Raw genomic sequence first — 57,671 nt, forward strand, 5'->3', positions numbered from 1 at the left:
GACCAGGCCCCAGGCCTTCTCGACCTGTGCGATGACATCGGGGTTCAAGGGCTCACCCGCGCCGAGGATTTCGCGCAGCCCGGCCGGACGCTCGCCCAGATCGGCCTGGATCAGCATGCGCCACACCGTGGGTGGCGCGCAGAATGTGTTCACCCCGGCCCGGCGCAGCTGTGCCAGCAGGGCCGCGGCGTCGAAACGCGCGTAGTTGTAGACGAATACGGTCGCCTCGGCCAGCCACGGTGCGAAGAAGCAGCTCCAGGCATGCTTGGCCCAGCCGGGCGCGCTGATGGCCAGGTGCACGTCGCCGGGGCGGACGCCGATCCAGTACATGGTGCTCAAGTGACCGACCGGGTAGCTGATCTGTGAGTGCTGCACCATCTTCGGCTTGCTGGTGGTGCCGGAGGTGAAGTACACCAGCAGCGGATCGGTCACCTTGGTGACGGCCCGGAACGGCCCGGCCGATTCGACGGACGCCGCTTCGCCGTAGTCGTGCCAGCCAGACACCGGCTCGCCCACCACGATTCGCGTGTAGTCGCCCGGCACCTCGTCGAACTTGCCCGTATCGCCGTGATTGGCGATGACGAAACGCGCTCCGCCGCGCTCGATCCGGTCGCTCAGATCGGCCGGGCCCAGCGCGCCGGTGGTGGGCATGATGACCGCGCCCAGCTTGGCCACCGCCAGCATGGCCTCCCACAGCTCGGCCTGGTTGCCGAGCATGAGCACCACGCGGTCGCCCTTGCCGACGCCCAGCCCGGCCAGCCAGGTGGCCACCCGGTCCGAGCGCTCGGCCATCTCGGCGAAGCTGATCCGCTGTTCGGAGCCGTCCTCCTCGACGATCCACAGCGCGGGCCGGTCGTTGCCGCGAGCGATGTGGTCGAACCAGTCGGTGGCCCAGTTGAATTCGCCGGTCAGCCGTGGCCATTCGAACTCGCGCAGAGCCGCGTCGTAGTCCGTCGACACGGCCAGTAGTCCGTCGCGGGCGGTGCGGTAGGCCTCGGTGTTCGTCATGCGTTCTCCTCGGTCAGGCCGAGCAGTCGCGCGCCGATCTCGCGCATCTCGACCTTGCGGATCTTGCCGGTCACGGTCATCGGGAACTCGTCGACGACGTGCACATAGCGGGGGATCTTGTAGTGGGCGACCTTGCCGGCGCAGTACTCACGCAGACTCTCGGCGGTCAAAGGCGGTGTACCCGGGCGCATCCGGATCCACGCCATCAATTCCTCGCCATATTTGACGTCGGGAACGCCGATCACCTGGGCATCGACGATGTCGGGATGGGTGTAGAGGAATTCCTCGATCTCGCGCGGGTAGATGTTCTCGCCGCCGCGGATGACCATGTCCTTGATGCGGCCGGTGATGGCCACGTAGCCCTCGTCGTCCATGGTGGCCAGGTCGCCGGTGTGCATCCAGCGCGCGGCGTCGATGGCCTCGGCGGTCTTCTCCGGTTCGCCCCAGTAGCCGAGCATCACCGAGTAGCCGCGGGTGCACAGTTCGCCGGCCGCGCCGCGCGGCACGGTCACCCCGGTCACCGGGTCCACGATCTTCACCTCGATGTGCGGCCCGGCCCGGCCGACCGTCGCGGTGCGCTGCACCAGCGAATCGTCGCCGCGGGTCTGGGTGGAGACCGGGCTGGTTTCCGTCATGCCGTAGCAGATACTCACCTCGCGCATGCCCATGCGCTCGATGACCTGCTTCATCACCTCCACCGGGCACGGCGATCCGGCCATGATGCCGGTGCGCAGCGAGGACAGGTCGTAGGTGTCGAACTCCGGATCGGCCAGTTCGGCGATGAACATGGTCGGCACCCCGTACAGGGAGGTGCAGCGTTCGGCCGCAACGGCTTCCAGGGTGGCGCGCGGGTCGAAGGCCGGGGCCGGGATGATCATGGCCGCGCCGTGCGTGGTGGCGGCCAGATTCCCCATCACCATGCCGAAGCAGTGGTAGAACGGCACCGGAATGCAGATCCGGTCCTGCTCGGTGTAGCCGCACAGCTCGCCCACGAAATAGCCGTTGTTGAGGATATTGTGGTGGCTGAGGGTCGCACCCTTGGGGAAACCCGTTGTGCCGGAAGTGTATTGGATATTGATCGGATCGTCGGTGGACAGCGCCGACTGCGCCGCGGCCAGCAGATCCGGATTCGCGGCCCGGCCGCTGGTGAACAGACTCTGCCATTCGAGGCTGTCCAGCAGCACCACCTGCTCGAGCGCCGGGCACTCGGGGCGCACCTCGGTGATCATGGCCGCGTAGTCGGAGGTCTTGAACGACGGTGCCGCGACCAGCATCCGAATTCCGGCCTGGCGCAGCACGTAGCGCAGTTCGTGCGCCCGATACGCCGGATTGATATTGACCAGGATCGCGCCGACCTTGGCGGTCGCGTACTGGATCAGCGTCCACTGCGGGCAGTTCGGAGCCCAGATGCCCACCCGGTCGCCCTTGCCGATGCCGGCCGCCAGCAGGCCCAGCGCCAGCGTGTCGACCTCGGCGTTGAATTCGCGGTAGGTCCAGCGGATACCGGTGGTGTAGTCGATGAGGGCCTCGCGGTCCGGATGCGCGGCCGCGGTCCGGTCCAGGTTGGCGCCGATGGTGTCGCCCAGCAGGGGAGCGTCCCGGACTCCGAAGGTGTAGCTCGTGCTCTCGCTCACACCAGTAGGATCTACGTCACACTCACCCTGGACTACCCCCGAAAGGGGCTGACCGATGACTTCGGCCACGGACGGGCTCCTGCGCCCCAGCGACGGTGACGCTCTGCGCGCTGAGCTGCGCACTCTCGCCTCCGCCAGCAAGCTTCCGGTCGTCTTCGGCGGCGAGGTGCACGCGGGCATGCTGGTGCTCAGCGAATTCGTCGGCACCCGCACCAACGGCATGCGCGGCCTGGCCGTCGCACCCAGCTCCGGGCTGGGCGGCTCGGCGGTGGTGACGGGTAAGCCGCGCTCGGTGTCCGACTATCGCTCGGCCTCGACCATCACTCACCACTACGACGCCCCGGTGCTCGGTGAGGGTCTGCGCGCGGTGGTGGCGGTGCCTGTGGTGGTGAGGGGCGAGGCGCGGGCGGTGCTGTACGTGGCGAATCGGGACTCGGGGGTGATCGGCGACCGCATCGCCGACGAGATGGTGCAGGCCGGGCGCCGGCTCGCGACGGAACTGGCCATTCGCGACGAAGTGGATCGGCGGCTGCGCCTGTCCTTCGCGCGGGAGTCCACGACGAGCGCCCCTGCCTTCGTCGCCGAAGCCAATGCCGTTGTCACCGAACAACTCCGGGATCTGCACGCGGAACTGCGCGGCATCACCCAGGTGGTCTCGGAGGCCTCGGCCCGCCGGCGCCTGCGCGAGGTGACCGAGAAGCTCGCGCGCCTGGTGTCGGGTGTCGCGGCCCCGGACGACGCGGTGAGCCTCGCGCCCCGGGAACTGGACGTGCTCGCCCACGTCGCGCTGGGCTGCACGAATCTGGAAGCGGCGCAGCGACTTTCGGTGCGCCCGGAGACGGTCAAGAGCTATCTGCGCAGCGCCATGACCAAACTCGGCGCGCACAACCGCCACGAGGCGGTCGTGCGCGCACGCCGCCTCGGGCTCCTTCCGTAACCGAATGTCGGAGGCAGCGGCCCGCGGCCGGACTCAGTCCGACACGAGGTGGCGGATCGATTCACCGCCCTTGGCGTGATGTAGCCGCCCGAACTTGCTGTCGAGCAGGTGAGCCATGCTGTCGGCGGCTCCGGTGTAGGCGTCCTCGGCGGTGGCCGCGCGGTGGGTGGTCGCCACCGGTGGCTGGCCCTTGGGCCGTGCCTCGAGGCTGCACTTCTTGTCCTCGGAACCACCCTTGTGCCCGTTCACATCGGTGATGTGGGCCTCGACCCGGGTGAGGTGATCAGCGAATCGATCCAGAATCGAAGCGATGGTGTCCGTCGCTTCCTGGGCGATCGCGCCGCCGCCGATGTTCTTGTCGGCGAAGACCTGGATTTGCATGGCATCTCCAATCTCTCGGGTAGCAATCCCCGGAGTAACCGAGGGCTTGCTGACACTTCCGACCATACCCACTCCGACTGAGAGTGGCGTGTGGAATAGATCGCGTGGCGGCGTACGGCTTTTCGTGGTCCGCGCTCAGCGGGTGGCCAGATCCAGGACGGTGAGGGCGAGGTCCGTGGCGGCCTCCGGGTGGCCGAGGGCACGGGCGGCGGCCGACACGGCGGCGCGGGTCCCGGCATCGGTCAGGAGTTCGGCGAGGGCCGTGCGGAGGTTCGCGACGGTGGCATCGTCACCGACGAGGGCGCGAGCGGCATTGTGGTCGGCCAGGATTCGGGCATTGCGGATCTGCTCGCCGCCGACCGAATGCGGGTACGGAATCAGCACCGAGGGCTTGCCCAGCGTGGTGAGCTCGGCGAGAGTCCCTGCGCCGGAACGGGATACGACCACGTCGGTGAGCGCCAGCACATCGGGGAGCTCGGGGCCGACGAACTCCCGCACCAGGTAGCGGCCGCGCACGTCCTCCGGGAGGGTGGCGGCGAGGTCGCGAACCTGCTCGAAGGAGAGCCGTCCGCACTGGTGAATCACATTGGCGGAGTGGAGGAGTTCGGGCAGCAGCTGCCCGATCAGCTCGTTGATCTGCACCGCGCCCTGCGCGCCGCCGGTGATGTAGACCGTCGGCAGGCCGGGGGTGTAGCCCTCCCAGTCGAGAGCCTTGACCGCCGCGGCCAGATCGCCGGTCGTGAGGGTCGGGCGAATCGGGTTGCCGGTGACCACGGCCCGGTCCCGGGCGCGCGCGGGCAGCATGGCGATCGACGCCTCGGAGCTGAGCGCGATGCGGTCGGCCATCCGGGCCAGCAGCAGGTTGGCCTTGCCGATGCCGGTGGTCTGCTCGTGGATCACCAGCGGCCGCCGGCGCAGCGCGGCGGCCATGCCGATCGGGGCGCACACGTAGCCGCCGGTGCACAGCACCGCGTCCGGGCGGAACCGGCGCACCACGCCCTGGGCGGTGAGGACGCTGACCGGCACGCGCAGGGCATCCCGCGCATTGTCCCTGTTGAGCATCTTGAGCGGATTGCGGTCGCGGCGTAGCTTGCCGGCCTTGATGCCGGTGAAGTCGATGTCGTTCTCCGCCGCGACCCGCTGCTCCAGACTGTCGGGCACGCCCACCCACAGCACCTCGGCCGCGGCCCCGCTCTCGGCCGCCAGATCCCGCAGCGCCCGCACGGCCGCCACCGCCGGATAGGTGTGGCCGCCCGTGCCGCCACCGGCGACGATCACGCGCACCCGGCCACGGTCGCCCAGTCGCTGCAGGATCGGGGCGCGGTCGGCGGCGGGATTCGGCATGGACGATCCTCCTGGTGTGGGTGGCGGGTGCGGGTGGCGCAGCGCCCAGGCTATCTCGGGCGGGGGCGGGCCGGCCGGTTCGGGAGGTACCGGTCGGTCGGACAAGATTGCGAGGTGTTGGCGAGACGGCGACGGGCCTCTACCATGGTTGTGACGCTGATCACGTTGTCGCAGTGAAAGTTCTGACGCGGTTCGTTCGACATATCGCAAACAGCAGCGCAATACCGGCGCCCTGGCGACCGGAGTGCACAACCTCCAGCGAGAGGGCCCTGAATTGAAGCCCTTCACCCTGCCCGACTTCTATACCCCGCATCCCGCCCGGCTCAATCCCCATCACGGGTACGCCCGCGCGCACTCCACCGCGTGGGCGCTGCGCATGGGCATGCTCGGCGAGCTCGGAGTCGACGGCAAACCCATCTGGGACGCCGAGAGATTGGACCGTATGGACTACGCGCTGCTGTGCGCGTACACCCATCCCGACTGCGACGCCGAGGCTTTGGCGCTGCTCACCGAGTGGTACATCTGGGTCTTCTATTTCGACGACTGGTTCCTGGCCGAGTACAAGTACACCGGCAACCGGGCCGAGGCCACCAGCTATCTCGCGCGCCTGGAGCTGTTCATGGCCGAACCCGGCCGTCCCGCACCGGAACCCGAGACGCCGTCGGAGGCCGGACTGGCCGACTGCTGGGCCCGGACGGTGCCGGTCATGTCCCCGGGCTGGCGGCAGCGCATGCGTCGGTCCACCCACAACCTCATGGTCGAATCCCTCTGGGAACTGGACAATATCGCCCGCGACCGGGTGGCCAATCCGGTCGAGTACATCGAGATGCGCCGCCGGGTGGGCGGCGCGCCCTGGTCGGCGAATCTGGTGGAGTTCGCCTGCGGCGCCGAGGTGCCCGGCCGTTTCGCCGCCGAGCGGCCGCTGCGGGTGCTGTGCGAAACCTTCTCCGACGCAGTGCATTTGCGCAACGACCTGTTCTCCTACGAGCGCGAGGTCCGGGTCGAGGGCGAGAACGCCAATATGGTGCTGGTGCTGGAACGGTTCCTGGGTCTGCCCACGCAGGCGGCCGCGGAGCTGACCAATGACATGCTGACCTCGCGGCTGAAGCAGTTCGAGGACACCGCGTCGGTCGAGGTGCCACAGCTTTTCGTGGAACGCGCGGCCACCCCCGCCGAACAGCTGGCCGTCGCGCGGTACACCGGGGGCCTGCAGGACTGGCAGTCCGGCGGGCACGAGTGGCATCTGCGGTCGAGCCGCTACATGAACAGCGGCGTCGACCGCGGTCCGACCGGGCTGGGCAGCGCGGCCGCCCGGCTCGCGCCGGGGTTGCGAATCCAGCTCCAGCAGCACGTTCCGCCGCCGCGAACACCCGGACCGCTACCGGTGCGCGGGCTGGTGATGCCGTATCCGGTGTCGATGAATCCGCAGGTGGCACTGGCTCGCGCGGACGGGCCGAGGTGGGCCGCGGCCGTCGGACTGCTGGATCCGCGGGTCGGCTGGACGGCCGAGACCGTGGCCGCCGCCGATTTCGCGGGGCTGATGGCCATGCTCGATCCCGGGGCCGATGCGGCCGCGCTGCTGCTGCGCACCCGCTGGTGCACCTGGGGCACCTATGCCGACGACCTGGCCACCCGGGTGTTCCGGGTGGAACCGGTATCCGGCCGAGACCAGTTGCGGCGCTTGCCACTTCAGCTCTCCGACAGCCCGCCCGCACCGCTCACCGCACTCGAATCCGGCTTGGCCGCGCTGTGGCGCGATACCGCGGCCGGCTGTGACGAGGCGGGGCGCGAGCGCTTGCGGGCGGCCCTGATCGAGCTGTTCGAGGGCTGGGAGTGTGTGCTGGAGAACGAGATTCGGCACCGTCTGCCCGATCCCGTCGACTATCTCGAGCAGCGACGCCTCACCTCGGGTGGGCCGCTGTTCTGCGCACTGGACGCCCTGTATTCGCCCGAAATTGCCGCAGACCCACGGATTTCGGAAATATCCGACTCCAGTATTGTTCGGCAGCTGCAGAATTCGGCCCACGACTACGCGGCCCTCGTCAACGATCTCTATTCGTATCAGAAGGAGATCGAATACGATGAGGAGATCTACAATCTCGTGTATCTCGCCCAGTTCTTCCTGGGCTGTTCCCGAGAGCATGCGGCCGATATCGTCGTCGATCTCGCCAATGAACGGTTGACGCAGTTCGAACTCGTCGCGCGCGAACGGCTGCCCGAATTCTTCGCCGACCACGAGCTGCCCGGCGAGGTGCGTGCGGCGCTGCTCGGCCATGTCGACCGGCTGCGTGATCACATGGCCGGAAATCTGCACTGGCACACCGGCACCGGCCGCTATTCCGAGCAGGCCCTGCGGGCCTCCCGTCCCAGGCCGGTCATCACCGGTCCGCTCGGCCCCTTCGTCAGCGTGCTCGCCGATCGGGCGGGCCGCCGCTGACCCGCTGCGCCGCGGCCGCCCGGCGGTGTGGCGGCTGTGGGGTATCGAGGACGCGGTCCTGGTCGGGGACGCCCTGCACGGCTCGGCCATCTGGACGCTGGCCGCGGCGCCGGCGGGACCGCTGGACGCCATCTCCCGGCTCGAGGACGCGGTCATCGAACTGTGCCTGGGGCAGCATCACGACTGCGCGCACGAGGGCGCGGACGCTGTCTCGATGGACGAATGCCTGGAAACCCTGCGGCACAAGGGGGCCGCGCTGCCGGGTTGCGCCTGCGCCCTGGTTGCGCTGTGCGCGGGCGCGCCCTCGGAGGTGGCGGCGGCCGAGGATCTGCTGGCGCTGGCCGGTTGTGCCGGGCAGCGATAAATCGAATTCGGACAAATGAATTCGACCGGACGGTTCATATTGCGCGGCAATATCTTTTCGTGATGCAACCGTCAAGCACGCTTAACCCGTATGCGGCGCGCATAGCCGACCGCTTACGCAGGTGATGCTGGTTTGCCTGCGCGCCGGGTCGCGCAATGCCGTGGGACTTAGGTAATCGATTCACCGGAATCCATTGCTCTAAAACTGCTGGGCTGTCACGATATCCCATACGCGGTGAACGGGGGTCGGTGCGATTCGCCGTCGAATTGTCAACCAGGCGTGCAACTTTCACATTCGGATGCTTCCGGGCTGCGATACGCCTCATTTCGCCGTGCCTATTTCCCAGGAGTTCGAGCATGACTACGGGAGCTGTCGCCGCACCCGGGCGGCTGCTGGCGCTGGGCCGCGAATCCGCCAGGGAATTGGTCCAGGAATTGGCGCAGGCCGCGGTCACCACGCGTACCGGGGTGCTGCGGGTGACCGGGGAGCCGGGCGGGGACCTCCATGTCGTCCACGGGCTGGTGGTCACGGTCGATTCGCCCGGCGCGCCCGGGGTGCGGGAACTGCTCTCACGCCCCGGGCGCACCTCCACCGGGCTGGCCGATCTCCGGGTGGTGGCCATGATGGCCGCGGTCGACGGCTGTTTCGCCATCGCCTCCGGATGGATCGGCAGCTGCTTCTGGCAGGCCGAATCACCCCATGACATAGCCGAATCACCGCATGACATACCGGACGGCTCACCCCGGCCGGAAGACCCGACGCCGCCGGTGCCCGGCGTCGAACCGGGCTGGCTGCTGCTCGAGACCGAACGACGGCTGTGCGCGCTCGCCCACGGGCGCGTCTCGCCGCATCGCAACCGCCTGCTGCTCACCGAGCGCGGGCGGGTGCTGCTCAGCGGTCCGGGCAGCGGCCAGCGCCGGGAGATCCTGCTCTGGGCGAATGGCCGGCGCAGCTGCCGCGATATCGCGAAGCTGTTGTGCCGCAGCCTGTATGCGGTCAGCGTCGAGGTGGTCCGCATGCTCGACGACGACCTGCTCGCCATCGCCCCGCTGGAACCCGAACCGCCGCTGCCGGCCCTCGAGCCGCCCCGCGACGCACCCGGGCGGTCCCTGCTGCCGCGCCGCCGCCGCGGCGCCAGCGGCATCAACGACATGCTCCCGCCGCGACCGCCGCAGCCCATGCTGCGCGGCGGTCAACGAACCCTCACCCCGAGGAAACCAGAGAGGACGCAATGAACACATCGAGCAATGCAGGTGCCCCCGGCAGCATGACAGACCGGGTGTCGACGCTGGTGAAGGTCCTGCGCTCGGAGGTGCCCGAATGCATCGCCGCGGGCGCCATCGACATGGCCACCGGGATGCTGCTGGCGGTGGAGACCGTCGACAACCATCCCCAGGAGGTCCTCGATCTGCTGGCCGCGGCCACCCTGGAGCTGTTCCAGGGCCGCAATGTGGTGATGATCGAGAACATCTGGAAGGAGCGGCGCGGAATCCGGTTGGAGCGCCACTACTTCCAGGAGATCCTGGTCAACAGCGACAACCTCACCCACCTGTTCGTGCGTGCCGAGAGCCGCGAGGACGTGGTCGTGGTGGTGGTGTGCCGCAAGTCGGTCAATGTCGGCATGCTGTTCGCCCAGACCCGGCGGGTGCTCAAAGACGTCGGCAGGCTCTGACCGTGCGCGCGGCGGGTCGCCGGATCAGGGAATGCGGCCCACCGCGCCCAGCATGGACACCGCCTCGGGACGCGGATGCGGCCGGTACTCCTCGGGCCGCCAGAGGGTGACCGCGGTGATGCCCGGCGGGATCAGGGTGAATCCGTCGAAGAACTTGGCGAATTCGGCGCTGGAACGCAATTGGAACGGCACGCCGCTGCGGGCATTGGCCTCCGCGGAGCGGGCCAGGTCGTGCTCGTCGAGGTAGTCGTTGGTGGCGTGCGACATGACCAGGTAGCTGCCGGGGGCCAGCGCGTCGGTGAGCTGCCGGACGAGGTCGTAGGGCCGTAGCTCGTCGGTCATGAAGTGCGCGACCGCGACCACCATGAGCGCGACCGGCTTGCTCAGGTCGATGGTGGCCAGCAGGTCGGGATGGGTCAGGATGTGCTGCGGGTCGCGGAGGTCGGCGTCCAGATACGCGGTCCGGCCCTCGGGAGAGCTGTTGAGCAGATCGCGGGCGTGCACCAGCACGATGGGGTCGTTGTCGACGTAGACGATGCGGGACTCGGGGGCGATGCCCTGCGCGATCTCGTGCACGTTCCCGGCGGTGGGCAGGCCGGTGCCGATGTCGAGGAACTGGCGGATGCCCGCCTCGCCGGTCAGATAGGCGACCGCCCGGCGCAGGAAGTTGCGGTTCTCCACCGCGGACAGCTGCACGGTCGGGAACGCCTCGGACACCGCGTCGGCGGACTCGCGATCGGCGGGGAAGTTGTCCTTGCCACCCAGCCAGTAGTCGTACCGGCGCGCCGGATGCGGTTTGGTGGTGTCGACGCGGTCCGCCGCTGATTCCGAGTTCAAAACGCTCACAATCCTTTTCGGCTACTGTCTGAATCTGTCAGCTCCAGTTGCGGATCGGTAGCGACTCTGTACCTTCGGAAACCGGAAGAGCCGTGCGCCCGCCCCCGCAGCATCGCCGGAAGGTTCGTCATGCAGTTGCGCTACAGCCCGTTCGATTTCGATGTCCATGCCGATCCGTACCCTTACTATGCCAGGTTGCGCAGCGAGGCCCCGGTCTACCGGAACGACACCGACGACTTCTGGGCCTTCTCGCGCCACGCCGACGTGCTCGCCGCACTCCGCGATTCGGACCGCTTCTCCAGCGTGAACGGCCTGCGCATGGAACCGGCCTTCTGGGGGCCGCAGGCCGAACGGTTCTTCTCCTTCGTCGCCATGGACCCGCCCAAGCACACCCGGCTGCGCGGCCTGGTGACGCGCGCGTTCACCGCGCACCGGGTGCAGTCGCTGCAGCCGCGGCTGCGCGAGATCGCGATCGGCCTGCTGGATCCGCTGCTGGAGCGCGGCAGCTTCGATCTCATGGCCGAATTCGCCGGGCCCTTCCCGACCGAGGTGATCTCCGAACTGGTCGGCGTGCCCGAGAACGATCGGGAGATGCTGCGCAAGCTCGGCATGGAGATCATGTACACCGAGGAGGAGTCCACCGATCTGCGGCCGGAGGCCATGCAGGCCATCGGCGCGCTGGTAGGCTACTACACCGAGCTCACCATCGAGCGCAGCAAGTCCCGGCAGGAGGATCTGCTCTCGGGTCTGCTCGATGCCGCCGACGGCGATGACCGGCTCACCCCCGAGGAGATCGTCGGCGTGCTGATCCTGCTGGTCGGGGCCGGTATCGAGACCAGCATGCTCACCTTCGGCAATGCCTGGCACGCCGCCTGGCTGCACCCCGACCAGCGCCGGCGGGCCCTCGACGGCCGCATCGACGACTGGATCGCCGAGGCCATGCGCTGGGACCCGGCCACCCAGACCCAGCTGCGCACCACCACCGAACCGGTCGAACTGCACGGCGTGTCGATTCCCGCCGACGCCCGCATCCTGCTCCTCACCGGCGCCGCCAACCGCGACCCGGAGGTCTTCGCCGATCCGGACACCTTCGACCTGGACCGCGACACCTCCGCCTCCCTGGTCTTCGGCAGCGGCCGCCACCACTGCCTCGGCTCCAACCTGGCGCTGCTGGAACTGCGCACGGCGCTGCAGGAAATCGCTTCGCGGGTAACCGATTTCGAGGTCGACCCGGCGGGGCTGCAGCGCATCCACGCCTCCAACAACCGCGGCTTCGCGAGCCTTCCCACCACGGTCACGCTGCGCTGAGCGCTATCTCCGCGGTGCCGCCGCCGGTCCGGTTCAGCGCAACGAGCCGGGCAGGTGGTCGGTCACCAGGCGGGTGTACGGGCGCAGGGTCAGGCACACCGAGAGCCAGCACGCGCCGATGAGCCAGCCGGCCAGGACGTCGGTGGGCCAGTGCACGCCCAGGTAGAGGCGGGACAGGCCGACCGCCACGGCGAACAGGGCGGCGACGGTGATCACCAGGATGCGGGTGACCCGGCGGGCCAGGACCGGCAGGAGGACCGCGACCAGGATGCCGGCCGCGACGGTCGAACCGAGGGCGTGCCCGGATGGGTAGGAGTGATTGGTCTCGGTGACCAGATGGTCGATCACCGGGGGCCGATCGCGGGCGATGAGAAGTTTGCCGAAGAAGACCAGCGCCCCCGCGCCGGCCGCCGCGACGGCGACGAGCACCGCCTGGTCCCAGTACTTCCGCCACGCCAGCAGCACGCACGCCAGGATCGAGTAGATCGCCACCGAGGTGGTGTCCCCGGCCGCGCTGACCGCCTTCGCGAGGCCGGTCCAGGTGGCGGTGCGCTGGTCGATGAACCACTGCAACCAGGGGGAATCCGGTCCGGCCGGGCCGTTGTACCAGACCACCACGCAGGTCAGGATGAGAATCACGGCAGCCAGCGCCAGCGCGACCAATACGCCGGTGAAGGTGCGGCCGGGGAATCCGGTGGGCCGTTTCGTGGTGGACGCTTCCTTCTGCGCAGGGGGTGAGGACAGCATGCCACCGAGGTTGCCATGGCATCGCTGAGAGAACGTTGAGAGCCCGGCCGGCGGGGCCGGGCCGCCCCGCGGCCGGATCGTCGGGCATGCTGGTGCCCGTGCGGGTGCTGGTGGTCGAGGACGAGGAGCGGCTGGCGCGGACGGTGCAGCGCGGGCTCGAGCTGGAGGGGTTCGTGGTACAGCTCGCCCACACCGGGACCGACGGGCTGTGGGCGGCGGTCGAGGACAGCTTCGATGTGATCGTGCTGGACATCATGCTGCCGGGGCTGAGCGGCTACGAGGTGCTGCGCCGACTGCGCGCCCGGGACGTGACCACGCCGGTGCTCATGCTGACCGCCAAGGACGGCGACTACGAGCAGGCCGACGCGCTGGATCTCGGCGCGGACGACTACCTGACCAAGCCCTTCTCCTTCGTGGTGCTCATCGCCCGGCTGCGCGCGCTGCTGCGCCGGCGCGCACCGCAGCAGCCGGTGCTGCTGACGGCGGGCGATCTCGTGCTGGACCCGGCGCGGCGCACGGTGCGGCGCGGCGAGACCGCGCTGACGCTGACCCCGCGCGAATTCGGGCTGCTGGAATTCCTGTTGCGGCACAAGGGATTGGCGCTGACCAAGATCGAGATCCTGCGCAATGTGTGGGACGCCCACTACGACGGTCCCGAGAACGTGGTCGAGGTGTACATCGGCTACCTGCGCAAGAAGATCGATGCGCCGTTCGGCAGCACCAGCATCGAGACGCTACGGGGCGTCGGCTACCGGATGGTCGACCCCGACTGGTCCGGCGACGGGCAGGTCGATGACGAATTGGGCTCCGCCCCACGGTGATTCGCCGATCCTGACCGAACCGCCGTGCGCGGCCACGATTTCCGCGACGATCGCCAGGCCGAGCCCGGAGCCACCGGTGGCGCGGGCGCGGTCGGCCTCCAATCGCACGAAGCGGCCGAAGACGCGCTCGCGGTCGGCGGCGGGGATGCCGGGACCGTCGTCGTCCACCAGTACCCGGGCGGTGTCGCCGTCGCGCCGGACGGTCACCGCCACCGTGGTGCGGGCGTGCGCGGCGGCATTGTCGACGATATTGCGCAGTGCCCGAGCCAGTTTCGGTTGATCGCCCCGGATCCGCACCGGCTCGATCGCGGTCCGCACCGTGCGGCCGCCCCGCGCCCGCAGGGCCGCGGCCTGCTCGCCGGCCAGATCGTCGAGATCCACATCGCCGGTGCGCATGTCGAGCCCGCTCTCGTCGGCGGCGGCCAGGGTCAGCAGATCCTCGATGAGGTGCCGCATGCGCTCGGTCTCGGGCAGCAGTGTGCCGCCGATCAATTCGGCGTCCAGCACCTCGGGCCGGTCCCGGGCGAGCTCGAGGGCGGCGGTGACCGCGGCGAGCGGGCTGCGCAGTTCGTGTGAGGCGTCGCCGACGAAGCGCCGCTGGGCTGCGTGCCCGGCCTCGATGCGGGCGAGCATGTCGTTCATCGTCTCGGCCAGCCGGGCGATCTCGTCGCGCGCCACCGGCACCGGCACCCGCTCCGACAGTCCGGCCGCGCCGATGCCCGCCACCCGGCTGCGGATCTCCTCGACCGATCGCAGTGACCGCCCCACCAGCAGGTAGGTGGCCAGCGCGGCCGCCGCGACCACCATGGGCCCGCCCACCGCGACCAGGACCGCGACCCGCTTCACCGCGTGCTCGGCCGATTCGCTGTCGCCCCCGACCAGCACGAGATACCGGCCGCCCGGTGCGGACAGGGTGCGGGCCGACACCCGCAGGTCCTCGTCGTACGCGGAGACCGGCCGGCGCGCGGTCTCTCGCGCGCCCACGGTCACCGGGTCCAGCAACGGTGCCGACAGCTTCGCGTTCGACTCCCGCGCGATCCGCCCCTGTGGGTCGATGACCTGCACCACTCCGATCTGCCCGGTCGCCTCGAACAGCGAATTCGGCAGCTCGGCCACCGAATTCCGGGTCAGCTCACTGGCGATGGTCTCGGCCCGCGTGCCGGCCGCCGTATCGATCTCCCGCAGCAGCGACCGATTCAGCAGTCCGAGCATGGCTCCCGCCGCCAGCAGCAGCACCGCACCCACGGTCAGCGCGGCCGCGATGGCCGACCGAATCCGCAACCCCCAGTGCGAGGGCCGCAACCATTCCCGGATCCGATTCACGCTCCCATCATGGGTCACCCGCGTGCCGGGGCGTCCAACAGGCCGCGGTTGACCAGGCCGAGCACTTGATCGACCGCGAAATCGATGTCGGCGCGGGTGGTGGGCAGGGACCCGTCCAGCAGCAGGGCGGCCAGGCCGTGGACCGCCGACCAGGCGGCGATGTCCGCACCGGGCCGCAGCTCCGGGTCGAGGAGTCCGGCGGCCTGCGTCTCGTCGAGGACCTGGCCGAGGATGCGGTGCGGGTCGTCGGCCGGTTCGTCCGCGGCATCGGACGCGGCGGGTGAGTGTGCGCCGAAGGCGGTGCGGAACAGGCCGGTGTGGGTGAGCGCGAAATCGATGTAGGCCGTGCCGACCGCGTGCAGGCGGCCGCGCGGATCGTCGGTGCGGGCGATGCGCCGGCGCATCTCGGCCGCGAGTGCGGCGCGGGCGCGGCGGGATACCTCGGCGAGCAGGGCCTCACGATCGGCGAAGTGCCGGTAGGCGGCCGAATGCGACACCCCGGCGGTGCGGGCGACCTCGCGCAGGACCACTCGGTCGGGTCCGCCGTCGTCGGCCAGTGCGAGCCCGGCGTCGACGAGGGCCGCGCGCAGGGCGCCGTGGTGATAGGTGGTGCGGCGGTCGGGGGCAGCTGGACTCATAACGTCAGGATTGCACATTCGGCCGAGATGTTGACGACGGTCACATGAGCTCGCATACTCGTACATGTGACCAATGGAAACATTCTGTCCGCCACCTGGCCTTCGAATGAAAAGTGCTGATATGAACGACATTTCCATCGATACCCCGTACGCCTCCGGCAACTCCCGGACGGATATCGAAAAGGCCCTGCTCGCGGCCGGGCACGACCTCGATCGGCTACGGCTCGCCGACCTGGCGCTGGTCGAGGACTTCCACACCATGGGCCGGATCGCCACGGGTGCGCTGGCGGAACTGGCCGGTCTCACCCCGGCGTCCCGGGTGCTCGATGCCGGCAGCGGAATCGGCGGCACCGCACGGTATGTCGCCGAAACCTACGGATGCCGGGTCACCGCGGTGGATCTGACCGAGGACTACTGCGAGACATCACGCTGGCTCAATCGCCTGGTCGGATTGGACGATCTGATCTCCGTGCGGCAGGGCGACGTCACCGCGCTGCCCTTCGCCGACGGCGACTTCGACGTGGTCTTCAGCCAGCACGTGCAGATGAACATCGCCGACAAGGACGCGCTGTATCGGGAAGCGCGGCGGCTACTGAATCCCGATGGCCTGCTGGCCATCTGGGACATCACCACCGCTTCCGGCGCCCGCCCCGACTTCCCCGTCCCGTGGGCCGACCGCTCCGAGCAGAGCCACCTGGTGACACCGGACGATCTGCGCGTCACCCTGGAGCGCTCCGGTTTCGCCCTCGACCACTGGGACGACCTCACCGACCAGGCGGGCACGATCATGCGGGCGGTGCTGGCCGCCCCGCCGAATCCCGTTGGGCTGCAGGCCTTCGTCCCGAACTTCCCGGTGAAGATCGAGAACCTGACCCGGGCGCTCGCCGACGGCCGGCTGCGTGCCGTTCGCGCGGTCGCGCGCGCTCTGCCGTAGCGCGGGCGGATCGGGGAGCTCCGAGTGCGGCTTTGCGCGGTTGGCCGCAGCCGGAGCTCCCCCGATCATGGAAGTTACCGGGGGACCGGGATTCCCGCAGACCAGACGCGGCGGATCTGCGTCGTGGCCGTGATGTCGGCGAGCGGATCGGCGTCGAGCAGAACCAGATCGGCGCGCAGACCTGGGGCGATGGCGCCGCGATCGGTCAAGCCGAAGTGCTCGGCGGGCAGGGCGGTTGCCGCATCGAGGGCCTCGACGGGGGACAGTCCGGCGCTGACCAGCAGCTCCAGCTCGTGGTGCAGGCTCGCGCCGAAGGCCGGGTTCATGGGCACGCCGGGGGAGGAGTTGGCATCGGTGCCCGCCAGGATCGGGACGCCCGCGGCGCGTAGCGCACCGACATTGGTCAGGGCGTCGGCGAAGGCTCCGGGGACGCCGTGGGCGGCGGACATGCCCTCCATCATGGTCAGGGTCGGGACGACGACCTTGCCCTCGGCGGCCAGGCGGGCGATCACTGCCTGCGGCAGCGCGAAGCCCACGGGGATGTGGGTGATGATGTCGACGCCGGCATCGAGGGCCATGGTGTAGGCGGCCGGGTTGGTGGCGTGCGCGATGACCATCAGATCGCGGGCATGCGCCTCGGCCACAACGGCTTTGGCCGTGGTCGCGTCGGGGCCGCCGTCGCCGGGGGCCTCCAGCACCAGCTTGATGTAGTCGGAGCCGGTGGAATGACGCTGGGAGACAGCGGATTCGGCCTGGTCGGCGCTGCGGATTATGGCGGGTTCGCCGAGGAACCTGCCGTGCATGCCCTCCGGGCCGACGATGGCCATGCCTGCGCTGCGAATATCGCTGGTGCCGACGGTGTTCCGGAGCTCGGCCACCACCTCGGCGAGGCTGGCCATATCGAGCGCGGTGGTGACCCCGTGCGCGGCGAGCAGCCCGGGAGTCTGCGCATCGTGGATGTGGACGTGGGCGTCGATGAAGCCGGGCAGCAGGATCGCGCCGCCGGCGTCGAGGCGTTCGGCGCCGGTGTCGTCGGTGCCGATGCGGTCGCCGTCGATGACGATCGTGGTGGGTTCGGTGAGCGCGCGGCCGTCGAAGACGCGGACATTGTCGAGCGCCGTCCGGCCCGCTGAGCTTGAGGAGGTCACCGAACCAGCTTCCTCCCATTTGCCCCGGGCGACACCGCGATTCGGGTCAGCGCCGGCGGGGCAGCAGACGGCGGGAGACGTGCTCGGTCATGGCGTCCGCGATCGGCGGCACCGTCGGCGTGGGCCGGGTGGGTGGCGGCGGGGCCGAGCGGGCGTCGGCGGAGATGCGGATCAGCAGCGCCAGGATGATGTAGTTGGCCAGCAGCGACGAACCGCCGTAGGACATGAACGGGGTGGTGAGACCCGTCAGCGGGATCAGTTTGGTGACACCGCCGACCACCACGAACAGCTGCCAGCCGATCGAGAACGCCAGCCCGCCGCCGAGCAGCTTGCCGAAGGCGTCGCGGGTGGTGAGGGCGGCGCTGAAACCGCGGATGCACAGGATGAGGAACAGCGCCAGTACGGCGGCCAGGCCGATCAGGCCGAGCTCCTCGCCGATGGTGGAGATGATGAAGTCGGTACCGGCGAACGGCACGTCCTGCGGCCGCCCGCTGCCCAGCCCGGTCCCGGCCAGCCCGCCGGTGCCCATGCCGAACAGGCCCTGCGAGATCTGGTATCCGGTCGTGTAATAGGTGGCGAACGGGTCCCGCCACACCTCGACGCGGACCCGCACGTGCCCGTACAGCTGGTAGGCGATGACCGCGCCGACCGAGAACATGGCCAGGCCGATGAGCAGCCACGAGGCCCGCCCGGTGGCGATGTACATCATGGCCAGCACGGTGCCGAAGACCAGCAGCGAGAAGCCGAGGTTCTTCTCGTACACCAGCACCAGCACCGCGATGAAGGTGACCAGCAGCAGCGGGGCCAGATCCCGCAGGCGCGGGAAGGTCATACCCAGGAAGCGTTTTCCGGCGGTGGTGAACAGGTCCCGGTTGGCGACCAGGAAGGCGGCCACGAAGATGATCAGCAGCACCTTGGCGAACTCACCGGGCTGAATCGAGAACCCGCTGATCAGGATCCAGCTCTTGCCGCCGTTGACCTCGCTGAAGCGGGAGGGCAGCAGGGCGGGGATGAGCAGCGCGACCACCCCGGCCAGGCCGCAGGTGTAGCCGTAGCGGGCCGGTTTGGTGTGGTCGGGCACGAAGACCAGCACCAGCACGAACAGCAGCATGCCCAGGCCGGTCCAGATCAGCTGATGCGCCGAGTCCGAGGACGGTATCGGCTCGCCGGCGTTCTTGGCCTTCACCACCTCGGCGCGGTCCAGCCGGTCGATGAGCACCAGCCCGATGCCGTTGAGCAGCACCACGCACGGCAGCAGCACCGGGTCGGCGGCGGGCGCCCAGCGGCGCACGGCCAGATGGGTGACCAGCACGAAGACCGTGAAAACGCCGAGCGCGCGGACACTCTGCCCGTCGAAGCCATTGCCGGTGGCCGAGGTCATGGCCAGGTAGGCGAAGGCGATCAGGGCCAGCGCGGCCACGCAGAGTAGCAACTCGGCATTGCGCGGAACTCGCCCTCTCGACCTTGCCGGGGGAGGGCTGTGCCGAAATGCGCTCACACCGAACAGTATCGCGTGCGGTAGCGGATGAGGAGCCAAAGCAGTAGTGCTTCGGCTATGGCGGTGAACACGGTGAGGAATTGGCTGAAGTAACTGGCCAGTACATTCACCACGGTCAGCGACAGAATGTTGGACCAGATGCCCAGCCGGACACCGATATCGGCGCGGCCGCGCATCCACGCCGCGGCCGCCACCGCGCAGCCGACGCCGACCAGCACTTCGGCGACCGCGGCGATGCCCAAGCCCACCAAGGCCTTCCAGCCGTGGTTCTGGGTGAGGTCGAGGAAGTGGTTGAGCGCGGCCCAGGGGGAGTGCCAGCCGGCCAGCACGATGACGGCAAGCACCAGCCGCAGCAGGGTCCAGACGGCGTGGCCGATCAGCACGGTGATGAGGACGGCCGCCAGCACCCGCTGCGGCAGGATCATGTCCTCGGCGCGCCGGTAGGCCTGTCGCAGCCGGGCGAAGCGGGAGGGCCGGGCGGTCTCGTGGGTGGTGCGCAGGTAGGTGGCGAGGGCGTCGCACAGGGCCACGGTGTCGGGGGTGAAACCGCTGCGGTCGATGCGGTCGAGGCTGTTCAGCAGGTAGTTGCGCTGTTCCACGTCGATCGTGCCGCCCACGTCCATCCCGACCTGTTCGGTTACGTCGGCCAGCACCAGGGCGGGCGGGCGCACCCGGCTGCGCGCGGCATAGCGGGCGACCAGCACGATCAGCAGGAAGGCGAGGTAGATGATGGGCGCGGCCAGCGGGAAGAAATAGTCGTTGTCCGAGGTGATGAACTTCCCGACCTCGTCGATGAACAGGCCCAGCCCGACCCCGGAGAGTGCAGCGGCGGTGGTCAGCGCCCCGCGCCCGGCGAACAGGAACATCACCAGAGAGGCGATGACGAGCAGTAATCCGCCGAAGAGCGCATGCGCGATGTGGTAAGTGCTGCCGCCGATCTTGGGATAGCCCGCGGCCATCAGATACAGCCGCGTGATCACCACGGTGAGTCCGAAACAGACCGCCATGATGGTCACCAGCCGGCCCGAGCCGGGCCGCCACCGCATTCTCGCCACACGTTCGCCGAACACGGTGTCCACCGTGGCACATGACCGGCGGCCGCGTCATCGAACCGAATCAGGTGATCATCGAACCGAATCAGGTTCCGGGAGCCTCATCCGGATCAGTAGGGGTGGGCGGTGGCGGAGAAGCGGGGGGAGAGCTGGTCCGCGAGGGGGCGGGGGAAGGACTGGTGGGCGGGGTCGCCGTCGGAGGTGTAGCGGGCGGTGGGGTTCGCCGCGAACCAGTCGAGCCAGTAGGTGGAGTCGAAGGGAACTGCGGTGCGGCCGGAGCGGATTCGGGGGAGGCCGGTCGGGTCGAGGGCGGCGGCGAACGGGGAGGGGGCGGGGTCGGCGCCGACGAGGAGGACGGCGTCGAAGGTGTACGGGGTGCCGTCCCAGGTGCCGGCGGTGGCGAGGGCATGGTCGGCGGGGTAGACGCCCAGGGGGAGGGCCATGGAGTGGACGACGGTGCCGGGCGCGGCGGTCGCGATGGCGCGGACGTTCTGGACCAGTTCGCGCTGCACGTCGGTGGGGGACAGGTGCGCCAGGTTGGGATGGGTGGCGGTGTGGGCGCCGATGTCGTAGCCGTGGCGGACCAGCCAGGCCAGGGCGCGGGGGTCGTCGCCGAACGGCTCGTTGTTGACGTAGAAGGTGGCGGTGGCGGCGAAATCCGGGTGGCGGGAATGGAATTGCTCGAGCAGGCCGACCGCGCAGTCGGGGGTGGGGTCGCCGGAATCGCTGAGGGTGAGCTGGGCTCGGGTGGAGTCGTCGAAGGTGAGGACCACCGGATGGGTGCCCGCGGGTAGGTCGATGACGCCCGCCAGATACTGGGCGATGGTGATCGGGCGGTAGCCGTCGGTGTAGAGGCGGTCCAGCTCGGCGGTGAATTTCGTTGGCGTCTGGTCGTATTCGCTGCCCGGCTCGGCCTCGATGCGGTGGTACATGAGGATCGGGATCCGACCCAGCTCATTGGCGGCCACCGTGGCCGGATCCGGCGGCCTCGAGGTCGGTGGGGGTGCGGTGACGGTCGCGGGGCGCGGCACGGTGGCGGTGGTTGCTCCGCAGGCGGTGGCGGTCGCGCACAGCAGCGCCGCCGCGACCATCCGCAGCGTCGTCGACGCCTTCATCGCCGCAACGCTACGCGGCGACAACGGTTTTGAGGTGATCTCGGCGAAAAACGGCCGATGCCTTCGTGCAGGCGCGATAGTGATGCCAACAGCTGTCAGTGGAAGTTGGTGTGTACGTTGCTCATGCGACTCCGGTCGATCCGCCGCCGGCGGTCCACCCTGCTCGCGATAGGCGCGGTCGTGGTTCTGGTGCTCGCCGCGCTGGTGTTCGTCTTCGGCCGCAGCCGCCCCTCGGCCGCCGGCGCCGACACCCGCCCGGCCCGCCTGGAGCTGGCCCCGACGGCCGCCGCGACCTCCTACCGTGATCCGGTGACGGTGCGCGGCACGGCGATCGGCGCGAAGCAGGTGTCGGTGGGCGACCGGTCCGTCCAGCCCGCCAAGGACGGATCCTTCGAGATCCAGCTGCCGCACGCACCGCTCGACACCACCGTCGTGGCCACCGGCGCCGCGGGCGACCGCGTCACCACCCCGCTGAAAGTGGAGGTGGCACTGCCGCGCATCCGGGCCGTCCATGTCACCGCCTACGCCTGGGCCTACGACCCCATGCGCGATGCCGTGCTCGACATGGCGCGCGAGGGCCGCATCGACACCGTCGAACTCGATATCAAGGACGAGGACGGGATGGTCGGCTACGACTCGCAGGTGCCGCTGGCGCGCGAATCCGGCGCCGCCACTACGATTTACGACGCGCCCGCCGCGCTGAAGCAACTGCACGACATGGGCATCAAGGTGGTCGGCCGCATCGTCGCCTTCCGCGACCCCACCCTGGCCGGCTGGGCCTGGCACAACGGCCACCCCGACTGGGTGATCCAGAATCCGTCCGGCCAGCCTTACTCCAGCGGCTACGGCGCGATCGCCTTCACCAACTTCGCCAGCCCCGAAATCCGGTCCTACAACCGGGATCTCGCGGTCGAGGCCGCCCGGCTCGGCTTCGACGGCGTCATGTACGACTACATCCGCCGCCCCGACGGCAACCTCGCCGGCATGCAGTTCCCGGGCCTGGCCGAATCGCCGTCGGACTCCATCGCCAACTTCCTGCGCGACTGCCGCGAACCCGTGCACGACGCCGGAGCCTCGCTGAGCGCGGCCGTCTTCGGCATCGCCGCCACCCGCCCCGACGAGATCGCCCAGGACATCCCGTCCATGGCCCGCTACGCCGACTTCCTGGCCCCGATGCTCTACCCGAGCCACTGGCACTCCGGCGAATACGAGGTCGCCAATCCGAATGCCCAGCCCTACGACATCATCTTCCGGTCCCTGCAGGACTTCCGCGCTCGCACAGCGGGCACCAATGCCCAGATCATCCCGTGGCTCCAGGATTTCAGCCTCGGCGTGGCCTACGGCGACGCGGAGGTGAAGGCGCAGATCGACGCCACCTACGCGGCGGGCTACAACGGCTTCTTCCTCTGGAACCCCGCGGTCAGCTACCACCCTGGCGCTCTCGCACCCAACTGATCTGCCTCGCAACGCTTCTCGTCGGGCCGGCCCCGCCGACCGCGTCCGGGTCAGGCGGTGGTGGGGCGGTCCGCGAGCCCCAGGCGCAGGTGTTCGCTGTGGTAGATGGCCTCGTCCAGCAGTTGCGCGACGTGGTTGTCGTAGAGGCTGTAGACGATGCTGCGGCCGGTCCGGGTGCCCACGACCAGCCCGAGATTGCGCAGCAGGCGCAGCTGATGCGAGACCGCCGACTGCTCCATGCCGATCGACGACGCCAGTTCGGTGACCGCGAGCGGGCCCTGGCGGAGTTCGCTGAGGATCAGTAGCCGGCTGGGGGTGGCCAGCGCCTGCAGGGTGGTCGCGACATGGGTGGCGGCCTCGGCGTCCAGCCGTGCCGTCGGCCGATCGCGGCCCTCGACGCCATGTCCCATAACACAGGAGGGTACCTCGAGGAACTCTATACACATGAAGACGTCTTCATGTGTTCTGGTATCGTCGCGGCGGTCAGGGGTAGCAATGGAGGTGAGTCGTGGTCGTGGCGACGCCGGTGCAGGCATCCGCGCAGCCGGAAGTGGCGGTCCGCCGGACCCGCCTGTTCGAGCTGGCCGAGATGCGATGGGCCGCAGTGGCCCTCGCACTGTTCCTGCTCGGGCTGGTCGCTCAGCTGGCCGGCGCGCCGAGCTGGCTGTGGTGGGGGCTGTACCTGGCCTGCTACGCCGCGGGCGGCTGGGAGCCGGGCTGGGCCGGACTCCAGGCGCTGCGCGAGAAGACCCTCGACGTGGACCTGCTCATGGTGGTGGCGGCCCTCGGCGCCGCGGCCCTCGGGCAGATCACCGACGGGGCCCTGCTGATCGTCATCTTCGCGACCTCCGGGGCGCTGGAGGCGCTGGCCACCGCGCGCACCGAGGATTCGGTGCGCGGCCTGCTCGACCTCGCGCCCGAGACCGCGACCCGGCTCACCGTCACCGGTGAGGAGACCGTGCGCGCCGCCGACCTGAACATCGGCGACGTGGTCCTGGTCCGCCCCGGCGAGCGAATCGCCGCCGACGCCACCGTGATCGACGGCGGCAGCGAAGTGGATCAGGCCACCATCACCGGCGAACCGCTGCCCGTGGACAAGGCCGGCGGCGACGAGGTGTTCGCCGGCACCCTGAACGGCACCGGGGCACTGCGGATCCGGGTGGATCGCCGTGCCGAGGACTCGGTGGTGGCACGCATCGCCGTCCTCGTCGAACAGGCCGGGCACACCAAGGCACACACCCAGCTGTTCATCGAGAAGGTGGAGCAGCGGTACTCCCTCGCCATGGTCACGGTGACCCTGGCGGTGTTCGCGATTCCCCTCGCCCTCGGCGACCCGCTGCAGCGAGCCCTGTTGCGCGCCATGACCTTCATGATCGTGGCCTCCCCGTGCGCGGTGGTGCTGGCCACCATGCCGCCCCTGCTGGCCGCCATCGCCAATGCCGGGCGGCACGGCGTGCTGGTCAAGTCGGCCGTGGTCATGGAACGGCTGGGCGTGACCACGCGGGTCGCCTTCGACAAGACCGGGACACTGACCCGCGGCGCCCCGCACGTCGACGAAATCCGCAGTGTCGATCCGGAATTCAGCGAGCCGGAGGTGCTGCGGCTGGCGGCGGCCGCCGAACTCGACAGTGAGCACCCGCTCGCGGCGGCCATCGTGCGCGCGGCCCGCGCGGCGGGGCAGCAACTGCCGGCCGTCGAAGGATTCGCCGCCGATCCCGGGCGCGGCGTCAGCGCCCGGATCGGGCAGCGTCGGATCGCGGTCGGTTCTCCGGCGGCCTTGCTGTCGAGCTCCGCGCAGGGTGCGCCGGACGCGGACCGGGCCGCCCGCACGGCCGTGGACGGATTGCAGGAGAAGGGATTCACCGCGGTCGTCGTCTGCTGTGATGCGCGCCCGATCGGAGTGCTGGCGATCACCGATCAGCTCCGCCCCGAGGCCGCCACCGCGATCGATCTCACGGCCCGAGTGACGGGGGCCGCCCCGATTCTGCTGACGGGAGACAACAGTCGCGCCGCGCATCGGCTCGCGGCTCGGATCGGGCTCACCGACGCCCGCGCCGAATTGCTCCCGCACCAGAAGGTCGATGCCGTCCGAGCCCTGCAGTCGGCCGGTGACCGGGTCGCGGTGGTCGGCGACGGCATCAATGACGCACCCGCCCTCGCCGCCGCCGACACCGGAATCGCCATGGGCGGAGCGGGTTCCGACCTGACCCTGCAGACCGCCGACGCCGTGGTCGTGCGCGACGATCTCACCGCCATCCCCGCCGTCATCGCCCTGTCCCGGCGCGCTCGCCGCGTCGTGGTGGCCAATCTGGCGATCGCCGCGACCTTCATTGCGGTCCTGGTGATCTGGGACCTGATCGGTACGCTGCCGTTGCCGCTGGGCGTCGCCGGTCACGAGGGCTCGACCGTGATCGTCGGCCTCAATGGTCTGCGCCTGCTGCGCCGCGCGGCCTGGCAGCGGTCCGCCTCCTATCTGTCCAGCACGTAACTGCCCGGGGCGGCCTCGATCGGCTGGTGTCGGGCGTTACCGAGATGCGCCGGTGCGGGCACCAGCTCACCGGAGCGGTCGCCCAGCCATTGCGCGAAATCCGGCCACCACGAACCCTGTTCGGTGGTGGCGGTGCGCTGCCACGCCTCGGGGTCGAGGCTGTTGTCGTCGGAAACGCGATAGCTGGACTTGTGATTGTCCGACGGGTTGACCAGGGCCGCGATGTGGCCATTGGTCGACAGCACGAAACGCACCTTGCCGCCCAGCATCTGGCTGCTGCGGTAGCAGTTGGTCCACGGGCAGAGGTGATCGGCCGAACCCGCGACCACGTAGGAATCGGCGGTGATCCGCTTCAGGTCGATCTCGGTGCCGAGCACGGTGACGCCGCCGGGCCGGGCGAGCTTGTTGCCCAGCGCGGTGTCGAGGAAGTCGCGATGCAGTTTCGCCGGCATCCGGGTGGTGTCCGCATTCCAGAACAAGATGTCGAAGGCCGGTGGCTTGCGGCCCTGCAGATAGTTGTTGACCCAGTAGTTCCAGACCAGGTCACGCGGGCGCAGCCAGGCGAACACCGCGGCCAGCTGCTTGCCGTCCAGATAACCCTGTCGCCGCGACCGGGCGATCGCGGCGGCGGCGGCCTGCTCGTCCACCATCGCGCCGAACGCGTCCTCACGCGCCTGGTCGAACATGGTGACCAGCAGGTTGAGGCTGGCCAGCTGGTCGAAGCCCGCCGTCTCGGCCCGATAGGCCGCCGCCATCGCCGCGAGCAGCCCGCCCGAGCAGGCGGCGAGCACGTGTGCCGTGCTGTGACCGGTGATCTCGTCGACCGTGTCGAACGCCCCGACGACGGCCTCGATATAGGCGTCGAAGCCCCACTTGCTGTGCCGCGCATCGGGATTGCGCCAGGACACCACGAACACCTGCTGGCCCTGCCCCACCAGGTACTCGATGAGACTGCGCCCCGGCGCCAGATCGAGCACGTAGAACTTGTTGATGGTCGGCGGGATGATCAACAGCGGTACCGCGCGCACGGTTTCGGTCTGCGGCCGGTACTGGATCAGCTCGAACATCGGGGTCCGCAGCACCACCGCGCCCGGGGTGATGCCGAGGTCGGACCCGACGCGGAACGCGGACTGATCGACCATGGACGGGATGAACGGGGCATGGCTGAAGTCACTGATCAGCTGCTGCGCACCGGTGCGGAGATTATCGCCGCCGGTGTCGATGATCGCCTTCCAAGCCACCGGGCTGAGCAGCGGATTGTTGCTCGGTGCGAGCGCCTCGACGAGATTCGTGGTGAGGAATTTGATCCGCTCGGCATCCTGCCACTCGAGGGGCAGGTCCTGCACCAGGCCCTCGGCGGCGATCCCGGCGGCGAGATAGGCCTGTACCACGCGGCGCAACAACGGATTTCCCGTCCAGGCGGGATCGGCGAACCGCTTGTCCCGGCTGGACGGGGCGACCGTGGAGGAACCGGCCGCGATGCGGGTCAGCTCCGCGCCCAGGGTTGCCGCCCGGCTCGCGACGCGCCGGGGCCGCTGCGCCATCGCCAGCAGCAGGCTCAGTCCCGAGCGCCCCGGCAGGAACCGGCGGGCGATCCCGGTCGTGGCCTCGGTGAGGATCAGGTCCGGGGGTGCGGAGACATCCAGATCGGTCATGACAGTCCTTCTGGGAGAGACGGTTTCACGTTCGATGAGATGGGCGAAGGTCGACGATGACTCGCACCTGTCAATCGTCGGAGAGCCGCGCGGGCAAACCTATGTGCCCGGGAAACATGAAATGCCGCTAACGATGTGGTCGAGCACATTCATCCCGGATGGGGCGATGCGTACTCTGGTGCTCGGATCGTGCTCCGATACCCACGAGGACACCCAATGGCGAGTGAAAATGCCCGGGAGTACACGGTATCCGGCGACCGCCTGCGCGTTGTGGTCCGTCCCGGCGTCGGCGTCCCGCTGGTGCTGTGCAATGGGATCGGTGCGAGCCTCGAGCTGCTGCAGCCATTCGTCGACCAGCTCGATCCGGCGATTCCGGTGATCCGGTTCGACCCACCGGGTATCGGTCGCTCGCCATTGCCCCGGCGGCCCTATCTCCTGGCCACGCTGGCCCGGAGGGTCACCACACTGCTCACCCAACTCGGCTACGACACCTTCGATGTGCTCGGCATCTCCTGGGGCGGCGGCCTGGCCCAGCAGATCGCCCTGCAAAACCCCCGGCGCTGCCGGCGCGTGGTCCTGGTCAGCACCGCCACCGGCTGGATGATGGTCCCCGCGCACCCGAAGGTGCTGCGCAAGATGATCACTCCGCGCCGATACCGCGACGCCGAGTACGCCACCAGGATCGCCGCGGAACTCTATGGCGGCCGGCTGCGCACCGATCCGGATCGGGTGACCACCCTGCTGGCCGGACACTCGTCGGCGTCCTCCGCTCGCGGCTACCTGCTGCAGCTGCTGGCCGGCACCGGGTGGACCAGCCTCCCGTTCCTCGGTTTGATCCGCCAGCCGACGCTGATCCTGGCGGGCGACGACGATCCGATCATTCCGCTCGTGAACGCGAAGATCATGGCCCGGCTGATACCCGACGCGCGGTTGCACGTGTACCACGACGGCCATCTGGGTCTGGTCGTGATTTCCGATCAACTCGCCCCGGAGGTGAGCCGATTCCTCCGGGGCGATCGGCCGCTCGACCTGGAACGAATGGATGCCGTTCGCTGACCCTGCGCGCGGCGTGGCGCTGAGCAGGGGGTACGGTGATCAGACGTCCGGGGATCTCGGATGGGTGAGCCGGGAAGTCTGGTCGGCGTCAGGACATGACGCCGGAACAGCGCAGGAGGCTCGACCGTGGCCGGCATTCCTCTCGAATTCGACCGCCGCCGCGAGGCATTGCGGACCAATCTGTGGTTCGTGCCGACCGTGGAAGTGCTCGCCGCCGTCGGGCTGTTCGTGATCACCTACCTGCTGGACCGGGCGGCATATCGCGGCGGGTTCACGTTTCCGTCCTGGGTCATCGGCGGCCCGCCCGACACGGCGCGGCAGGTGCTGACGGCCATCGCCGCCGCCATCATGACCGTGGTGGGTGTGGTCTTCTCCATCACCATCGTGGCGCTGACGCTGGCCTCCACCCAGTTCGGTCCGCGCATGCTACGCACCTTCATTCGCGATCGGGGCACCCAGGTCACCCTCGGTACCTTCGTGGCGACCTTCGTCTACGCCATCGCCGCACTGGTGTCCATTGGATCGGATTTCGTGCCGCACATCAGCACGACCGTCTCGATCGCGTCGCTGGTGCTCGATCTCGCCGTACTGATCTACTTCATCAATCACATCGCCATGGCGATCCAGCTGCCCAATGTCATCGCCGAGATCGCGGGTGAGGTGGCGGCCGGAATCGAGGCGCAGCGCAACGACGCGCCCGCCACCCCGCATTGCGGGCCGACGGCGGCCGAACTGCTGGAACGGATGGCGGGCGAGGGCGGCGAGGTCCGGGTGACCGGCAGCGGATACCTGCGCTACATCCGCTACGAGCAGCTGGTGCGGCTCGCGACCGACGCGGACGCGGTGATTCACCTGCCCTACCGGCCCGGGCACTTCCTCACCGAGGGGCAGGTGGTGGCCGCCGTCTGGCCCGCGTCGGCGGCCGGGCGGATAGCGGAGAACTTCTCGCGCGGGCACATGGCCGGGCCCACCCGGTCGCTGGCCCAGGACATTTCCTTCGGCATAGACCAGCTGGTCGAAATCGCCGTGCGCGCGCTGTCCACCGCGGTGAACGACACCTTCACCGCCCTGACCTGTATCGACTGGCTCGGTGACTGCCTGTCGCGGATCGCGGTGGCGTGGGAGCCGAGCCCGGTCTACCGCGGCAAGAACGGTTATGTCCGCGTCATCGCGGCGCAGGCGAGTTACGAGCGACTGGTGCAGCGGGCCTTCGAGAAGATTCGACAGTCCGCGCGCGGCATGCCCGCGGTCATGATCCGGCAGCTCGAAGCGCTGGCCCAGATCGCGGACCACACCACCGATCCCGAGCGGCGCAGCATCCTGCTGGAGCAGGCGGCGATGATCGTGCGGTCGGCGCGCGAGTCGGTGCCGGAGGACGCGGATCTCCAGGACGTGCTGCGACGGTACCGGGTGCTGGTCGGCGACGCGGAGCTGCCGCTGATTCAGGCCGTGTCAACGCCAGAATTGCCAGGCACGGCGTGAATCCTGTTCCTGCGGTAGGAGCGTCGCCGCGGGCGGCAGACTGTCCGCGGGGTCCAGGACCAGCAGGGCGGTCATGGCCTGGGGGAGGTCCAGGCGGGTGCGGAGCCAGGGCCAGCCGCCGGTGAGGGTTTCGGTCAGATCGACCGGGGGGAGGTCGAGGGCTGCCACTGCGGACAGGAGGGTGGATGGGGGCATGTCCCATTGGCGGGCGCAGGCGGTGACCAGGGTGGGGAGCTGATCAGTGGGGGTGAGGGCGAGGATGCGGCGCAGGGCGGGGACGGCATCGGGGGTGCGGGAGCGGGAGACCAGGGCGGAGACGACGAATTCGAGGTCCGCGGTCAGAGCGGCGGACAGGGTTTCGGTGGGGGATTCGGCCTCCAGTGGTTCCTCGGCCGGGGTGCGCAGCAGGGCCGAGAGTTCGGCGCGGGACCAGGTGCCGCGCTGCCTGCTCCATCCGAATGCTCTGCGCGGCAGGCGGAGTCCGTCTCGCTGCTGATCGTCGGTGGGCGCCGGGACGGCGAGGACGACCAGGGCCTCGATCGGTTCCGGAAGATCCAGGATCTTGCGCAGCGTGCGCCACGCGGGGCGGAGGGCGGCCACCAGTTCGGCCGGTTCGGAGCGGGTGAGGGTGAGGGCCTTCAGCAGGGCCGTGGCGTCGATCGCGGGGTAGCGGGTGGCCTCGGCCAGCAGCGTGGGCAGCAGGTCGGCGGGCGCGCAGGCCAGGATCTGCTCCAGCGCATAGCGATCGCGGCCATTGCACGAGACGTTCACCACCAGCTGGGCGACGATGCCCAGGTTGGTGTACATGGCCTGGCGCAGGATTCGGCTGCCGCCGGTGTGGGTGCCCGGATCGTCGACCTCGGCGCTGAGGGCCTCGTACACCAGGGCCCGGTCGCGGGAGCCGATCGCCTGCTCGCGCAGGGCGCGGTGACGCAGCAGATGGGCGGCGACGATGCGGCGATGCTCGACTTCGCCGGTGGCCCAGTCCCGCTGGAGGCGCGGCCAGACCGATTCGGCATCGGACGAGGTCAGCGGCGCGGTCCCGGATTCCAGGCGGTGCCAGGCGGAGGTGGCCAGCGCCGGGCTGAGATCGATGCCGAGCTGCCGGGCCACCTCGACGGTGCGGGTACGGTCGCGGCCGTCGGTGAGGACGTGGTCGGTGAGAACCTGCTCGAAGGTGCGGCGGACGCTGGGACGGTGGTCGAGTCGCGCCAATGCCTGTGCGACGCTGGGTCTTCCGATGGCGAGACGGACGGCACGCCCGGCCACCGCGTCGTCGCGGAGCCAGTCGGGGTTCAGCTCCGGGTCCGTGATCACCTCGGCCAGGTGGTCGTCGTCCAGCTCGGCGGGACCCAGGGCGCGCAGGTGCCGTCGATAGCACCAGTGGCCGATTTCGTCTGCGGTGGACAGGGATTCGGGCAGCGTGACACCGGCGCGCCGGTGCCCGATGATCTGCTGCCCGAGCAGGACGAACGGGTCCGATTCGTCGCCGGGATCGCCCGGCGTGACGATGCGGCACGCGCCGCCGGGCGGGGCGTCGCTGTCGCGGGTCACCGCGGTGATCGCGGCGGGGGCCGCGGACGGCGTGCTGGAGGTGCAGAAGGTCAAGTCCCGCAGGCTGTTCCGGGGCAGCAGGCCGTAGAGTGCTCGCAGCATGGCCACGGCGTCCGTGCCGCTCTCGACGTGCAGTTCGATGGCGGGGCCGCGCCCGGCCAGATGCGCCAGGGTGTAGCCGAGCAGCGCGGGCAGCCAGTCCAGGTCGAGGTAGGCGTCGGCCGCGGCGGTGACGGCGGGACTGTCCTCCACGGAATTCGGCAGCGGCGGCCAGTGGTCGGTGGGAAATTCGGCGTCGTCGAGCGAGGTACGGAATCGTCCCGCGTCGTAGAGGCTCAAAGTCGTTGCGCCGTCGAGTGTTCCGCGACCACCCGCGACGAGGTGTGCCACACAGGTGCCCGGCCGGTCATTGGCGGGCGTCTTCAGCACCGCCACCGCGAGTCCCCGCACCACGGTGAACTCCAGCGCGAACGCCTCCGGCGACGCGGGCGAACCATCCCAACTGACCAGCGACCCCAGCTCCCGCGTGGTGGATCCCAGTGCGGCGGGCCAGTTTCCGGATCTGGCGACCACGCCGACCCCGGTCCCGGAGGACTCCAGCGTCACCATGGCCCAGCCGCACAGCAGCTGCGCGAAGCCCGTCATCGGTCCGCCCGTAGCCGGTCGATGCGGTCGAGCATGTGGATGACCGGGTCCACGGCCGCGAACGGCTTGAACACCGGATAGGTGTTGTCGGCCCGCTTGCCGCACCCGACCGCCGAGACCGGGAAGTAGCGGTTGTGCGGGAAATGGATGGACAGCGTGGCGTCGACGGCCGGAAACAGTTTGCGCACCAGGCTTCTGGTGGCGTCGGAGCGATAGTCGATCTGGCCGGGCTGATACAGGTTGCCCGCACCATTGAGGCTGTACGGCGTATCCGCCCAGTCCGGCGGCGGCGCGACCAGGCCGACCTCGGGCAGGTTGATCAGGGACAGCAGATCCGATTTCGCGATGATGGTCGAGGCGTGCAGGCGCGGCGGCTCGATGGGCAGATCCAGCGGATAGCTGTTGGCCGTGCGCCACAGCTTGGCGATCTGGTCGATCATCATCTTGGTCCGGCCGACGGTCTGGGAGTGCTCGACATTGTTGTTCAGGCTCTCCTCGTTGGCCGGTCCCGCGTGCTCGCGCATGATGGCCAGGTACTGCTTGTTCAACGTGGACGGCACCACGAACCAGAGGAAGTCGGCGATGGCCAGGTGCGGGCTCACCTTGGCGGCGATCTCGGCGTCGGCCACATCCTCGCCCGCGACATCCACGAAGGCGAGATTCACCGTGCGCCGGGTGGACAGCGAGGTGAATTTGATCAGGATCGGGGTGCGGACCTGCCAGCCGCTCCAGGCGTGGGTCCGGGTCTGCTGCTGCGCCATCGGCGGTTGCGGCGGGCGTGGGGGTTGCGGCAGACCCGGCGGCTGCGGTGCGCCGAGCGGCCCGATGCCGTTCTCCTGCCGCTGCTGCGCGCCGACGTAGCCCCGCTTCTGGGTGTAGCCGATGGCCTGCCGGTTCATCAGCGTGTTCTCCAGCGCGGCCAGCATTTTCGTCGAACGGCGCGACGGCACGATGGACCATTCGCGGGCCAGCATCGGGTCGTTCATGACCGAATAGATCATCGACACGATGAGATGCGTCTTGGACGAGGCGGATTCGCCGACGAAGCCGATCACGATGGTCGGATGGTCGAGGATCTCCTCGTCGATCTCACAGCCGTTCGGGCAGCGCCGATCCAGGCGCCGCGAATAGTCCCCGACGCGGGTCGCGAACCCGCCGTTGGGCTGGCGCAGCACCCAGATCCAGGAGCGGCGGGCGGTATCGAACTTGAACTCCGCCAGGCAGTTCAGGCAGACGATTCGCACGGGCACCCCTCAGAGCACGGTGTAGGTCAGCCACAGCAGCGTGGCCAGGAAGAAGGCCCCACCGACCGCGGACGCCACCCGCAGCCAGTGCCAGGAGCGGGATCCGGCGTACACGTACTGCTGCCAGGCCAGGCCGGCCCGTCGGTTGTTCATCGCAGTTCCTCACAGGTGGTGGGCGATCGACACGATCACCCAGGCGAGCAGCACGAAAACCAGCCAGCCCAGCACGATTCCGGCACCGGCCGCGCCGAGCAGCACGCCGCCGATGTAGCGGGGATCGTCGCGGGTCAGTCCCGCCAGCACGCGCTGGCGGTATTCCAGGGCCGGGCGGACGAAGATGCCCCACAGCCCGGTCTCGGGCAGGTCGACGCCGTGTCGTTCGTCCGGCGGCCGCACCGGCGGGCCCGGGGTCAGGACGCTGGTCTGCGCGCGCACCGGCACGGTGACCGGTTCCGGCCTGGCGCCCTTGACGGTTCGGGTCAGGCTGCGGGTCTCGGAGTGGACCGCATCGCGGAAGTAGTGCTGGAACTCGGCCGCGGATTGGAAACGCAGCGACGGATCCGGCGAAAGCGCCTGATCCAGCACCGATTTCAGTCGGCCGGGCAGCGGCGCCGGCGCGAACACCGCCTCCAGCACCTCATAGCACACCACCGCGAACGAGTACACGTCACTGAGATGGGTGAACCTGCCGTGTTCGAGATACTCGGGCGCGGAATAGTTCTGCGTGCCCACCACCTGGTTGGTGCGGGTGAGCCGCAGCATGTTCTCCCGCATCTCGATGGCGATGCCGAAATCGGCCAGCTTCGCCGTGCCGTCGCGGCAGATCATGATGTTCTCGGGCTTGATATCGCGGTGCACCACCTGCTTGGAGTGCGCGTACACCAGCCCGCTGAGCGCGTCGGTGAGTATTCGGGCCAGCGTCGGCAGCGACCAGTTCTCCTGGGTCCGCATGAACTGCCGCAGATTTTCGCCGTGAATGAACTCCATCACCAGAAACGGTGAGCGGCACCCGTTCTCGGCGAAAACCCCCGAGTCGTGCAGCATCACCACATTGGTGCAGTTCATCTGCGCCGCGATCCGCGCCTCCCGCTCGAACCGCTGCCAGGCCACCTGCTCTTCCTGCGCCCGCACCGCGACACTGCCCGCGTCGAGCACCTTGACCGCAACCTGCCTGCGCAACTGCCGATCCCAGGCATCCCAGACCTCGGCCATCCCGCCCTTGCCGACCAGCTCCCGCAGCTCGTACCGGCCATTGATCAGCCTCACCGGCGTCCGACCTTCCCCGCGGAGCGGCCGCCTTCCCCGCGAACCACCCCGGACGACAACGAATCACCGCCCACTGTACGCGCGCCCACCCGCCCCTCGCCCACCCATATTTCCAGCCGATTTGCACTCGAGGGGGTCCCCTGGTGTACCTTCTCCCAGTCGCCCGGGAAACCGCGCGGCAACCATCCGGGGCTATGGCGCAGCTGGTAGCGCACCACACTGGCAGTGTGGGGGTCAGGGGTTCGAGTCCCCTTAGCTCCACTCATATTTACGCAGATCAAAGGCTATTTCGCCTTCGCCGACGATCGCGTTCGCGCACGTCGGCGTGCCGAGAGCTTGCCAAAGCGCGGGACCTGTTTTTCTTCCTGCTGCGGAAGAGCGCGGCACCGGCCGCTTCCAGATCTTCGGGCTGCACATCACTGTAGATCGACAGCGATACCGCCGGGTCGTGACCGTGCCAGGCCGCCACAATGTGCACCGGAATCCCGGACGCGAGCATGAGCGACACGGAGGTATTCCGTAACCCCTTCAACGGGATTCGGCGCAGTCCCGCCCGCTCCCGCAATCGCTGGAACTCGTCGGAATACCACTCGGGCCGGATGGGTGTCCCATCGTCGTGGACCGCGACCAGACGGTCATCCGACCACTGTATCCCCAGTGCCAGACACTCGGCCTTCTGCCGAGTCTTCAACGCGCGCAACGCCTCCGTCAGATCAGAGGGCGGTGGGAGGTCGCGACGGCTCCTCCGGGACTTCGGAAGGCCCTCCTCCGACCCGGTGCTGATCGCCACCCGCCCACGCCGAACCTTCAGCAGGGTGTCGCTGACCCACGTCCACCGCAAGCCCATCACCTCCGAGCGGCGCGTCCCGTAGGCCGAGAGCAACCAGCAGGCGTAGAGCCGTTCGGCGCGGGCCGAGGCGAGGAAGGCTTCGACCTCCGTCAGGGTCCAGGACTTGGCCGCCTGCGTGTGGTCGTCCTCGACGATGTCGTCCGCGGGTCGTTCCACGAGCGCGATCACGTTGCGCGGCAACGTGCCCTGGTCGACGTAGGACTGGACCACCGTACCGAACGTGGTGAGTGTGGTCCGGACGGTGACCGGTTTGACTCCGGACACCGGTGGCGCGGAGTCCTGTGGCTGCGCCAGGATGTAGAACGCTCGCCGGGGCCGGGCGGCTCGCCCGTCGCGTACGAGGCCGGACAAACAGGTGTGCACGTCCTTGTCCGGGAACGCGGCCTTGATCTGCGCGGCCGTGATGCCCTCGGGGTGTTGTCCGATCAGGTCGGCGATCTGGGACATGAGGCTGTCGGGTCGGAAGTGCTTCGGGGAGCATCGACCCTCGCTGAGCATCCACGCCACCAGTGCATCCACGTCGGCCTTGGTGAGCTGGGCCAGCCTCTTTCCACCCAGTCGGCGTCGAACCGGCTTGAGATCGTCGCGGCAGCGCTCGAGCGTATTTCGACGGATGCCGCGGCGACTATCCAGCCATTGATCGCACGCCTCGTCCACGGTGATATCGACGGGCTGAGTGTAGGTTCCAGCTGCGACTTCCGAGGTGATGCGTCGATACTCACGCCGCGCTTCGGTTTGAGTACGGTAGGTAAACCGCTGCCGATCGCGGGAGCCATCCGGCTTAGTCCCCACGTCGGTCTGGAACCAGTACGTTATCGCGCCGTTCTTGGCGATGTGCTTGTTGATCGGCTCGGCTCGGCGAGCACGGCGTGGTCTGTCTGCCACGGTGATGTGTCTCCTTGCGCTGGGGGATGTTCGGGTTTTCCTGTCAGTTCTCCAGGAGTGAGCAATCGCCTTTCGCGGGCCCTCGCGAGCCACCAACGCACGGTGTCCGGGCGCGGCTGCTTTTTCGGTTCTGGCTCGACGCAGGCGGCGACGTATTGCGGGATCGGCTGTCCTCGTCGGTGAGCCTCACGTGCGTAACCGGCGATGCGGGCGAGGAATTCATCGGTGAGCTTGCGCGGACGGCCTCTGCCGCGCAGTGGTCGTTGTCCGGATATTGCTGCGGTGGTGTGTTCTTCGGGAGTGGAGAGGCGGGCGGGGAGGGAATCGATGTCGTGCATAGAGGTCAGTAGTCCGGATCCCGCAGCGGCGGCGATGCGTGCCAGGGGAATGGACTTCAGATCAGCGTTGGTGATTGCGACGTCGCCGAATGCTGGCGGCGCGTAGATGCGCAGATCCATGATCTGGGGCGGTTCGCCGGGGAGTTCGACTACTCGGACCTCGCAGAGGAATGGAGATCCAGCAAGTCGCACGACGGCGCGATGTCCCGGCAGTCGACGCAATGCTGAGTCGGTCTGGGCGTCCGTGGGATTCGCTCGTTGCTCGCTTGTGACTGCGGGCGGCAGATAGTTCACGAAGACGACCTCGCCCCGCTTGTCGGGTGGGCTTATCGCTTCAAGCGGATTCCTGGGGGTGAATCTCTTTCCGGCCATATTTCCAACTCTAACGAGAGTGGAAAAATGCCGGAGCGGGGCGAAGCATGGATGGTGTGACGACGAATGCGGACGATGCAATGAGACGTTTGATCACCGAACCGACTGTCTCGGTGGAGGATACGGCCCGGCTCCTCGGAATCGGGCGGTCGACCGTATACGCTGCGGTCAAATCGGGTGAGATGCCAAGTATTCGGGTGCGCAGCCGGGTGCGGATCCCGTCAAACTGGGTGCGCCACATGCTGCTTCTCGGTGGCGACCTGGAGCTTAGTGTCATCGAATGATTGGCCTCGGTTCCCCGGCTCGTCTGATGAGTGAACGGGAAACCTTGTGCATATCGTGAGTTGCGGAAGATCCACCCAGTCCCCGGAGCGCCTGGTTGGCAACCCGTCACGGTTGATGAGAACTTGGTCGCGGGCACCTCGTGGCAAACGTGACCCGAGCGCGGATCGTGGTTGTGAACGCGCGGATGTGTCTTGCGCTCCGGACATTCGGACTGAAAGGCTCGAATGTGTTGTTATGCAATGTAATTGACCCCAGTGACTCATCGCGCGAAGGCATGTAGACCGCGCTAGCCTTGGCGAATGCGAGGTCCGATCTGGGCATCAGATGAAGGTTCCCGGCCGGGCCACTCTAGTCCGGCGATGGTGAGCTGGCCCGACCCCTACTTTGAGGAGACACCGCTACATGAGCAGAGGATTGCGCTTGGCCGGAGCGAAGGTCCTGTTGACGGGGGCCACCGGTGGCCTTGGACAGGCGATTGCCCGAACCCTCGCGACGCAGGGGGCTGAGCTGTGCCTAACAGGTCGACGCACAGATGTTCTAGATCATCTGAGTGCCGAGCTCGGGGCCACAGCCTATGCGGCGGACCTGAGCCGGCCTGACGAGGTGACACGGTTGATGTACGAGGTTGGTCCGATCGACGTACTTATCGCTGGCGCTGGTGTCCCGGCTGGGGGGCGGGTTGGACAATTCGATGACGAAGCATTGGACGAGGCCATCGCTGTGAACTTGCGAGCGCCGATGACTATGGCGCGCGCGGCGGCCAAAGTGATGCAGGGGCAAGGCAAGCGCGGTCACATCGTGTTCGTCGGGTCGATCGGTGGACGAGTCAGCTCTGGCGATACGGCTGTCTACAACGCGACCAAGTTCGGTCTGCGTGGATTCGCGCTGGGCTTGCGTGATGATCTGCGCACCAGCGGAATCGGAGTGTCGCTTGTCGAGCCGGGGTTCGTGCATGGAGCGGGGATGTTCGCCGACAGCGGAGTGCGGTTGCCGCCCGGGTTCAGAACGACGTCCCTTCGCCGGGTGACTGATGCCGTCGTGGACGCGATTGAATGCGACGTTGCAGTGCTGACCGTCGCGCCTGTCGAGTTGCGAATCGGTGTGTGGCTCGGAAGCATTGCGCCGGAGCTAAGTTCTCGGATTCAACGCTTGACCGGGATGACACTTGCTCGATCGACTCCCGACCCGAGCGCAGGGCAACAATCTTCGGCACCGCTGAGCAGGTGATGGTCGGCTAAGGTGCAGCGAGGCTCAGATGAAGCCAGCCAAAGGTGTGCGAACGATGGCTCAACGGCGCAAGTCGGCCAGGGTTCGTCTGCGTGAGCTCGTCGACCTGCTCGACGACGCCTTACCCGAAGATTGGACGGCCGACGAACTGCTCGCGACGGTGGAACGACTTCGCGGGCGGCGCATCATCCGCTTGCCGTTGCCTGCTGAATCGCCTGTTGGCTTGTGTGGAATGTGGCTGGCATCCAATGACTTTGACGTCTTCGTGCTGCGCGATTCTCACGATCCTCACGATGTGTTCCATGAACTAGGCCATGTGTTGCTCGACCACGGGCAGGATGCCCAGACTGAGGAGTTGACCACTTTGCTCCCAGGGCTGAGCGCGGACCTTCGCGCGACAAGAATCCGCGCGTTCCGCCGAGCATCGAGCTATGACCGGCCTGAGGAGTACGAAGCCGAGTTGTTCGCCACTATGGTCAGAACTCTAGTCCGAGCCGACGGGCCGCGTCGTGACAGGTTTCTGAAGGCGTTTTGATGTGGCCGCAGACGTTGCCCGCTGTCGTGACCGTGCCTGCGATGGTGTTCGTGGTCGCGGTTGCGGGAGCGAGGCTCATTCTCGTACGGGGTAGCTCGCGTATCGAGCACATGGTGAATGTATCGGCGCTGAACGTTCTGGTCGGCGTTGTTCTGCGTGAACCGGTGATAGCTCATCGCGTCGCACGGTGGACTCCTGGCGGGCTTTCGACCGTTTCCGATGTGTGGCATTGGACTATGGTCCTGTGCTGGACCTATGGACTGGGACTATTGCTCGTCCGTGACTACGGCCCCGTGAGGTATCGGCTGTCGTTCGGCATCGCGCGGGGAGCCGCGGTTGTGATCGGAGGCGCATTCCTTGTACTTAGCACACCTGCGCGGTCTCAGGGCGTTTCGATTTCCGAGTATGGGGGCTGGCGGTACGGAGTCTACGTAGTCCTGCTGTCTGTGCCGTCAATCTTGGTGTCCGGCTATCTGATTCGCACCCTGGCGCGCCTGCGGCGGCGCGTGACGACCAAGCGGGAGCTGCGAGTGGTGTGGATTCTCTTTGTCGTCGCAGTTCTGAGCGTGGCACCGGCGTTCACGTATTTGTTGTGTGCCGCAGTGGAGAAGGCAGAAACAGGTGGCTCTCCCAGCGATCAGCTTTACCGCCTCACCTCCGACGGACTGGCGTCAGGTGAGCCACAGCTATTGTCTGCAGCAGTGCTGGTGCTGGTCCTCGTTCCCTCATGTGCACGGGTTTTCTCCAGGTTGCGCCAGCTACACCGGCTGGTTCCGTTGTGGACCGATGTGACGGCGGCAGTACCTATGGTGGTCTTGAGGCTGCGGTGGTCGGATCGGTGGGGTGCGTGGCCAACCGAGACAGTTGAGCGGAGACGAATCGAGATCCGCGATGCAGCGGAGATCCTTGCAAGCTACGCCTGTCCGTTACCGGAGAAAATCGACGAATTGGTCGAGAGCACGGTCGGAGTCGGCGAGCAGGAGCAAATGCGCCAGGTGGCCGAACTGGTCGTGGCCGCTCGTCAGTTGGCCGCGGAACCTCACCAGGTTACAAGTGATCCCCCGGCGAGGCGAGCGGTCGATGCTCTCGACGTCGACGACTTGCTGGGGCGATGGGCGCTCGCGAAATCGATTGTCCAAGAGGGTGAAAGCGCCTCGTCGAAGGGTGCCTAGTGAACATCCGATGAGTCGGTGCGGTGTTCGGTGGACAACGCCCGGGGCGAGTCGGTTGCACCCTGCAGAGCGTGTAGCAACTGAGAGACCCCGGCGTTGCCGAACGTCAATTGGTATCCATCCGAGTGACTGCGAGCGTGCTTCAATTCGATGCCGTGCCGGCCGAGCTCTGTCACGAGGTCCGCGACGTCAGGGTGCTCGCGATGGAGCTTTTGAAGTGCACGCACGCCGCGCTCGACATCGTCGGCACCCGAAGACGCGGTGCTATCCGTTTCGAATTGTGTTTCAGGCGTGGTGGATTGATGCAGTACGGCTGTCGCAGTCTTCGGAGGGAGGCCCAGGGCTTCGAGTGCCCGATTGTACTTCGCCTCAGTCGTCGCGCTGAGGGAGTCGGCGTGACCGCCCTCGATGCGAGACTGGACGTTTCGGGTCGGCCCGCCCAGCTCATGTATCTGATGGTGGGTGATCAATCTGTCGGGAAGGTCCCTCCCGCGGAATGCCTTGATCCACCGTCCGAACCGTTGGCCAGGCGATTCCGATCCGCCGGACTCCCCGATCGTTGGCGGGCGGGACCGAACATCCATGGTGTGCATCGTAGTGCGAGATCGAGCAGAACGTATCCCGATGCATCTGAATTCTCCGAGGGCGTTCCCTGACTCTTGTGCCGTGTGTGGGTTGGTCCGCAGTGTGTGCAAGTCAGACGCCACGCTCCATGCACATGAATGTGCACGAATGCATTGACGTGCACAGGTCGGTCTTCTAGATTGACGGCGTGCAAGCTGGACCGGACGCCCGGTGTGGGAGGGGAACCAAACCATCGGTGGGACAACGGTTGTCGCCAACTGTTGGTATAGGGCATGTCATTGGAATGCAGGCGGCCATGGTGGCGTCGAACGAGACGGAACGGTACCTTCCACTGTTCGATACCGCACCCTGCGGGAAGGGGGCGAGTGCAGGGTGTCGATCTCTGTCGTTTATTCCTCTGAAATCACACTGTGCCCCAGTTGGTTTCGAGGTTAGTGACAACTATGGCGTGGACATGGGGCCTCAAGCATCATGGTGAACGACCTTCTCGACTCTCTCCCGCGCAGTGGTAGAACCGAGTCTGTTCGGATCGATAGCCTCGACCTCGCCGGCTCGCCTCGCTTGAACGGGGAGAGCGACGCTCATGCGTGGAAGCTGGCGCAGAGCAGTGAAGAGCTCCAGCCAATCCTGGTGCATCGTGAGACGAGACGTGTAATTGACGGCAGGCACCGGGTTCGGGCGCTGATCTATCGCGGATGCGATGAGGTCGAGGCAGCCTTCTTCGAAGGCAGTGAAGTTGACGCATTTGTGCTCGCCGTCCGCGCGAATGTCGAGCATGGTCTTCCACTGTCGTCGGCAGATCGGCGCGCTGCCGCGACCAGGATTTTGGACTCGCACCCTGCGTGGTCGGATCGCACGATCGCTGCTACGGCTGGGCTGTCTGCCAGAACAATTCGGGGCTTGCGTCGGGCAAGTGCGGCCGAGCAGCAGTCGCACAGAGTCGGGCGAGACGGAAGGCGGCGGCCGGTGAACCCTGCCGCAGGTCGACGGCGAGCAGCCGACGCACTGGCAAACAATCCAGGTGCGTCATTGCGTGACGTGGCCGAGACTGCGGGGATATCGCCAGCAACTGTTCGCGACGTTCGTGATCGGCTCAAGCGCGGGGAAGACCCAGTTCCATCTCGACGGGGCCATGACACTGAATGTGGGCCGGCAATCCGAACTGGTGTGCCCAACGGTTCGCTTGATGTGGCGCAGACCCTTGACCGTTTGGCGAAGGACCCGTCACTGCGGATGACCCAGAGGGGCCGCGAATTGGTCCGCTGGTTGCGCCTGCACGAGGCAGCGCCTGGTGAGTTCGGCCGGCTATCCGAAGCGATTCCACCGTACGCCCGAACGGTCATCAGGGACCTCGCGATGGCTTACTCGGCAGCATGGGAATCGTTCGCTGCAGAACTGAAATCTTAGGACCTGCTGGCTCGGTGGTGCGGCTGGCGCTGCCTACGTCCGTATCGGACGTAGGCAGCGCTATTTCCGGGTCGGCCCTCTGTATCGAGTGATTGGCGTTTCTTTTGCGTCACATGGTTATCGGAGGGGGCACTGCCGGTCAGTCGCCGAGACCTTGGGTGAAAGATGCAGGCGCAGCGATTCCACTCGTGGAAAGTGGCGTCTGGTGAACTGGTCGCTCGACTGTGACGCATGCCTCCAACAGTCCGATGCAGTCGAGGGGGCTATTGAACGGCGCGGACTTTGGGAGGATGCCTAATCGCGTAGCAGACGCGAATCTCCGGAGCATCGGCGACCTCGTGGATGTCAATTGAAATCGAATATGGCTCGCCCGTTGCAGGATCGCGGAGTTGCGCTCGATCGCCGGTCCGGCGAGCGTAGGCAACGTTTACGATGTCTGACCAAAGTCGAGCGAAGGTCTTGTCATGCCGTAAACGTTCGAACAGGTCTCGTGCGCGGGGGCTTTCGCGGTAACGGCCAAATGCACCCCGCAATATGGACACAAGGAACGCCGCCTCGTGCTCCCACTGCAGGGTCACGTCCATAGCGGGTCGACGGCCGCGAGTGCTGTGAAAGTGCCAGAGCGCCAAGTTGTTCTCTGGCTCAGCAAGGCCCGGCAGAGCCCGGTGGAAGGATGCGTTCGCGGCCAGAATGTTCCAGAGTGGGTCGGTATAGACGGCGATAACCCCGCTGTCGTCGAGTCGTTCGAGATGCTCGATGCGGCTGGATGTGGTGCTGCGCTCGCGTAATTCGTCAATGGAGGGCAGGCTCGCCGCGGGCGCCCAGAGATCCCTGGTGTATCGGGCTTGCATCGGGTTGAGGCTCAGCGTGCAGATGAGTTGGTCGAGCACCTCTCGGCTGGGTATGCGGCCGGCCTCGATCTTAGGAATGTAGGGCTCGCTGATGTTGGTGCGCAGCGCCAGCTGTCGTTGGCTCAGGCCGCGATTGTCGCGGACCTGCTGAAGCCACGACCCTAGCCGCGGCATCTCAATATCGTTGTCACTGGTATGTATCGGCTTCCGACGCTGATCACGCCGTCGTGCAGGAGTTGGACCCATGTCCTCTCCCCCCTCCGGAAGTAGTCGTACTCGATAGCTTCGCTGACTTGCGGTGATACTCACTCCCCCTTGAGTTGGCACCGTTGTACCAGCGGCTTGTCTGCCGAGCAATGGGGATTTCGTCCGCTGATTGCGGGTTTTTTGCGATTATTGCAGACCTGCGCATTCATGCCACCGCGGGCAGCGCCGGGGATCGAGTCAGTACTTGTAATTTGTGTACCACTGCACCAAATTTCCGCAGCATGGTGTGGGTGATTGGGGTTGTAAAAGTCTTATCAGATAAAAACGTTGTCAGCCGGAAGGGTAGCGCGACAAGATCTTTCGAGGCTTTGATTGAGGTGCAAGTGAAACCGACTCGAAAGGGAATCCTGTGGATCCGTCGATAATCTTGTCCTACCTCAACACTGGTTCGGCGATAGGTTCGAACTTCTTGGATATCGTGACACAGCTCCTTGGTCTCGCGGGCCGATTCCTGTAGTTCGTCCTCGCCCAGCCAGGGGCTCCTCGACGTGAACGGCCAGCTAGGAGCCCCTGGCTGGTACGGCTTGTGCTGCAGAGTGCGGACGGGCTTTCCTTCGTATTTGCCATGAATGGGGTTATTCGGCATGCGATCAAGAAGAAACAGAATCCTTTTCGATGCGGGGGCCGCCGAGCCCTATCATCGCGCCAAGCGCGTCGGCGCCAGCCTGCGTCGTTGCGGGCGTGGTGCTGTTGCGGGCGCAATTCCCCTCGCGATATTGCTGTCAGCCCCTGGGATTGCAGTGGGCGCGGGTCCAGAACAAATCGCGGACCAGCCAGGTGTGACCAGTCCTGTGCAGCCAGGAACGACTGCGCCAGAGGCTCCACCACCTCCGCAACCTGAGCCGCAGACAGCGCCGCCTGATGCCTCACAGCAATACCCCGAGCAACCTCCCGAAGTCCGCAACGGCCCCACTCCCAGGCCCGCTCCCTCGTCGGACCCAGCGCCGCCGGTGACCCTCGAAGATCTGCACTTACCAGAGCCGGTAGCTCCGGTGGCACCGATTGCCCCGGCAGACAACACAATCCGCATCGGGCAATGGCAAGCACCATCTCCGGACTGGCTTCCCACCGATGTCAGGGACTGGGTCAACAACACGGCGGCCGGTGCCGAAGCGCAGGTCGCAACCGCGCTGGACTCCATCGGCGTGCCGGCTGGGCGATCGGACAGGGTCAGCGGTGCAACGCTCGCCGGTGCTGGAGTGGGTGGGGCCGCAGGGGCGACGATCGTCGGCGGTCCGGTAGCGGCCGTTGGCGCAGTGGTAGGCGCATTGGTCGGTGGCACCGTAGGGGGAATCGCGGGTGCTGCGGTCGGAACCGTCGTACCGGTGCCGATTGTCGGCACAGTGACCTCGGGCGTTTTCGGCACTGCACTTGGCGCGGCCGCAGGGGCCGCGGTAGGTGCGGCGATCGCAGGTATCCCGTTGGCAATCGTCGGCGCGGTCGCTGGCGGCACAGTCGGCGCCGGATTCGGAGCGGGTGTGGGGGTCGGTCAACAATGAAAACGCGACCTCGCACGGCACATGCGGCACAGGTAGCGATATTGATGATCGCCAGCGCCACAACGATTCTGGGCGTTGCCAAGCCCGAAGCCGCTATGGCGGTGCCGCTCGGGCCGACATGTCCTGCACTCTATGTTCTCGGCGTCCAGGGCACCGGCCAGTCCTCGCCGAACGCCGACCCGACTGCGGACACCGGTGTCGTCGGAGCCCTGGTGGGACAGGTGATCAACGCGGTCCCAAATCTGGTGCAGCGTAGCTACATCGGCTACGACGCAGGGTTCGGGGGTGCGGTCCCCGGCGGCGGAGCCGAACCCTACGCGAGGTCCGTCGGCGAAGCCGCCGACTTGCTCCGGGCCGCCGCGGCGCAGATCGGATCGGACTGTCCCGCAACGCTGCTCGCTGCGGTCGGGTACTCACAGGGAGCACAAGCTGTCGCCGAATTCGCCCAAGACGTCGGCGCCGGGAACGGGCCAGTTCCGGCGGATCGGATCGCAGGTATCGCGCTTTACTCCAACCCGACACGAACCGCTCAATCGCCGGTCTTCCCCGGACGTCCGGGACAGAGCGTGCCCGACCCCGCGCCCGGCACGCCAGGCACCGCTGTGTCCAGCGTACAGATCGCCAACCCGACCGCTGACGGCGCAGGACTCGCGGACGAAGGAGCTACCTACGGTGCGCTGACCGGCCGAGTGGCCGACATCTGCGTCGATGGTGACCTTGCGTGTTCGGCTCCGGACAGGGCAGCACTACTTCGAGTCGGCGCGGAGATCGCGGCGCAAGCCGATCTGCGGGACCCACTGGCCGCGCTTGGGTCCATTCAGGGGTTGCTGTCGGCTGCACTCGGCAACGCCTGGACAACGGTCGTCCTCGACGACTTCCAGATCGAAGCCGACAACGCAGACTACCTTCCCCACGCCTCCCTAGCGCAGCGCCTCATCGACGCCGCCGACCCACGGATTCCGACACCCGATCCGGTTGACCGCGACGCAGCCGCAGCGCGATGGAATGAACTCATATCGGCGTTGGGCGTCAACCCACTTGGCGTTCTGCCCAAGCTAGCTGGGCAACTGTCGGCCGCCTGGGGACAGCTGCTTGCTGATAACGCTGACCTGGTGAACCCTGCAGTACTCCTGCGGTTCGTCGACACGGTCGCGCGGCACAACGGCTACGCGAGTACCGGACAGATCCTCACCGGAACAGGCTGGTTCATCGCACTCGCACACGATCTGGCAGGCGGTCGCTCATGACCGACTTCTACACCGCGCCAGTGCTGCGCCAGGACCATCGCCCAGGCGAAGTCCTGCGGACACATGAGACCGAGATCAGTGCTCTGGTCGATTCGACTCGCACCTGGCAGCTGGTCTATGTCTCTGCGGACTCGCGCACTGAACTGATTCCGGTTACCGGAACGGTAATCACACCACGTGTGGCCAATCCTCGGAGACCAGCTCCGTTGCTGGTGTACTGCCCCAGTTTTCACGGGCTGGGTGGAGCCTGCGCGCCCTCGCAGCAATTGATCGCGGGTGAGGAAACCCTCGATCCGATCATCGCAGCCCTGGACCGCGGATGGGCGGTGGCCGTGCCCGATGGTGAGAACCTCGGCATCACGGGGCTGGGAAGCCATACCTTTCTCGCTGGTCGTGCAGCTGGCCACGTCGCACTCGATCTTGCCCGCGCTGCACAGAACCTGCCGGAGTTCGCAGGTGTCACAGGTCCGGTGGTGTTGTGGGGCTATGCCGATGGCGGCCGCGCCGCGCTCTGGGCAGCCACCCTGCACGGTGACTACGCGCCGGAGCTCGACCTTCGAGGAGTCGCGGCTGGTGCCGTCGTCACAGATCCGGCTGCCCTGGTCGAGATCATCGATAGCGGTCCATGGTCGGCGCTCGGATTGGCCGGCCTGTTGGGGCTCTCACGGGCCTACCATCACCTGCCGCTGCGACATGTCTTCACAGCAGACGGGCATCGCGCCGCCCAGCGGGCCGAAACTCTCAGTGCACAGATCCTTTTGGCGCAATACCAGCAGCCACTCGGGCACTGGTGTGAGCGGTCCGACCCCTGGAATGACCCTATTTGGCGGTACGTCCTGGCTCGAGAGAACACGACCGGATTCGACGAACTGCGTATCCCCGTGCATCTCTACCACGGCCGTCGCGACTCGATCATCCCCTACGAACTCGCCCACCGTCTGGCGGCCGACTTGAGGGCCGGTCGGACGCTGCTGACCTGGCAGGAATACGACGGTGACCACCTCGACACCGCGGAGAGGAGCGCGCTCGATGTGGTCAACCAACTCAATACGTTCCTGACCTAGGTGCCGAGAGCATTCGTACATGTGAGGAGTCAAATAACGTGGAGCACAACAGTAATCGCTACGAATGCAGAATTCTTTGCGCAGTTGCCTGCTGTGTGGCACTGGCAATCGAGCTGGTCGTAGCCGGCCCGGCCCGAGCGGACGTGCCAATCGCTGACGTATGCCCGGCGTTGTATGTGCTCGGTGTTCAGGGCACAGACGAAGCACCTTCCGACGCTGCGGCGACGACCGACTCGGGGGCACTTGGGCAGTTCTTTACCCCACTTCTCGCTGATGCCGGTGATCTCGTGCAGCGCAGCTATATTCGATACGGATACAGCGACGACGGCACGGCACTGCCTTACGAACAAGCCGTCACTGCGGCCGCCGAGCACCTGACCACCAGCGCAACTGAAATCGTCCAACGCTGCCCCGCGACCCGAATCGCTGCGGCAGGTTACGGACAAGGAGCCGCTGCAGTATCAACGTTCGCCCGTGACATCGGAGCCGGCAGCGGTTCGGTTGATCCCGACAAGGTCGCCGGAGTCGCACTGTTCGCCAACCCCACCCGCAGCGGCACCGCCGTACTGCCCGGCCGATCCGGGCAGACGACTCCGACCGCAGCGCCAGGCACAGCCGGGACTGAGGTCTCTCGAATCCAGTTCAGCGACAACACCGCGACCACTGGCTCGGGCATCGCCAGCCAGGCCGCGGTCGACTATGGGCGGCTGGTCGGGCGCGTTGCCGACTTCTGCACATCCGGCGATCTGACGTGCGATGCACCGACCGATACCCCACTGACTGCGACAGTGAAAAACATTGCCGCACAGTCTGATCTGCACGACCCGATCTCAGCGATCTCTACTATCGCCCAAGCCTTGGCTGCGACAGTGTGGAAAACCGCTGTGGGCGTGGTCACCGAAGATCTCTCGGGTACAAGCCTGGACCAACTGTCCTACGAGCCGACAAAGACGCTGGGACAACGTCTGACCGAAGCTTCGGATCCAAACACGGCAACGCCCGGACTCAGTGACGCCCTCTCGGTCCTGTTCCGGCTCGGCAGCATCGGATTGAACACCGTGATCTCGGTCGCTGAGAAGGTCTTCACCACCTCCACCATCGCCGAACTGGCCACCGTCGGCCTGACCAATCCTGTTGCCGCGCTGGCGAGTCTGGGAACCAAGCTCGTCAGCGCTGTCGTCGACCTGATCCCTCCGCAGACCGCGCTGGGCTGGATCGACCAAGCGTTCACCGCGATCACGAGCACCGTCACGAACAACTCCGATCTCTACGCCCTGGCCACGCGGTCCCAGTACAGCGATACCGCCGGACGTCACGGCTCTTACACCAGCGCATCCGCGAACTCGGCAGGCGTAGCACCGCTGACTCTGGCTGCCAATTGGTTCGCAGCCCTCGCCCGTGACATTGCCCAAACTCGCCCCCCTACGACCGCTCCGGCAGGCACCACCACGGCCAGCGCTACCACCTCGACCGCGCCGGTCTCGTCTTCGCCCATCTCCAGAACACCGAGCGCCAGCGCTCCGAGCGCTACGCCCTGAGACCCCTTCGGGCAGACGGCAGTCTCTGCGCCAGAGAGACACCAGCACCGTTCCTCGCGGGCCGTCTCCCCGAAGGGCCAAACCCCGAAAGCGCTCACCGAAGGAGGTGAAAGCCCATGCCCCACGACAGAAGTGCCGACCGCGAACCCAATGGATCGAGTGAGTGGGGCTGGCTGCAGAACTCCTCGTCCACGCACCGCTCAACCGAGACAAACCAGGCCACGGCCCCCGCTGAAACCGAATGGGACTGGGTCGACGAAACATCCGCTTCCATCGCTCCTCGACTGGGTCGACGAGAGGGCAATCGCGCGATCAAGGTGCGCATGCGCCGATGGGGTGCGGCCTTGGCCACGATTGTCACCGCCACCGCCGTGATCATCGTCGCTGCTCAAGCCCTCACCGGCGAGACCACTCCTACTTCGGTCCCATCGACGACCACAACATCTATTCGCAATGTTGCTGTCGGCGCGTGCCAAGGGCTGAGCGGGTCAACCATCACCGATGCCGACGGCGACCCGACGACTCTCGCCGGGCTGATCGCCGCCTTCGAATACGCCTACTACCAGCGTCGGTCCGCAGATGCGGCGATGCGGCTGCTCGCCCCAGAAAGCGGGATACAACGAGATCCGCTGGCAACGGGCCTCACTTCGATTCCTAGCGGTACTAGGCACTGCGTCGCGGTCACGCCGCTGGCCGACACCGCCGCCGACGTCCACCTGGTGGAGGTCCGCCCCGACGGCACCCGAACCGACTATCTGCAAGTGATCAATACACGCCGCGCCGATACGGGCCTGCTGATCACCAACATCCAGAAGCGCGGATAACCCATGCACGCCAAGATAATTCGCCTTCAAGCCGCCGACGGCACACCACCCGGCCGATTCGACCCGGCAACGATCACAGCCCCCACACCCGATCGACTCGCACCTGTCCGGCAGACCTCCCTACCCGTCACGGGGCCTTTTCCGCCCCTGTTCGCAGTCCTCGGCGCGCACGGCGGAGCGGGCACGTCGACGCTGGCACAGTGGTGGGCGCACGCCGCTGATACCGGCCAGGCATGGCCGGCCTCCCCGCAGACCACACAGCGTGTCGTCATCGCCACCCGCGACTGCATTCCTGGGCTGACCGCCGCTGCCGAGCGTCTGCGTGAATGGCACAGCGGCATTGCGCCGGCTGGAGTCACGATCGTTGGTTTGGTGGTCACCGCAGCCCGGCCCGGGCGCGTTCCCGCAGCGGTCCGCAGGTATCGGCGCATCGTCGCTGACCTGGTGGACGACGCCGTCTGGTCGATCGGCTGGCACGACGAGTTGCTCAGCTGCGACATCGACGACCTTGCTCGATACACCCCCAATGACCCGCTACCCCAACGTCGTGTGCACCCCACGAAGGCTGTGCCGAAGGACGTCCACCAAGCGGCGACAGCGATCACCGAACGCATCGTCGCTACCCGCAGCCCGACACCATCATCCGGCACCGAGGACACCCAATGACCGAATGCATCCCGGTGATGGACACCCTCACCATCCTCGCCCAACAGATCAACGTCACCCCCGAACCACCCCCAGGCTCACAAGGTTTGATCAAGATCGTTAACTATCTGGCCTGGTTCGTCATGCTCGCCGGAATCGCCTCGCTCATCTATGCAGGCGGCAAATTTGGCTGGGAACGGTGGCACGGTGGGGCCCTCGAATCTCCCAAGATCGTGCTCGGTGCATTGGTCGGGGGCATCATCGCCACCAGCGCCGGCACGATCATGACACAAATCGTCAGTGCCAAGTAGGTGGGTTCCCTGACGCGAAACCCGCTGTACGGCAGTCAAATTGCCGGTCTTGCTCGAAAGTCTCCCGACTCTCTGAGGATCTTCCCGCGATGAACTCCTTCGATCGTTGCGCCCTGACCATCCGCACCAACGACGACATCCGCCTCGCGGCCACCCGGCTGGGCGCGCCACACGCGGCCGTCACCGTGGTCTATGTCCACGGACTGCTGTGTGACAGCGGCTACTGGGCACCGGTAACCGAGCACCTGCACAACGAGCTCGATGGCGAACTCCTGCAAATCACCTACGACCAACGCGGCCACGGTGAATCCGGTCGACCACACCGCAGAACCACCACCACGCTGGCTGACCTCGTCGACGATCTCGACGCCGTTCTGGCCAAGACCGCCGGAGAGACTATCCTCGTCAGCCACTCCGCCGGGTCCCTCGTCGTCGCGGCGTACGCGCAGCGGTATCCTCAGCGAGCGGCTGCCTTGTCCGGACTGGTGTTCTTCGGAGCGACAGGCGAGTTTCCTGAATTCCCAAGTCTCCCAGGGCGTTACCGTCAGATGCCCCAGCGCCTGGCACGCTTTCGGCAGACACGGCTCGACCGACTCGCTGCGACAGCAATCACGCTGGCAGAAACTCGATTCCGTGCGCTGAGCCGACGGCTGGGTTCCAAGAGTCACCTCGTGTGTGGTGCCCGCCGCGGTGATCCTCGCGTCTTGGTGGACATGCTGAACGCCTACAACGCATTCACCGTGGTCGGCGAGGAGATAGCCGCACTTCGCTCGGTCCCCGCATTCGTTATCGCTGGCGGGCGCGACCGTGTCGTTCCTGCATCACAATCGGTCCGATTCGCTGACAAGATTTGGGCCGACTACGAGCTGATCCCTGACGCTGGACACGCGTTGCCGCACATCCAGCCCACCCGCGCCGCGGAAACAATCCTGCATGCCATCGGAGTCGCCTACCGTCGCGAGCGCGATGAGACAGCGATCTTCCGACAGGATGTACCGCCCGGATCGGAGCAGGCATGGTAGTCGCGAAATCGCTTCCGCCCGAAGTCACAATCCACCTCTATCCGATGCTCGGGTGGCTTGCCTGGATGGTGCTTCTGCTGAGTATTGCCCGCACGGTCTTCCTTGCGTGGCTGCTGGCTATCCGAATCTATCGAGACGAAGCCGTCGAAGGCATCATCGGAGCCCTCCTTGCCGCTGTACTCGTCGGTTCCGCGAGTGGCCTTGCGGCAGCTCTTTTTCCCACCCACTGAACTGTTAGGAGACACGGTGACCAACCGTCCCGCGTTCACGGCCATCGCGATTCTTATCCTCATCGCAGGGCTGGTCGGCGTGGTATTCGCGATGGCGGGCAGTCATGCCCACCATCGCGATGCCGAACGAAAACAGGTTCCACCCGTCGATCTGAGAGCAGCGCCTACAGGGCTCAAATCCGTGGCCTTTCAGGGCATCCTATTACCCTCCGCCAACGAAGGCCCGCATTCCCAGACCGGGGCGGCGGTCGGCGGATTCGATCAAAGCCCGATCGGGGCCGCCTTGGCGGCGATTCAGGCAACTGTACGGATTTCGATTGCGACCGACATGCAGTGGCCCATCGTCGTACAGCAAATGGTCGCGCCAGGACCAGCGCGAGATGAGTGGGCCGTTGCTCGCGCCCAGTTATCCATCACGGCAGCTATATCTGGGGAAGCCCCCAGGATCATCGCCTACCGCGTCGCGAAGTTCGCCAACGACGCCAGCGATATCGAAATCTATACGAGGCAACCGGACGAATCGGTCACGTGTAATACCGCAACCGTGATTTGGCAGGCCGCCGACTGGCGACTGCGACTGCCCGACCAGCCGCACCCTGCACCGGTATCGGAGGTCCTAGTTGTTCCCGTCGAGGCGGTTCGTATCGAGCTCAAATAGGGGCACGGAGCAATCATCATGATCGGCAAATACAGATTCACGAGCCTGCTCGGTATCGGACTCATCGCTATCGTCGTGGTCGTCGGCACGCTCCGGGGAGGCCATCCGGATAGTGAAAAATCCCAGGGGGACATTCCGGCAACGTCAACCTTGACGCCCCCATCCTCGCCAAGCCGTGATACGCCCACCACCGACTTGTTCGGAAATCGTCTGGAGGCGGCGGCTACGCCGGCGGGGGAAGCACTTCAGCAAGATTCCGGATCTCGTCCCGACCCGGCAGGACCGGACTATCTGAAGGCACCACCGCGCCGCGTGCAGTGGCAGAGCGGATGGGGTGGCGCAGCGTTGCCATTCTCGGGCAGCGATGGGCCCACCCAAGTCATCGATGGCATCGCATCTGGGTTCGCGCACACGCCCCAAGGCGCTGCACTCGCGGCCTGTGACGCGCTTGCCCGAGCATTGAGCGCGCCGGAAGGTTTGTGGCAGAACGTCGTTCGTGAACGTTTTGTTGGAGGCGGCCAACCCCTGATCAACCGAATCGCCGCCAATCGCACCGATACGCCCGCGATAGCAAGTTATGTGGTCGTTCCCGATGGCTTACGGGTCCTCCCGAACTACCAGCCCGATCTGGCTGTAGTCCAAATCGCGATGCGGGCGCCCGGCGGATGGGCGTACGGCACATGGCCGATGACCTGGCAAGCAGGCGACTGGCGCGTGCGAGTTCCCGACGATATCGGGGTTTTGTGGCAAGGCGCCGTGCAGATCTACAGCCTCGATGAGTTCGGATCGTGGAAAGGCGGCACCGCATGAACGTCGCTCCTGCTCATCTCACGCCCGCCCTGCAACCGGACGCAATGCATGAGCAATTCAGTCCGGGAAAAATACTCTGCGACGTGCCGTCCCCAATACAAACCGTGTGCCAATTGAAGGACCTCGGAAAATCCGCGGCCACCAGCGCTGCAAACTCGGCATTCGACAGCATGGTCGACACAATGGGCAGCGACCTGGCATCGGGCTTACGGATCGTCCTTACGTGGTGGGTCGATCTTCCGTCACCACAGCTGTCGGGGAATTCTGGAGAACCCGGTCCGCTACTGGCGTCCATTCGCGAATACACCGGCGGATTGCAGGTCGTATTGATGATCGCGGGAATTCTCTTCGGAGCTGCGCGGTTGGCGTTAGCCAAGCGTGGAGGGCTGGCGGGCGAGGCACAAGAGAGTTTCATGATGTTCGCGCGTGCGGTCATCGCATCGATGATGTTCTCGGCCGTTATCACCTCGGGCACCAAAGCGGGAGACGCGTTCAGCAACTGGGTCATCTTCGACGCGACAAGGGGCGATCTCGACGGCGCAGTGTCCCGCATTGTTGACGTCGGATTGCGAACCAACGGTATGCTCGGTGCCGGCATATGCCTTGTGCTCTTTCTGCTCGGCTTGATCAGCATGCTCGTCCAACTGGTCATGCTGATATTCCGTCAGGTCGTTCTCATTCTGGTGGTCGCGGCCATTCCTCTAGCAGCAGCAGCGGCGGGCACCGGCCCCGGTTCGCAGGCGTATAAACGCATGTTGTCGTGGGCGTTGGCCTTCGTGTTGTGGAAACCGGTCGGTGCGCTGGTCTATGCGATCGCGTTCACTGCGGCAGGCAACAAGGACCAAGACACCCAACTTGTGCTGCTCGGAATGCTGCTGCTGTTGTCGGTCACGGTCGTGCTACCGGCTCTGATGCGGTTGATCGCCCCGGCAGTCGCGACGCTAGGGGGAGGCGGGGGCGCGGCAGCGGCGTTGGCCGGTGGTGCATTCGGTGCAGCGATGGGTGCCTCAGGAAGGGATCGCTCGAACGCTCGCAAGATGGGTGAAGGCGAGAATTCGGCTGGGAATTCGTCAAACGGCAATGGGGGAGGGCCGCCCCCTCCGCCGTCAGGGGGCGGCGGAGGTCGTCCGCTGGGAGGCAGCGGCGGGGGCGCACCTATATCGGGAGGATCTGGGGGAGGTGGCGGCGGTTCAGCCGGAGGCGGTGGTGGCGCGGCCTCGGCAGGCGGACAGGGGGCGGCGGCTGGGAGCGCTGGCGGTGCGGCCGCGGCCGGAGGCGCCGCTGCGGCCGGAGTGCCGGTCGGGATCGGTGTCGCGGCTGCGATGGGCGCGAAACAGGCTGCACAGCAGGTCGGTTCGGCGATAGGCGCTCGCGTCAGCGAGGCCACCGAGCACGGCTGGGATGTGAACCAGCCCGGTCCGCTAGAGGTCCGGCGATGACATCGACGCGCATGTACGGGCGTTGGGAGAAGCCGCGGTCGGCCGGATTCTTCGGCTTGACCTGGGGCGTCAGCATGGCTGCGCTCACGGCCGTGATCGTTGTCATGGTGACTTTCATGCTCACCCAGTCGCTGACCGTGACCGGCACCGTGTCGGTCTTGTGCGCCGTGGCAGTGATTCCGGCGGGAATGACCATCAAGGGACGAACCGGATGGGAATTCGTTGTGCTGCGAGTGCAATTCGCGGCGGCCCGCTCGCGAGGTGAGCTCGAGTACCGGGCTGGCCGATTCTCGCGGATTCCAGGGGTCGCGAGATTGCCTGGACTGCTCGCTGATTCGCGGCTCGCCGAGTACGAGACGCCAGGCGGGAAGCGGTTTGCTTTGATCCACATCCGTCGGACAGACCACTACTGCGTGGTCCTGCGGGTACTTCCGCGGGGCAAGGAGCTAGTGGATCAGGCGCAGATCGATACATGGGTGGAGGAGTACGGACAGTTTCTGGCCGCGCAGTCGCGCGGTGGGGAAGTCGTGGCGGTCACCTCCGTGCTGGACAACGTCATCGAAACCCATCTCAAGCATCGCAGGGAAGTAGTGCGGCTGGTGCGGAAGGAAGCTCCAGAGTTCGCGCGCGCAGTGATGCGAGAGGCTGCGGCAGACAATGCCGGGGTCGGTGTGCGGGTCGAAGCACGGATCGCAATCACCTACCGGGTGATCGGCAAGGGCCGTGTCCGCCGGAACGTGGCGGAACAGGCGCGCGAGATCGGTCAGCGTCTGCAAGCGGTGCTGTCGCAACTCGCCCGCGCTGGACTGCCCGCGACTCCGTTGGAGGCTTGGGAAGTCCTGGGACTGGTGCGGTCCCATTACGACCTAGCCTCTCAGCGAGATATAGAGGCCGCCGGTCGCAAGATCTTGGACACGCAAACCTGGGATTCGGTTGGGCCGCTAGCCCACTCGGACCGATGGGATCACTACATCCACGACGGTGCACGCTCGATCACTTGGGAAATGGACGCTCCGCCGCGCGGTGCGGTCCTCGAAACCGGGCTCGAGGAATTGCTGCGGCCGAGGCTAGATGTCCCACGCAAAAGGGTCGCGGTCGTGTACAGGCTGCATTCTGCCGCCGAGGCTGCGGACATTGTCGACTCCGATTTCAAGGACGCTCTCGCCGCCGAACAGACCGAACGCGGCATCGCCTCGGCATCGGCGAGCCTGCGTGTAGACAACACCCGCACTACCCGCCAGCAACAAGCTCGCGGTGCCGGGCTGACTCGATTCGCAGTCCTCGTCACCGTCACCGACACCCTCGACGCCGACCTGCCCGGCATCGAAGCCTCGGTCCGCGCGATGAGTGCCGCAGCACGGCTGAGCGTGCGGCGCTGCTACGCTGCGCAAGGCGCTTCCTTCGCCGCAAGCCTGGGCATCGGCGTAGTTCTTCCCGAACACTCGAGCATCTCCAAGCGAGTCTCGGCATGAATACATCGAACAGGGCTGGAAAGACTGGCGCCTCGATTCGCCGATCGAGGACGACCCTGGCAGGCGGCATCCGGATTCTCACTGCTGAGGCGCGAACGCGTACCGAGAAGCAGGCCGCTCATCCGGGTGTTCGTGGATGGCTGGCGCGCTGGGAGTTGTCGGCTGACGATCACCGCCGTGCCAATGCGCTGCGCTGGTCCGAGGACGAGCAGCGTGACGGCTACGAGCGGCCGCTGGCCAAACTGACCGACCGCGGCTACTCCGGCGCCGGAGGTGGTCGCGCTGCGGTGGTGCCTACAACCCCGGAATGGCGCTCGACCACGGTTGAGGTGGCGGGCCTGTGGCCCTTCGCTGTCGGTGCGACCGCACCGACCGTCGGAACGCCGGTCGGAAACCACTACATCACCGGTGCGCCAGTGCATTTCGACCCCATGAGTTGGTTCCTGCGTGGATACATCACCGCGCCCATCGCATTCATACTGGCGCTCAACGGATTCGGAAAGAGCTCGCTGATCCGTCGCCTCGTTACCGGGGCCGTCGCGGCAGGCGAAACCGTGCTGTGCATGGGCGATACCAAACCCGACTACCGCGACCTGGTCGAACGGCTCGGCGGGCAGGTCATCGAACTCGGCTATGGCTACGGCAGCATCAACCCCCTCGCCGTCGGTGCACTCGGCTCTGTGATCGAGAAACTGCCAGAGGGCGACATGCGCCGACGGGTAGCTGCCCGTGTCGAAGCTGGTCAGGTCACGATTGTGGCTGGGTTGATCGAACTTATGCGTGGATCGCGTATCGCCGACTACGAAGAAACGCTCATCGCGGCTGGATTGCGTGAACTCTACAGCGCGGCAGGGGGTTTCACCGCTGCCAATCCACCTCGGCTGTCGGATCTGCTCTCGGTGCTGTCGACCGGCGCGGACCGGTTGCGGCAATTCGCAGAGGAAGACGACAACCCGTCCTACCGCGCGAGCACGAAGATGCTGCGCCGATCACTGCGCGCGCTGATCGAAGGACCTTGGGGGGAGATCTTTGACCGGCACACCAGCACTCCCATTGATTTGGCCAGCCCCGCAGTGTGTGTGGACGTATCCCGGATCCCCGAAGGCGACACCAAACTGCTCGCCGCAGTGCTGATGACCTGTTGGAGCGAAGGATTCGGCGCGGTCGCGGCCGCACACGCGCTATCGGATGCCGGCCTGGCGCCGGCGCGGACCTTCGAAGTCGTCATGGACGAGATCTGGCGGGTGCTCGGGGTCGGGGAATTCATGGTCGACCGGATCGATGCGCTGACACGCCTCAACCGGGTGCTGGCGTGCGGGCTGATCATGTGCAGCCACACCATCAAAGACCTCGCCAGCCTGAAGGCGCTCGGATTCTTCGAGCGAGCCCGAGCGAAGATCATCGGCCCGGTTGGCCCCGACGAGGTTGAGCGAATCCGCTCCGCGGTCTCGATCACCGAAACCGAGAAACTACTGGTCACTTCCTGGGCCGCACCACGCCCACCCACCGATGACAACGCCGACACCCCATCGGGACGCGAAACACCGCCCGGCACAGGCTGTTACCTGCTCAAGACCGGTGAGGCCGCCGAACCTGGGATCGCGTTCCGGATGACCTTCACCGATACCGAGCGTGCCACCGACATCCACAACACCAACAAACGCTTCGACCACCTGACCTCTGCGCCCGCGCAGTCCTCGTCGGTGTAGGTTCCCATGATTGTTGTCGGTAGTCCCATCCATTTGTCGGCGTTCTGTCGTTTCCGACAGTTCGATGGGAATCCGGTCGGGCGGGTCAGCTCCCCGACTACGCGAGGCGAGTGGTCGAGTATGGCACCCGCACAACAACTCTCGCGCTTGTGTCCACGTCTATTGCTACTCCACACCCGACAGTCACCAGGTAGCCATGCGCTCGGCCCGACTCAAAGGAAGCGACAAACCAATGAGAAGAAACCGGCGACAAATCGGTGGGAAAGCCCATGGTTCGCGCACGAAATGAAGGTCGATACCGACAACTATCTCCGGAACCTACAGTCGGGCGAGCCGGCGGCAATTGGCGCACATCATGCCGGCCTTGCGCCTGACAGCGGGGAGGC

Annotated in this window: 51 protein-coding genes and 1 tRNA gene (1 of these 52 only partly in view); 32 read left to right on the top strand and 20 right to left on the bottom strand. The window is 66.9% G+C overall.

All coding sequences use genetic code 11. The annotated features are described in order from the left end of the window. Both ACFXN1_RS14080 and ACFXN1_RS14085 read right to left on the bottom strand, forming a co-directional pair. Positions 1-1,008 carry the 5' portion of an AMP-binding protein gene (locus tag ACFXN1_RS14080; protein WP_379446239.1) on the bottom strand. Its footprint begins 693 nt before the window's first position, so 1,008 of the gene's 1,701 nt are visible here — the first part of the coding sequence; its start codon is at positions 1,006-1,008; its stop codon lies off the left edge, out of view. Beyond that, a complete protein-coding gene (locus ACFXN1_RS14085) occupies positions 1,005-2,642 on the bottom strand; it encodes an AMP-binding protein (RefSeq protein WP_379463586.1) in 1,638 nt (545 codons plus the stop codon). The genes ACFXN1_RS14080 and ACFXN1_RS14085 overlap by 4 nt, the downstream gene beginning before the upstream one ends. A 55-nt stretch (positions 2,643-2,697) precedes the next feature. Between ACFXN1_RS14085 and ACFXN1_RS14090 the strand changes: the two genes are divergently transcribed. Beyond that, positions 2,698-3,579 carry a response regulator transcription factor gene (locus tag ACFXN1_RS14090; RefSeq protein WP_379439880.1) on the top strand — a complete coding sequence of 294 codons (882 nt, stop codon included), beginning with the start codon at positions 2,698-2,700 and terminating at the stop codon, positions 3,577-3,579. A gap of 33 nt (positions 3,580-3,612) precedes the next feature. Here ACFXN1_RS14090 and ACFXN1_RS14095 read toward each other — a convergent pair whose 3' ends face one another. After that, positions 3,613-3,960, bottom strand: coding sequence for a ribosomal subunit interface protein (locus ACFXN1_RS14095; RefSeq protein WP_364608230.1), 348 nt, complete (start codon positions 3,958-3,960; stop codon positions 3,613-3,615). A 135-nt stretch (positions 3,961-4,095) separates the two neighbouring features. Next, positions 4,096-5,304, bottom strand: a complete 1,209-nt coding sequence (locus ACFXN1_RS14100) for a glycosyltransferase (protein WP_379439882.1) — start codon at positions 5,302-5,304, stop codon at positions 4,096-4,098. Between the two features lie 274 nt (positions 5,305-5,578). On the opposite strand from ACFXN1_RS14100, the gene ACFXN1_RS14105 reads away from it, so the two are divergent. The 4 genes from ACFXN1_RS14105 to ACFXN1_RS14120 all read left to right on the top strand — a co-directional run bounded on the left by ACFXN1_RS14105 (position 5,579) and on the right by ACFXN1_RS14120 (position 9,777). Then, a complete protein-coding gene (locus tag ACFXN1_RS14105) occupies positions 5,579-7,741 on the top strand; it encodes a germacradienol/geosmin synthase (protein WP_379439884.1) in 2,163 nt (720 codons plus the stop codon). Between the two features lie 4 nt (positions 7,742-7,745). Further along, positions 7,746-8,105 carry a polyprenyl synthetase family protein gene (locus ACFXN1_RS14110; RefSeq protein WP_379439958.1) on the top strand — a complete coding sequence of 120 codons (360 nt, stop codon included), beginning with the start codon at positions 7,746-7,748 and terminating at the stop codon, positions 8,103-8,105. A 356-nt stretch (positions 8,106-8,461) separates the two neighbouring features. Next, on the top strand, positions 8,462-9,340 hold the full coding sequence (locus ACFXN1_RS14115) for a hypothetical protein (protein ID WP_379439885.1): 879 nt from the start codon (positions 8,462-8,464) through the stop codon (positions 9,338-9,340). 32 nt (positions 9,341-9,372) lie between these two features. Next, complete coding sequence (locus tag ACFXN1_RS14120; protein ID WP_379439887.1) at positions 9,373-9,777, top strand: hypothetical protein; 405 nt, start codon at positions 9,373-9,375, stop codon at positions 9,775-9,777. Positions 9,778-9,801: 24 nt separating this feature from the next. On the opposite strand, the gene ACFXN1_RS14125 is transcribed toward ACFXN1_RS14120, so the two are convergent. After that, positions 9,802-10,614: an SAM-dependent methyltransferase gene (locus ACFXN1_RS14125; RefSeq protein WP_379439888.1), complete on the bottom strand. Its 813-nt coding sequence runs from the start codon at positions 10,612-10,614 to the stop codon at positions 9,802-9,804. Positions 10,615-10,743: 129 nt separating this feature from the next. Between ACFXN1_RS14125 and ACFXN1_RS14130 the strand changes: the two genes are divergently transcribed. Beyond that, positions 10,744-11,922 (top strand): cytochrome P450, encoded by a 1,179-nt coding sequence (locus ACFXN1_RS14130; protein WP_379439890.1) that lies wholly within the window; start codon positions 10,744-10,746, stop codon positions 11,920-11,922. A 33-nt stretch (positions 11,923-11,955) separates the two neighbouring features. On the opposite strand, the gene ACFXN1_RS14135 is transcribed toward ACFXN1_RS14130, so the two are convergent. Next, on the bottom strand, positions 11,956-12,669 hold the full coding sequence (locus ACFXN1_RS14135) for a phosphatase PAP2 family protein (RefSeq protein ID WP_379439892.1): 714 nt from the start codon (positions 12,667-12,669) through the stop codon (positions 11,956-11,958). 98 nt (positions 12,670-12,767) lie between these two features. Between ACFXN1_RS14135 and ACFXN1_RS14140 the strand changes: the two genes are divergently transcribed. Beyond that, positions 12,768-13,490: a response regulator transcription factor gene (locus tag ACFXN1_RS14140; RefSeq protein WP_379399806.1), complete on the top strand. Its 723-nt coding sequence runs from the start codon at positions 12,768-12,770 to the stop codon at positions 13,488-13,490. On the opposite strand, the gene ACFXN1_RS14145 is transcribed toward ACFXN1_RS14140, so the two are convergent. Both ACFXN1_RS14145 and ACFXN1_RS14150 read right to left on the bottom strand, forming a co-directional pair. Then, positions 13,404-14,813 (bottom strand): sensor histidine kinase, encoded by a 1,410-nt coding sequence (locus ACFXN1_RS14145; RefSeq protein WP_379439893.1) that lies wholly within the window; start codon positions 14,811-14,813, stop codon positions 13,404-13,406. The two genes, ACFXN1_RS14140 and ACFXN1_RS14145, sit on opposite strands and share 87 nt — an antisense overlap. Positions 14,814-14,827: 14 nt before the next feature. After that, complete coding sequence (locus ACFXN1_RS14150) at positions 14,828-15,451, bottom strand: TetR/AcrR family transcriptional regulator (RefSeq protein WP_379439895.1); 624 nt, start codon at positions 15,449-15,451, stop codon at positions 14,828-14,830. A 121-nt stretch (positions 15,452-15,572) separates the two neighbouring features. On the opposite strand from ACFXN1_RS14150, the gene ACFXN1_RS14155 reads away from it, so the two are divergent. Beyond that, positions 15,573-16,385 (top strand): SAM-dependent methyltransferase, encoded by an 813-nt coding sequence (locus tag ACFXN1_RS14155; RefSeq protein ID WP_379439896.1) that lies wholly within the window; start codon positions 15,573-15,575, stop codon positions 16,383-16,385. A 74-nt stretch (positions 16,386-16,459) separates the two neighbouring features. Here the strand turns inward: ACFXN1_RS14155 and ACFXN1_RS14160 are convergent, their stop codons facing one another. From ACFXN1_RS14160 to ACFXN1_RS14175, 4 genes are all read right to left on the bottom strand, one after another. Then, a complete protein-coding gene (locus ACFXN1_RS14160; RefSeq protein WP_379439898.1) occupies positions 16,460-17,533 on the bottom strand; it encodes an amidohydrolase family protein in 1,074 nt (357 codons plus the stop codon). 46 nt (positions 17,534-17,579) lie between these two features. Further along, positions 17,580-18,953: an FtsW/RodA/SpoVE family cell cycle protein gene (locus tag ACFXN1_RS14165; protein ID WP_379439899.1), complete on the bottom strand. Its 1,374-nt coding sequence runs from the start codon at positions 18,951-18,953 to the stop codon at positions 17,580-17,582. A 74-nt stretch (positions 18,954-19,027) separates the two neighbouring features. Continuing rightward, entirely contained in the window at positions 19,028-20,101 is a 1,074-nt protein-coding gene (locus ACFXN1_RS14170; RefSeq protein WP_379439901.1) for a hypothetical protein, read from the bottom strand. Positions 20,102-20,193: 92 nt separating this feature from the next. Then, a complete protein-coding gene (locus ACFXN1_RS14175; protein WP_379439903.1) occupies positions 20,194-21,198 on the bottom strand; it encodes a polysaccharide deacetylase family protein in 1,005 nt (334 codons plus the stop codon). A gap of 123 nt (positions 21,199-21,321) precedes the next feature. Here ACFXN1_RS14175 and ACFXN1_RS14180 point away from each other — a divergent pair, with 123 nt between their 5' ends. Beyond that, positions 21,322-22,653 carry a putative glycoside hydrolase gene (locus ACFXN1_RS14180; protein WP_379439960.1) on the top strand — a complete coding sequence of 444 codons (1,332 nt, stop codon included), beginning with the start codon at positions 21,322-21,324 and terminating at the stop codon, positions 22,651-22,653. Between the two features lie 50 nt (positions 22,654-22,703). Here the strand turns inward: ACFXN1_RS14180 and ACFXN1_RS14185 are convergent, their stop codons facing one another. Next, a complete protein-coding gene (locus ACFXN1_RS14185; RefSeq protein ID WP_354835904.1) occupies positions 22,704-23,063 on the bottom strand; it encodes a metalloregulator ArsR/SmtB family transcription factor in 360 nt (119 codons plus the stop codon). A 179-nt stretch (positions 23,064-23,242) separates the two neighbouring features. On the opposite strand from ACFXN1_RS14185, the gene ACFXN1_RS14190 reads away from it, so the two are divergent. Beyond that, the gene (locus ACFXN1_RS14190; protein ID WP_379439962.1) at positions 23,243-25,141 is read left to right on the top strand and encodes a heavy metal translocating P-type ATPase; all 1,899 of its coding nucleotides are present in this window, start codon (positions 23,243-23,245) and stop codon (positions 25,139-25,141) included. Here the strand turns inward: ACFXN1_RS14190 and ACFXN1_RS14195 are convergent. Next, positions 25,123-26,796 carry a PHA/PHB synthase family protein gene (locus ACFXN1_RS14195; RefSeq protein WP_379439904.1) on the bottom strand — a complete coding sequence of 558 codons (1,674 nt, stop codon included), beginning with the start codon at positions 26,794-26,796 and terminating at the stop codon, positions 25,123-25,125. The two genes, ACFXN1_RS14190 and ACFXN1_RS14195, sit on opposite strands and share 19 nt — an antisense overlap. Positions 26,797-27,012: 216 nt before the next feature. On the opposite strand from ACFXN1_RS14195, the gene phaZ reads away from it, so the two are divergent. After that, positions 27,013-27,852: a poly(3-hydroxyalkanoate) depolymerase gene (gene phaZ, locus ACFXN1_RS14200; RefSeq protein ID WP_379399685.1), complete on the top strand. Its 840-nt coding sequence runs from the start codon at positions 27,013-27,015 to the stop codon at positions 27,850-27,852. A 126-nt stretch (positions 27,853-27,978) separates the two neighbouring features. Next, positions 27,979-29,334: a DUF2254 domain-containing protein gene (locus ACFXN1_RS14205; RefSeq protein WP_379439906.1), complete on the top strand. Its 1,356-nt coding sequence runs from the start codon at positions 27,979-27,981 to the stop codon at positions 29,332-29,334. On the opposite strand, the gene ACFXN1_RS14210 is transcribed toward ACFXN1_RS14205, so the two are convergent. From ACFXN1_RS14210 to ACFXN1_RS14225, 4 genes are read right to left on the bottom strand one after another with little or no spacing between them, the layout of a single operon-like run. After that, positions 29,305-31,533 (bottom strand): hypothetical protein, encoded by a 2,229-nt coding sequence (locus tag ACFXN1_RS14210; protein WP_379439908.1) that lies wholly within the window; start codon positions 31,531-31,533, stop codon positions 29,305-29,307. The two genes, ACFXN1_RS14205 and ACFXN1_RS14210, sit on opposite strands and share 30 nt — an antisense overlap. Further along, positions 31,530-32,777 (bottom strand): hypothetical protein, encoded by a 1,248-nt coding sequence (locus ACFXN1_RS14215; RefSeq protein WP_379439909.1) that lies wholly within the window; start codon positions 32,775-32,777, stop codon positions 31,530-31,532. The genes ACFXN1_RS14210 and ACFXN1_RS14215 overlap by 4 nt, the downstream gene beginning before the upstream one ends. Positions 32,778-32,786: 9 nt before the next feature. Next, positions 32,787-32,930 (bottom strand): hypothetical protein, encoded by a 144-nt coding sequence (locus ACFXN1_RS14220; RefSeq protein WP_356999350.1) that lies wholly within the window; start codon positions 32,928-32,930, stop codon positions 32,787-32,789. Positions 32,931-32,939: 9 nt separating this feature from the next. Then, a complete protein-coding gene (locus ACFXN1_RS14225; RefSeq protein WP_379439911.1) occupies positions 32,940-34,043 on the bottom strand; it encodes a serine/threonine-protein kinase in 1,104 nt (367 codons plus the stop codon). Between the two features lie 188 nt (positions 34,044-34,231). Here ACFXN1_RS14225 and ACFXN1_RS14230 point away from each other — a divergent pair. Next, positions 34,232-34,304 (top strand) — tRNA-Ala (locus tag ACFXN1_RS14230). Positions 34,305-34,320: 16 nt separating this feature from the next. On the opposite strand, the gene ACFXN1_RS14235 is transcribed toward ACFXN1_RS14230, so the two are convergent. Then, the gene (locus ACFXN1_RS14235; RefSeq protein ID WP_379439913.1) at positions 34,321-35,871 is read right to left on the bottom strand and encodes a tyrosine-type recombinase/integrase; all 1,551 of its coding nucleotides are present in this window, start codon (positions 35,869-35,871) and stop codon (positions 34,321-34,323) included. A 673-nt stretch (positions 35,872-36,544) separates the two neighbouring features. Between ACFXN1_RS14235 and ACFXN1_RS14240 the strand changes: the two genes are divergently transcribed. The 5 genes from ACFXN1_RS14240 to ACFXN1_RS14260 all read left to right on the top strand — a co-directional run bounded on the left by ACFXN1_RS14240 (position 36,545) and on the right by ACFXN1_RS14260 (position 41,699). Then, positions 36,545-36,772, top strand: a complete 228-nt coding sequence (locus ACFXN1_RS14240) for an excisionase family DNA-binding protein (protein ID WP_379439914.1) — start codon at positions 36,545-36,547, stop codon at positions 36,770-36,772. A gap of 403 nt (positions 36,773-37,175) precedes the next feature. Further along, positions 37,176-38,000 (top strand): SDR family NAD(P)-dependent oxidoreductase, encoded by an 825-nt coding sequence (locus ACFXN1_RS14245; RefSeq protein WP_379439916.1) that lies wholly within the window; start codon positions 37,176-37,178, stop codon positions 37,998-38,000. A gap of 55 nt (positions 38,001-38,055) precedes the next feature. Then, a complete protein-coding gene (locus ACFXN1_RS14250) occupies positions 38,056-38,535 on the top strand; it encodes a hypothetical protein (RefSeq protein WP_379439918.1) in 480 nt (159 codons plus the stop codon). A gap of 461 nt (positions 38,536-38,996) precedes the next feature. Next, the gene (locus ACFXN1_RS14255; RefSeq protein WP_379439919.1) at positions 38,997-39,707 is read left to right on the top strand and encodes a DUF6545 domain-containing protein; all 711 of its coding nucleotides are present in this window, start codon (positions 38,997-38,999) and stop codon (positions 39,705-39,707) included. Between the two features lie 1,239 nt (positions 39,708-40,946). After that, positions 40,947-41,699: a hypothetical protein gene (locus tag ACFXN1_RS14260; protein ID WP_379439963.1), complete on the top strand. Its 753-nt coding sequence runs from the start codon at positions 40,947-40,949 to the stop codon at positions 41,697-41,699. Positions 41,700-41,962: 263 nt separating this feature from the next. On the opposite strand, the gene ACFXN1_RS14265 is transcribed toward ACFXN1_RS14260, so the two are convergent. After that, positions 41,963-42,724: a helix-turn-helix domain-containing protein gene (locus ACFXN1_RS14265; RefSeq protein ID WP_379439921.1), complete on the bottom strand. Its 762-nt coding sequence runs from the start codon at positions 42,722-42,724 to the stop codon at positions 41,963-41,965. A 1,043-nt stretch (positions 42,725-43,767) separates the two neighbouring features. On the opposite strand from ACFXN1_RS14265, the gene ACFXN1_RS14270 reads away from it, so the two are divergent. The 14 genes from ACFXN1_RS14270 to ACFXN1_RS14335 all read left to right on the top strand — a co-directional run bounded on the left by ACFXN1_RS14270 (position 43,768) and on the right by ACFXN1_RS14335 (position 57,285). After that, entirely contained in the window at positions 43,768-44,316 is a 549-nt protein-coding gene (locus tag ACFXN1_RS14270) for a hypothetical protein (RefSeq protein WP_379439922.1), read from the top strand. A 44-nt stretch (positions 44,317-44,360) separates the two neighbouring features. Next, the gene (locus ACFXN1_RS14275; RefSeq protein WP_379463587.1) at positions 44,361-45,563 is read left to right on the top strand and encodes a cutinase family protein; all 1,203 of its coding nucleotides are present in this window, start codon (positions 44,361-44,363) and stop codon (positions 45,561-45,563) included. Further along, positions 45,560-46,627, top strand: coding sequence for a lipase family protein (locus tag ACFXN1_RS14280; RefSeq protein ID WP_379463588.1), 1,068 nt, complete (start codon positions 45,560-45,562; stop codon positions 46,625-46,627). Before ACFXN1_RS14275 ends, ACFXN1_RS14280 begins: the two co-directional genes overlap by 4 nt. A gap of 38 nt (positions 46,628-46,665) precedes the next feature. Continuing rightward, on the top strand, positions 46,666-48,165 hold the full coding sequence (locus ACFXN1_RS14285) for a cutinase family protein (protein ID WP_379439926.1): 1,500 nt from the start codon (positions 46,666-46,668) through the stop codon (positions 48,163-48,165). Between the two features lie 344 nt (positions 48,166-48,509). Continuing rightward, on the top strand, positions 48,510-48,989 hold the full coding sequence (locus ACFXN1_RS14290; RefSeq protein ID WP_379463589.1) for a hypothetical protein: 480 nt from the start codon (positions 48,510-48,512) through the stop codon (positions 48,987-48,989). Between the two features lie 3 nt (positions 48,990-48,992). Beyond that, positions 48,993-49,655 carry a hypothetical protein gene (locus tag ACFXN1_RS14295; protein WP_379439929.1) on the top strand — a complete coding sequence of 221 codons (663 nt, stop codon included), beginning with the start codon at positions 48,993-48,995 and terminating at the stop codon, positions 49,653-49,655. After that, the gene (locus tag ACFXN1_RS14300) at positions 49,652-49,945 is read left to right on the top strand and encodes a hypothetical protein (RefSeq protein WP_379439931.1); all 294 of its coding nucleotides are present in this window, start codon (positions 49,652-49,654) and stop codon (positions 49,943-49,945) included. The genes ACFXN1_RS14295 and ACFXN1_RS14300 overlap by 4 nt, the downstream gene beginning before the upstream one ends. An 89-nt stretch (positions 49,946-50,034) precedes the next feature. Then, positions 50,035-50,967, top strand: coding sequence for an alpha/beta fold hydrolase (locus ACFXN1_RS14305; protein WP_379439932.1), 933 nt, complete (start codon positions 50,035-50,037; stop codon positions 50,965-50,967). Beyond that, positions 50,961-51,197, top strand: coding sequence for a hypothetical protein (locus ACFXN1_RS14310; protein ID WP_379439934.1), 237 nt, complete (start codon positions 50,961-50,963; stop codon positions 51,195-51,197). Before ACFXN1_RS14305 ends, ACFXN1_RS14310 begins: the two co-directional genes overlap by 7 nt. Before the next feature lie 16 nt (positions 51,198-51,213). Further along, on the top strand, positions 51,214-51,855 hold the full coding sequence (locus tag ACFXN1_RS14315) for a hypothetical protein (RefSeq protein ID WP_379439935.1): 642 nt from the start codon (positions 51,214-51,216) through the stop codon (positions 51,853-51,855). A gap of 18 nt (positions 51,856-51,873) precedes the next feature. Next, a complete protein-coding gene (locus ACFXN1_RS14320) occupies positions 51,874-52,665 on the top strand; it encodes a hypothetical protein (RefSeq protein ID WP_379439937.1) in 792 nt (263 codons plus the stop codon). Beyond that, positions 52,662-54,104: a hypothetical protein gene (locus ACFXN1_RS14325; RefSeq protein ID WP_379439938.1), complete on the top strand. Its 1,443-nt coding sequence runs from the start codon at positions 52,662-52,664 to the stop codon at positions 54,102-54,104. Before ACFXN1_RS14320 ends, ACFXN1_RS14325 begins: the two co-directional genes overlap by 4 nt. Positions 54,105-54,115: 11 nt before the next feature. After that, complete coding sequence (locus tag ACFXN1_RS14330) at positions 54,116-55,576, top strand: SCO6880 family protein (RefSeq protein WP_379439966.1); 1,461 nt, start codon at positions 54,116-54,118, stop codon at positions 55,574-55,576. Beyond that, a complete protein-coding gene (locus tag ACFXN1_RS14335) occupies positions 55,573-57,285 on the top strand; it encodes a hypothetical protein (protein WP_379439940.1) in 1,713 nt (570 codons plus the stop codon). The genes ACFXN1_RS14330 and ACFXN1_RS14335 overlap by 4 nt, the downstream gene beginning before the upstream one ends. Positions 57,286-57,671: the final 386 nt, after the last annotated feature.

It is taken from the genome of Nocardia sp. NPDC059154, assembly GCF_042755705.1.
Lineage (GTDB): Bacteria > Actinomycetota > Actinomycetes > Mycobacteriales > Mycobacteriaceae > Nocardia.

Coding starts and splice junctions, on each gene's coding strand:
- ACFXN1_RS14310 (WP_379439934.1), top strand. CDS start 50,961: ATGGTAGTCGCGAAATCGCTTCCGCCCGAAGTCACAATCCACCTCTAT.
- ACFXN1_RS14220 (WP_356999350.1), bottom strand. CDS start 32,930: ATGAACAACCGACGGGCCGGCCTGGCCTGGCAGCAGTACGTGTACGCC.
- ACFXN1_RS14180 (WP_379439960.1), top strand. CDS start 21,322: ATGCGACTCCGGTCGATCCGCCGCCGGCGGTCCACCCTGCTCGCGATA.
- ACFXN1_RS14305 (WP_379439932.1), top strand. CDS start 50,035: ATGAACTCCTTCGATCGTTGCGCCCTGACCATCCGCACCAACGACGAC.
- ACFXN1_RS14155 (WP_379439896.1), top strand. CDS start 15,573: ATGAACGACATTTCCATCGATACCCCGTACGCCTCCGGCAACTCCCGG.
- ACFXN1_RS14295 (WP_379439929.1), top strand. CDS start 48,993: ATGCACGCCAAGATAATTCGCCTTCAAGCCGCCGACGGCACACCACCC.
- phaZ (WP_379399685.1), top strand. CDS start 27,013: ATGGCGAGTGAAAATGCCCGGGAGTACACGGTATCCGGCGACCGCCTG.
- ACFXN1_RS14095 (WP_364608230.1), bottom strand. CDS start 3,960: ATGCAAATCCAGGTCTTCGCCGACAAGAACATCGGCGGCGGCGCGATC.
- ACFXN1_RS14325 (WP_379439938.1), top strand. CDS start 52,662: ATGAACGTCGCTCCTGCTCATCTCACGCCCGCCCTGCAACCGGACGCA.
- ACFXN1_RS14100 (WP_379439882.1), bottom strand. CDS start 5,304: ATGCCGAATCCCGCCGCCGACCGCGCCCCGATCCTGCAGCGACTGGGC.
- ACFXN1_RS14335 (WP_379439940.1), top strand. CDS start 55,573: ATGAATACATCGAACAGGGCTGGAAAGACTGGCGCCTCGATTCGCCGA.
- ACFXN1_RS14185 (WP_354835904.1), bottom strand. CDS start 23,063: ATGGGACATGGCGTCGAGGGCCGCGATCGGCCGACGGCACGGCTGGAC.
- ACFXN1_RS14330 (WP_379439966.1), top strand. CDS start 54,116: ATGTACGGGCGTTGGGAGAAGCCGCGGTCGGCCGGATTCTTCGGCTTG.
- ACFXN1_RS14090 (WP_379439880.1), top strand. CDS start 2,698: ATGACTTCGGCCACGGACGGGCTCCTGCGCCCCAGCGACGGTGACGCT.
- ACFXN1_RS14150 (WP_379439895.1), bottom strand. CDS start 15,451: ATGAGTCCAGCTGCCCCCGACCGCCGCACCACCTATCACCACGGCGCC.
- ACFXN1_RS14120 (WP_379439887.1), top strand. CDS start 9,373: ATGACAGACCGGGTGTCGACGCTGGTGAAGGTCCTGCGCTCGGAGGTG.
- ACFXN1_RS14210 (WP_379439908.1), bottom strand. CDS start 31,533: ATGACGGGCTTCGCGCAGCTGCTGTGCGGCTGGGCCATGGTGACGCTG.
- ACFXN1_RS14250 (WP_379439918.1), top strand. CDS start 38,056: ATGGCTCAACGGCGCAAGTCGGCCAGGGTTCGTCTGCGTGAGCTCGTC.
- ACFXN1_RS14190 (WP_379439962.1), top strand. CDS start 23,243: ATGCGATGGGCCGCAGTGGCCCTCGCACTGTTCCTGCTCGGGCTGGTC.
- ACFXN1_RS14275 (WP_379463587.1), top strand. CDS start 44,361: ATGATCGCCAGCGCCACAACGATTCTGGGCGTTGCCAAGCCCGAAGCC.
- ACFXN1_RS14300 (WP_379439931.1), top strand. CDS start 49,652: ATGACCGAATGCATCCCGGTGATGGACACCCTCACCATCCTCGCCCAA.
- ACFXN1_RS14135 (WP_379439892.1), bottom strand. CDS start 12,669: ATGCTGTCCTCACCCCCTGCGCAGAAGGAAGCGTCCACCACGAAACGG.
- ACFXN1_RS14175 (WP_379439903.1), bottom strand. CDS start 21,198: ATGAAGGCGTCGACGACGCTGCGGATGGTCGCGGCGGCGCTGCTGTGC.
- ACFXN1_RS14280 (WP_379463588.1), top strand. CDS start 45,560: ATGACCGACTTCTACACCGCGCCAGTGCTGCGCCAGGACCATCGCCCA.
- ACFXN1_RS14245 (WP_379439916.1), top strand. CDS start 37,176: ATGAGCAGAGGATTGCGCTTGGCCGGAGCGAAGGTCCTGTTGACGGGG.
- ACFXN1_RS14195 (WP_379439904.1), bottom strand. CDS start 26,796: ATGACCGATCTGGATGTCTCCGCACCCCCGGACCTGATCCTCACCGAG.
- ACFXN1_RS14115 (WP_379439885.1), top strand. CDS start 8,462: ATGACTACGGGAGCTGTCGCCGCACCCGGGCGGCTGCTGGCGCTGGGC.
- ACFXN1_RS14265 (WP_379439921.1), bottom strand. CDS start 42,724: ATGCCGCGGCTAGGGTCGTGGCTTCAGCAGGTCCGCGACAATCGCGGC.
- ACFXN1_RS14320 (WP_379439937.1), top strand. CDS start 51,874: ATGATCGGCAAATACAGATTCACGAGCCTGCTCGGTATCGGACTCATC.
- ACFXN1_RS14130 (WP_379439890.1), top strand. CDS start 10,744: ATGCAGTTGCGCTACAGCCCGTTCGATTTCGATGTCCATGCCGATCCG.